This is a genomic window from uncultured Sphingomonas sp. (assembly GCF_937871615.1).
Taxonomy (GTDB): Bacteria; Pseudomonadota; Alphaproteobacteria; order Sphingomonadales; family Sphingomonadaceae; genus Sphingomonas.
Genome location: NZ_CALMPA010000013.1, coordinates 1 through 55,102, shown reverse-complemented (window position 1 = coordinate 55,102; position 55,102 = coordinate 1). Strand labels below are relative to the sequence as shown.

Genomic DNA, 55,102 nt, shown 5'->3' with positions numbered 1-55,102 from the left:
CCCACTTCCTTGCCGAGCCGGGCGCTGGCGATGGCGCGCGCGGCGGGGTCGATCTCGATCGCATCGACCTCGCCGAACCCGGCCAGCATCGGCAGATTGTGCCCGGTGCCGCAGCCGATTTCCAGGATGCGCGCGCCTTCGGGCAACCCGCCGTAGCGCGCCAGATAGTCCGCCAGAATGTCACGTCGCGCGCGATACCACCAGTGCGTGGAATCGTGCGCCGCCATGCGGTCATAGACTATGCGGTCCATATCAAGCGAACACCAGCCAGCGATTGAGGATGAAGGTGAAGATCGTCGCCAGCGCGATCGCCGGCAGCAGCGGCGCCCAGGCCGGGAAGCCGAGCCAGGCGGTGCCGAACCAGGTGATTACGGCGTTGAGCGCCATGCCCGACGCCTGCACCGCGACGAACTTCACCTGTTGCCCGCCGCCCGCCTCACGCTTGCCGTGGCCCTTGAAGCTCCAGCGGCTGTGCAGGAAGAACCCGACCGTCACCGCGACCGCGAAGGCGAAGGGCACCGCATAGACGGCATGGGCGCGCGAGAAGACGAAAAAGGTAAGCGGCAGATAGACCGCCGAATAGATCAGCGTCGAAAGGCCGCCCGCAACGCCGAAGCGCACCAATTGCCAGAACATTTCCCTCAGATGAGGGGATCGGAAATGCCTGAGAACCGCTTCCACGCCTTGCCCTTTGCGCCGGCCGCGATAGAGCGGCGAACCGGCGGTCACCAGACCGGACCGCGAGCCGGCGTCTAATGCGCCATGCGGATTGAGGAAAGTCCCCTTTGACAAAGCGCGCCGGTTCGTCGTTCCTGCCAGCTCTCGATCGTCACTGGCTGCGCCTCACCCTCGTCGCCTGGGCGGTGATCGCGCTCTGGTATATCGGCCAGCGCTGGGCGGCGATCCAGTGGCTGTCGCTGGGCGATACCGACGACAATATGCGGCTGATGCAGGTCCGCGCGCTGCTCGATGGGCAGGGCTGGTATGATCTGCGCAACTATCGGCTCAATCCGCCGGCGGGCTTCAACATCCACTGGACGCGGCTGGTCGATCTGCCGATCGCCGCGCTGATCCTGATCCTGCGCCCGTTCCTCGGCACCGGCGAGGCCGAGCGGCTGGCGTGCGGGATCGCCCCGTTGCTGCCGCTGTCGCTCGCGCTCGTCGGGCTGGCGGCGACCGTCCGCCGGCTGGTCGCGCCGCTCGCCTGGCCGCTCGCGATCGTGTTCATGCTCTGCTCGACCGTCGGGCTGATGATGTTCATGCCCGACAGAATCGACCACCACGGCTGGCAATTGGCGATGCTGAGCCTCACGGTCGCGGGGCTGTGCGATCCAAGGGGCGCGCGCGGTGGCGCGATCGTCGGCATCGCGAGCGCGGTATCGCTGACGATCGGGCTGGAGATGCTGCCCTATGCGGTGATGGCCGGCGCGATCATCGCGCTGCGCTGGGTGTGGCAGGCCGAATCGCGCGATCGGCTGGCGGCCTATGCGTTGACGCTGGCTGGCGGATCGGCGGCGGGCTTCGCCGCCTTCGCCTCCTATGACAATCGCGTGCCGCGGTGTGACGCGCTGACCCCGGTGTGGCTGTCGGTGATGGTGATGGCGGGCGCGTTCCTGCTGGTGCTGGCGATGATTTCGCCGCAGCGGCGCGAGGTCCGCCTCGCACTGGCGATCGCGGCGGGCGTGGTGATCGCGGGCGCCTTCGCCCTCGTCTTTCCGCAATGCCTCGGGCGGCCGGAGCAGGTTTCCGACGAACTCTATCGCAACTGGCTCGGCAATATCCGCGAGGCAAAGCCGATCTTCAAGCATCCGTTTCGCGTCGGCTTCCCGGTCGCGGCGCTGCCGGTAATGGGGCTGATCGGCGCGGGCATCGCGACATGGCGCGCACGGCGCACGCCCGAGGCGCTGCTCGGCTGGGCATGTGTTTCGCTGTTCGCCACCTTCGCCGCGGCGATGCTGTTATGGCAGATCCGCGCCGGGCCGGCGGCGCAATTGCTCGCGGTGCCCGGTGTCGCCGCGCTCGCCTGGATCACATTGCCGTGGCTGCTCGGGAATCGTTCCGTCTTCGTGCGGGTGTTCGGAACGGTTGGCGGATTCGTGCTGATTTCCGGGCTGTTTTCGGGGCTGGTGCTGAAATGGACCCCGATCGACAAGCCCAGCCCTTATGTGAACCGGGTCAACAAGGCATCGGGGCGCTGCGTGACATTGCCCGCGATGCAGCCGCTCGATCGGTTGCCGGCGCAGACGGTGTTCACCTTCGTCGATCTCGGGCCACGGCTCATCACGCTCACCCATCATTCGGCGATCGCCGGCCCGTATCACCGCAATGGCGATGCGATCCTCGATGTGCAGCACGCCTTCACCGGATCACCGGAGGAGGCGCGCGCGATCATGAAGCGGCACGGCGCCACCCTGCTGCTGGTCTGCCCGAACATGGCGGAATCGACGATCTATCGCGCGCGCGCACCGGGCGGCTTCTACTCGCGGCTGGCGAGCAACGAGAAGTTCCCGTGGCTGGTGCCGGTGCCGCTGCCGCGCAATTCGCCGCTGCGCGCCTTCCGGATCGAATAGCGCGCCAGCAGCTCAGCGCAGGAACTGCGCCTGCACGCCATCGAGCACGAACTGCACCGCGAGTGCTGCGAGCAGCACGCCGAGCAGGCGGGTAATCACCGCCTCGATCTTCGGCCCCAGCACGCGCATCAGGCTGCCGGCGGCGAGCAGCGCGGCGAGCGTCAGCAGCAGGTTGAGCCACATCGCGCCCAGCACCACCAGGCTGCGCTGCACCCCGTCGTTGCGCGCCATCAGCAGCATCACCGAGGCGATCGAGCCTGGCCCCGCGATCATCGGCATCGCCATCGGGAAGATCGAAACGTCTTCCGATTCCTCCGCCGTCACCCTGGCCGCGCGATCCTCGCGCCGCTGGGTGCGCTTCTCGAACACCATTTCGAGCGCGATGAGGAACAGCATCACGCCGCCCGCGATGCGAAAGCTCGCCAGTTCGATGCCCAGCCCATGGAGCAGCTTTTCGCCGAACAGCGCGAAGACGGTGAGGATCAGCGCCGCCACGCCGACCGCGCGGATCGCCATCGCCCGGCGGTGCGCCGCATTGGCCCCCGCCGTCAGCCCGGCGAAGATCGGCGCACAGCCCGGCGGGTCGATCACCACGAAGAAGGTGGCGAAGGCGGAAACGAACAGTTCGATCATCGGGCCGCCGCCGCGATGCGATCGTCGATCACGATATCATAGGCGCGACCGTTCCATAGCCGCACCGCAAAAGTGCGCGCGCCATCCCGCGCGACCTCATACCACCAGATCAGGGTCTTGTCGGGCGAGGCGCCGGCACCGACCTTGCTTTCGATGCCCAGCGGCGGCTCCGGCGGATTGCGCGGGTGATTGCATATCGCCTTATGAACCTTCGCTTCCCTGGCTTCGACACGTGGCACGGCCAGCGAATCCCCGCCATCCACGATCCATTTCCATCCGCCGTCCGGCTGGCGTCGCCAGATCGTCGAGAAATAGCCGTGACCACCGTTCGCTCCGCGCCACGGGCCGGTGTTCGCGGCGGTGGTGCCATCGCAGGAGATATAGCTCGCCGCGGGCGACCAGCGCACCGATTGCGGCGGATCAGCGCGCGGCTGAAGAAAGGTGTGGGCGTTGACCGGCTGTGGCGTGAACATCGTCGCATCATCAGCGGCGAAGGCGCGAAACGCGGTCCATTGTCCCTTCGCCTGCGCCATCGCGGCGAAGGCGCGCTCGGCATCAACCGCCGTTTGCGGCGCGCCCGCCGCAAGCAGCAGCGCCGCGAACATCACAACCGCTCGTCCCAGGCCACGCCCAGCCGGCAGCACGCGGAAACCAGCGTGTTGCGCAGCAGGCAGGCGATCGTCATCGGCCCGACGCCGCCGGGCACCGGGGTCATCGCGCCCGCCACCGCCGCGCACGCCGGGTCGATATCGCCGACCAGCCCCGCCTCAGTGCGGTTGATGCCCACGTCGATCAGCGTCGCGCCCGGCTTCACCCAATCGGGCTTGACCATGCCCGCGCGCCCCACCGCCGCGACTACGATATCGGCGCGGCGCACCACATCGGGCAGATCGCGGGTGCGCGAATGCGCGACCGTAACGGTGCAGCTTGCGCCGATCAGCAATTGCGCCATCGGCTTGCCGACGATGTTCGACCGCCCGATCACCACCGCATCCTTGCCGGACAGATCGCCCATTTCATCCTTGAGCAACATCAAGCAGCCAAGCGGGGTGCACGGCACGAACCCCTCCAGCCCGGTCGCCAGCCGCCCGGCGTTGACCGGGTGGAAGCCATCGACATCCTTGTCCGGGTCGATCCGCGTGATAACCGCGCGCTCGTCGATATGCTTGGGCAGCGGCAATTGCACGAGGATGCCGTCAACCGCCGGATCGGCATTGAGCCGCTCGACCAGCGTGACCAGTTCGGCCTCGCTCGTGTTATCCGCCAGCCGATGCTCGAAGCTCTCCATGCCCGCGGCGAGCGTCGCCTTGCCCTTCGAGCGGACATAGACCGACGAGGCCGGATCATCACCCACCAGCACCACCGCCAGCCCCGGCTTGCGCCCGCCTTCGGCCAGCAGTTTCGCCGCGCCTTCCGCCACACGGGCGCGCAGCCCGGCGGCGAATGCTTTTCCGTCAATCGTCTTTGCAGTCATGGAGCGTCGCCATAAAGCGCGCGGGCGCGTTCGGCCAGCGCCCGTGCATCGCCCGTGATCGCCAGCCGCTTCAGCCGCGCGCTTTCCCCGCCGATGATCGCCACATCGCGTTTCGGCACACCGAAGGTTTTGGCGACCAGCGCGATCAGTGCCGCATTGGCGGCGCCATCCACCGGCGGGGCCGATATCCGTGCGGCGAAATGCGCCGCCGTTCCCGCCATCAGCGCATCGCGCCCGCCGCGCGGCGTGACGCGGATGGCGAGCACGATGCCGTCAGGCGCTTCCTTCCAGGCGCTCAGATACCGCCGCCGACCACGCTGAGCGCGATATTGCCGAGAACGATGCGCAGGATCGCGATCCCGAGCAGCACCACCGCGGGCGCCAGATCTAGGCCGCCGAGATGGGGCAGGATGCGCCGGATCGGGCGATAGAGCGGCTCGGTCAGCCGATCGAAGCCATAAGCCATGCTACGCACGAAATTCGACTGCATGTTGACGACGTTGAACGCGATCAGCAGCGACAGGACGAACTGGATGATGATGACCCACCACGCGACGTTCAACAGCACCTGCAGGATCTGAATGATGGTGAGCGTCAGCACGCGGCCCTCTTTAGTCTATTTAGCTCCGGGCAACCGCCTAGCCCATGCAACCGCCCGGCGACAATGCCCATGACCGATACCATGCGGCCACCGCGGCCGAACCCACAAAGAAAAAGCCGCCGGCATCAGGCCGACGGCTTTTCCCGGATCGTAAGGAATAATCTGTGCGTCAGGCGTAGGCCACGCTCGTGCGGCGGCGGCGCAGCGCCCCACCGATCGCGCCAAAGCCAAGGATCATCAGCGCCCATGTGGCCGGCTCCGGCACCGCGCGGGCGAGATTGTCGAACTCGAAGGAGTTCTCCCGGGACGAGAAGGTCGCGCCGTTAATCAGCGGGCCGCCGCCGGCGTTGTATGAAACAACCCCGTTGGTTTCGCCGCTGATCTGGTCCCCGCTCGGGAAGATCAGATCGTTGATGATCTGGCCGCCAACATAGGTGGTCGATCCGCCACCGACGAAATGCAGCGTCAGCGAATTATAGGTGTCGAGCGAACCGAGCACGAACGAGAAGATCGAGGTCGGCGCGAAATTGACCGTCCAGTTGCCGCCACCAAGCACCGCGGCGAAATTGCCGGTGCTGCCATAAGCCGGGCGAGCCGCAACACCCGCAATCGACGCGCCATAGGCAAAAGCGCTGGTGCCGCTTGGCAGCGCCGCGCCGGAGGCGAAGCTGTCGAAATTCTGGAAAACGGTGGTTCCAGGCGCGGTCGCACCCGAACCGCCGGCAAAGTTGACTGTCACCGCCGCATCGGCGTTGACGGAGACGAACGCCAGTGCGGCTGCCCCCAAAATCGCGATATTTTTCATAACCTGCTCCCATTGCGATGTGCGACGAGCGCCGGGACCCTCGATTATTTTTCGACTCGGCAGGTTCTTGACTACGCGATTTTTCCGATTCTAAATAGTATGTTAACGACACCAGTGCCGAAATGGGACAGAACCGGCGTCACTTGCGGCGAATGAGCGTACCCGCGCCGCGCCGGGTGAAAATCTCCAGCAACATGCCGTGCGGCACCCGCCCGTCGAGCACGACCGCGGCATCCACCCCCGCTTCCACCGCGGCGACACAAGTTTCGAGCTTTGGGATCATGCCGCCCGAAATCGTGCCGTCGGTGCGCAGCCGCGCGATATCCGCCGGCGTCAGATCGGTCATCAGCGCGCCCTGCTTGTCGAGCACGCCCGCCACATCGGTCAGCAGGAAGAAGCGCGAGGCGCCGAGCGCGGCGGCGATCGCGCCAGCCATCGTATCGGCGTTGATATTGTAGGTGTGGCCGTCCGCCCCCGCGGCGACCGGCGCGATCACCGGGATGATCCCGTCGCGCACCAGCGAATCGATCAGCCGCCGGTCGACCGCCACCGGCTCGCCGACGAAGCCCAGATCGACGTTGCGTTCGATCCCCTGCAACGGATCGGGCTTGCTGCGGCCAACCTTCTCTGCCTGCACCAGCCCGGCATCCTTGCCCGAAATGCCCACCGCGCGGCCGCCCGCACGGGTGATCCAGCTCACGATCTCCTTGTTGATGGAGCCCGCCAGCACCATTTCGGCGACCTGCGCGGTTTCCGCATCGGTGACGCGCAAGCCATCGACGAAGCGCGATTCGACCCCCAGCCGCTTCAGCATCGCGCCGATCTGCGGGCCGCCGCCATGGACGACGACCGGGTTGATCCCCACCGCCTTCAGCAGCACGACATCCTCGGCGAAATCGCGCTGCGCCTCGGGATCGCCCATCGCGTGCCCGCCATATTTCACCACGAAGGTCTGGCCGGCGTAGCGTTGCAGATAGGGCAGCGCCTCGACGAGCGTTTCGGCCTTGGCGAGCAGATCGGGCGCGGGAGAGTGATCGTTCATGCGCGCGCGCTTACGGGGCAAATGCCTTGAGGGCAACGCCAGGTCAGGTGGCGCGATCCAGCCTGCGCCCCAGCGCCACGAACAGATAGATCAGCGACGGCACCAGGATCACCGACAGAATCACCTTGGTCAGCATCTGGCCGAGCAGAAGCTCGCGAATCGGAAAGACGCCCCAGAAAGCGATCGTGACGAACAGCAACGTATCGACGATCTGGCTCAGCACGCTGGCGATCCCGGCGCGCAGCCACAACAGGCTGCCGCCCTCCCGCCCCTTCAGCCAGGCGAAGATCGTGACGTTGAGCGTCTGCGACGTGCCATAGGCGACGATCCCGCCCGCCCAGATGCGCGGCGTGCCCGTCATCATCAGTTCGAACGCGGAAAGCCGCGCCGGGTCCATCGCCGGCGAAGCGGGCACGGCAAGCACGACGAGCGTGAGCAACAGCGAGGCGATCAGCGGCACGAAGCCGATCCGCACCAGCCGGGTGGCGATCGCCGCCCCGTGCAATTCCGCGATCGCGCTGGAGGTGACGACGAGCAGCAGGAAAGCGAATATCCCCGCCTCCACCGCAAGCGGCCCTACCGCGACCTGCTTGTTGCCCAGCACGCCCGCGATGCAGACCATGCCGCCATAGAAAATGGAAAAGACGAAAAGCGAAGGCGAGATGCCGCGAGTGGTGCTCATCGCGCCTTGCTAACAGAGCCAGCGGCGGGATGCGACATGGATTGATTTGTTGAGCAATGTTCTTCAAATGTCCTCACCGTTCAAGACGGCGGGGCAACATGATCGCGATTTCGGAGGAACAGCGGCGGCACGCATTTTCGACGTGGCTGCGAACAGGATATTGGCCGGTCGCACGCGACGCCGACGGCACGGAACTGAAATTCAATCCCTGACATGATCCGCGGGACGGTCGCTTCACCTTCGCCAATTCGGGCAATTATTATGGACGGAGCTTGGGCGGGGGCGGTTTTTCCGGAGGCGGGGGCGCCTCGGGTGGCTGGGAAACTCCAGGGGAGCGCAAGCAACGCGGTCGCGCGGCGCGCGCCCGGGCATCAGGCGCCATCAAGTCGGCGCAGCGAATCGCGCCCACGCCAGCGGCGTCAGTGGCAAAGCCGGCCGAACAGCGCACGCACATCTTGCGCAACGGATATGATTACGAACTCGACGAGAATGCACGAACGCGGAGGGTTTCCGGCTATCTCGACACCACTCGAATCTCGCCTCGTTCCCGCACGACCCAAGCACGAGCAGGTGGCGCTGATCGCAGGCGGAGCGATGACGGCGGGCATTATATTGCGGCTCGCTTCAATGGACCGACCGATGCGTTCAACCATTTCGCGCAGGATGCGAACTTCAATCGGAGTCGCTATCGCGCGGTTGAAAATGAGTGGGCGCGTGAGAAAAAAGCGGGAAAGACCGTATTTGTGAAAATTGTCCCGGTTTATGAGGGAAGATCCCGACGGCCCTTCCGAATCAACGTATGGTTCACTGTCGACAATCACGAGCGAAGCCTCAAATTTGACAACGAAAATGGAGCGAATCGCCATGGAAAATGATGCGACACAGCGCCTTCTTGTCGAAATAGGTCAACTCCTTGCCAATGACACCGAATATCCGCTCGACGGAACGCTTCTGTACGCGGAATTAGATCACGCGATGGTCGCGCCGTCGATCTTCAAAAATCTCGGCAATCACGTCCTTTATCGAAGGCCGGATCTTGACACGCTCGGCGACGCGCTTCTCGATCTATGGGAAGCTCAGGACTCGAAACCACGCTGGGTCGAGATAGAATATCTTATCGAGAACGGGCGCTTCACTGCCACGTACACCTACCCCGATGAGATCGACCCGAACGAGAATGAGAACGATATGTTCGCCCGCACCAAACGCATCGTGCGAAAATATTTCGGGGACAAGCCGATCGTCTATCCGCCGCTCCCGCCCGACGACGATGACGACCCCACCTACGAACTATAGCGCCAGCGTCATGAAACGGTTGTGCGGGCTTGCGGGATAACCGCCGAAGGGCGCGCAATCGGCGAAGCCCACCGCTTCGTACATCCGGTTCGCCGCGTGGAACATCGGCGCGGTGCCGGTTTCCAGGCTCACCCGCGTACAGCCTTGCTCCCGCGCCAGCGCGATCAGATGCGCGAGGATCGCCCGCGCCACTCCGCGCCGCAGATGCGCGGGCGCGGTGCGCATCGACTTGATCTCGGCATGGTCGGCGTCGAGCCGGCGCAGCGCGCCGATGCCGAGCAGTTCCTCCCCCTCCCACATCGCCCGAAAACTGATGTCGGGACGATCGAGCGCCGCCGCGCCGAGCGCATGGGCGTTATCGGCGGGCGTGGCGCCGCGCGCTTCGGCGAGGTGATGCGCGATCAGCGCGCGGACGCGCGGATCATCGAGCCCGCCCGCGCGCAGCTCCACCGCGTCAGATCCCGTCGATCATGCCAGCCAGCGTCTCCAGACAGGAGACCGCGAGGCGGCGCGATCGTTCGGGGCTCCAGCCGAATTCCGGGTCCGCATTGGGCGCGTGATCCTTGAACGGCATTTCGAGCGTCACCGATACCGCGCCGAATCGCTCGGCGAGCTGATTGGTCGACATCGACAGATTGGCCTTGCCGGGGGCGGATTTGTCATAGCCCTTCTCGGTCTGGAAATCGGGCGTCGCGGCGGCGAGCCGGCGCCCATATTCGTAGAATTTCTCGCCATGCGCGTCGGTCCATGACGGGATGCCCTCGAACCCGGCGATGAAATTGGCGGCGATCGCCTCGTCGCCATGCACGTCGATCGCGAAATCCACCCCGGTTTCGTCCATCGCGTTGCGCACGCACAGCACTTCGGGGCTGCGCTCGGGCGTGGGGGAATGCCACTCGCGGTTGAGGTTCACGCCCGCGGCATTGGTGCGCAGATGGCCGCGCCGCGTGCCATCCGGGTTCATGTTCGGGACGACATGGACGGTCGCCTTCGCCAGCAGATCGCGCGCCGCATCGCTGGTCAGCCAGTCGAGCGCGCCATCCATCCACCATTCGGCCATCGATTCGCCGGGATGCTGGCGGGCATAGAGCCACACCTGCTTCGCCCCGCTGCCGAGCGTGAAGGCGTCGATCGGCTGGCCATCGAGGCTGAGGCCCAGTTCGCGATGCGCGACACCGGGGCGGCGCGCGATCCGCGCGATCAGATCGGCGTGCATCTCCATCGTGAACGGCGCGAAATAGGCGAACCACGCGACCTGTGCGTCGCCGCTCCAGTCGAATTCCAGCACGCCGTTTTCGTAGCGCGTGGGGATCATCCGCCAGTCCACGCGATCGACCGAGGCGCGCGCCTGATACCCCGGCCAGCCGAACGGATAGGCGGAACCGGCGGCGTTCAGGATACGGAAGGTCACGCGTTCGCCGCCGCCAAGCCCGGCAACGCGGAAATAGAACCATTGATAGAAATCGGACTGGTGATCGTTGACGATCTCCAGATCGACTTTGCCACCGTCCTGCCCGATGACGCGGATGTTGCCGCCATCGAAGGCGGAATTGATCGTAAGGCTCATTTCACCTCGATAGTGCGCCCGCTCTCTCCGGGGAACCCCGTGAACAGCGCGCGGGCGAGTCGGCCCGCGATCGCCTGCGTATCGACATTGGGCGCGCTGGTGTCGGTCAGCGATTGCGCCTGCCCTTCCCAGATCGCGTCCGCGCCGTGGCGGATGCGGACGGACAGTTCGGATACGATCCCCACCCGATCGCGCTGGCCGCCGACCGGGAAGCTCACGCCGCCGCCCAGCCCGACCCCGCCGCCGCGCCCGCCGCTGAACGATCCGCCGCCGATCCCGATGGTGAACGGTGAGCGCTTGGGCGGCAGCGGGCGCTCGGCGCGGCTGAACGAAACGGTGGCGAGATATTCGCCCGGCGTCCCCGGCGGCGGGCTGGTGAAGCCCGCGCGCAGCAATTCGGCCTCAACCGCGGCGGCATAGGTCTTATATTCGATGCTCGCGACGGTGCCGCCCGGCAGCGGCGCCACCGTGATCGTGCCGCGCGATTTCATCGCATCGAAATGATAGCGTGAAACCTGCACCGGAAAGGAGCCCGGCGTGGTCGCGCAGCCCGAAAGGCCGGCCGCCCCCGCCCCGATGGCAATCGCAACGACGAAACTGCGCATGACCCGAATCCTTGTTCTTGCGATAGTGCAACGCACCCGCTTCGTCGCGCGCTCCGGCTTGACTTGCAAGGCCCTCGGGACTAGGCGGCCAGCCTTTCACCAGAACCCCGTATTCAAGAAGCGAATCCACCATGAAGATCCGCAATAGCCTGAAGTCGCTCAAGGACCGGCATCGCGATAACCGCGTGATCCGTCGTCGCGGCCGCACCTACGTCATCAACAAGACGAATCGTCGTTTCAAGGCACGTCAGGGCTGATCCAGCCCCGGCGCGCCAAGGGGTGAAGGCTGCCATGCCCAACCCTCGCAACGTCATCTTCGACGTTGGGCACGTCCTGTACGATTGGGATCCCCGGATCCTTTATCAGCGCCTCATCCCCGATGATGAGGCGCTTGACGTGTTCCTCAGCGATATCTGCACGCGCGAATGGCATTTCCAGCACGATCGCGGGCGCGATTTCGCCGACACCTCGGCGGAGCTTATCGCGCGATTCCCTGAACATGCCGCGCTGATCGCCGCCTGGGGGCCACGTTTTTCCGAACAGATTCCGGGGCCGATGCCGGGGATGCCCGCATTGGTCGGCGATCTCGATTCGGCGGGCGTGCCGCTGTTCGCGATCACCAATTTCAGCCACGAATTCTTCCCGCCCTTCCGGCATCGCGAACGCGCGCTGTTCGATCGTTTCCGCGATATCGTCGTCTCGGGCGAGGAACGGCTGATGAAGCCGGATGCGGCGATCTATCGCCTTTCGCTCGATCGCTTCGGCATCGACGCGGCGGACGCGGTGTTCGTCGATGATCGACAGGCCAATGTCGATGGCGCGGCGGCGGTGGGTATGCACGCGCTGCTGTTCACCGATGCGGAACGGCTGCGCGCCGATCTGAGGGCGCTGGGCTTCGCGCTTTAGCGGGCCGTCGGCGCGCGGCGCGAATAGACTTGCGCCCGCCGGAAAGAGCGCCTAGCCCAAATTTGCCGGGAGAATGATACAGTATCTCTTGGAGTTGTCATGCGACCTAAGTTGCTGGCCGGTATCGCGTTTCTCGCTCTTTCCTCCACCTTCATCGCCGCCGCGCCCGCGCGGGCCGAAGACAATCCGCCTGCTGGCACGCCTCAGGCGGGCGATGCCGCGCCTCCGGATATCGTCGTCACCGCGCGCAGGCTCGATGAGGCGCGCGCGCATATCCAGCCGAGCCTCGGCGCGACCAGCTATGGCGTCGACAGCGCGGCGATCAAGGATTTGCCCGGCGGCGACAATCAGCAGTTCAACCAGATTCTGTTGCAACTGCCGGGCGTGGTGCAGGACGGATTCGGCCAGTTCCACGTCCGCGCCGATCACAACGGCCTGCAATATCGCATCAACGGCACCGTGCTGCCCGAAGGGCTGGCGGTGTTCGGCCAGACGCTCTCGCCCCGCCTCGTCAACAAGGTCGATCTGCTGACCGGCGCGCTGCCCGCGCAATATGGCCTGCGCAGTGCGGGAATCATCGACATCACCACCAAAAGCGGGATGTTCGAAAACGGCGGCACCGTGTCGCTCTACGGCGGCAGCCGCGACACCTACGAGCCAAGCTTCACTTATGGCGGATCGAGCGGGCAGACGAACTATTTCGTCTCCGGCGATTATCGCCACGATGCGATGGGGATCGAAAACGTCAACGGTCGCGCGCACGCGATCCATGACGATACCGATCAATATCAGGCGTTCGCCTATGTCGATCACATCATCGACGAGAGCAATCGCGTGTCGTTCGTCGGCGGCTATTCGAACCAGTGGTTCCAGATTCCCAATCCCGTCGGGCTCCAGCCGGATGGCACATGGAAAGTCGCCGGCCAGTCCGCCTTCCCCAGCGAGCGACTGGACGAAACCCAGCTTGAGCGCACCGGCTTCGGCCAGTTGAGCTGGCTGCACGATGCCGAGCCGCTGACGGTCCAGACATCGCTGTTCGCGCGCTATTCGTCGCTCGCCTATCGCCCGGACGTGCTGGGCGAATTGCTGTTCAACGGGCAGGCGCAGGCGGCGCTGAAGCAGGATCTGGCGCTCGGCGGGCAGATCGACGCGGTCTATCACCTCGGCAGCGCGCATACGCTGCGCGGCGGCCTGTTGCTCATCCACGATCACAGCACCAGCGACACCTCCACCCACGTATTCCCGGTCGACGCCGCGGGCGCGCAATCGGGCGAGCCGTTCGTCATCACCGACAATACCGCCAGCAACGCGACGACCTTCAGCGCCTATCTTCAGGACGAGTGGAAGCTCACGCCGACGCTGACGCTCAATTATGGCGCCCGCTACGATCGCTTCGCCGCCTATCGCACCGAGGATCAGCTAAGCCCGCGCGTCAATCTGGTGTGGCAGCCGGATTCTACGCTCACGATCCATGCCGGCTATGCGCGTTATTTCGTGCCGCCGCCGTTCGAACTGGTCGGCGCGGCCAGCATCGGCAAGTTCGCCGGCACCAGCGCGGCGCCGATCGTGACTGAGGACACCACGCCCTATTCGGAACGCCAGCATTATTTCGACATCGGCTTTCAGGCGAAGCCGAGCAGTTCACTCACTTATGGCGTCGACGCTTATTACCGCATCTCGAAGAACCTGATCGACGAAGGCCAGTTCGGCGCGCCGATCATCCTCACCCCGTTCAACTATGCGCAAGGGCGGATCGGCGGGGTGGAGGCGAACATGGCCTATTCGCGCGGCGGGTGGAACGCCTACGCCAATTTCGCGGTGGCGCGCGCCAAGGGGCGCGGCATCGTTTCCAGCCAGTTCGCGTTCGATCCGGATGAACTGGCCTATATCGCCAATCACTATATCTTCCTCGATCACGATCAGACCTTCACCGGCTCCGCCGGCGTCACCTATTCGATCAAGCACGGCGCGCTCGCGCGGACCGCGATCGGCGCGTCGATGATGTACGGATCGGGGCTGCGCACCAGCCTTGCGCTGGCGGACGGCAGCATCGTGCCGAACGGCGCGCATCTGACGCCCTACGCCCAGTTCAACCTCACCGCGAGCCACCATCTCGCCGGGCCGAACATCGACGTGCGGCTGGACGTCATCAACCTGTTCGATCACGTTTACGAGATTCGCGACGGCAGGGGCGTGGGCGTGGGCGCGCCGCAATATGGCCCGCGCCGCGGCATCTTCATCGGCGTGACCAAGACGTTCGGGGCGTAGCGGTCGTTCAGCGCCCGGCACCGGGCCGGGCGCTGAACGACCGGCGTTACTCGGCGCGCTCGCCGTAATTCTTCAACTCGTCGCCGATGATGCGCACGACATGGAGCACGTTGGTGGAGCCGGGCGTGCGGAACGGCACGCCCGCCATCACCACCACGCTGTCGCCCGCCGCCGCGATGTGGTGGCGCAGCGCCATGCGCTTCGATTTGGCGACCATCTCCTCGAACGATTCGACATCGCGGGTGTGCGCGGCGTGGACGCCCCACAACAGCCCCAGCCGCCGCGCCGTCTCCATCTTCGGCGTGAGCACCAGCAGCGGCACCGACGGGCGCTCGCGCGCCACGCGCCGCGCGGTGGAACCGGAGGTAGTGAAGCAGATGATCGCCTTCGCCGACACGGTGCGGGCGATATTCTTGGCCGCCTCGGCCAGCGCATCGGCGGTGGTGGGATCGGGGCGCATCACCGTGAAATGCACGCGATCGCCGTGCATCGGATCGCGCTCCACCGCCTCGCCGATCGCGTTCATCATCGCCACCGCCTCGATCGGATAATCGCCCGCGGCGCTTTCCGCCGAGAGCATGATCGCATCCGCCCCGTCGTAGATCGCGGTGGCGACATCGGACACTTCGGCGCGGGTGGGCGAGGGAGATTTAATCATCGATTCGAGCATCTGCGTCGCCACCACCACCGGGCGGCCCATCCGGCGTGACACCTCCACGATGCGCTTCTGCAGCGGCGGCACCGATTGCGGCGGCAGCTCGACGCCGAGGTCGCCGCGCGCGACCATCACGCCGTCGCACATCTCGACGATCTCCTCCAGCCGGTCGATCGCCGCCGGTTTCTCGATCTTGGCGAGCAATGCCGCCTTGCCGCCGATCAACCGCCGTGCCTCGGCCAGATCCTCCGGCCGCTGGACGAAGGACAGCGCGATCCAGTCCACCCCATGTTCGCACGCGAAGGCGAGATCGCTGCGATCCTTCTCGGTCAGCGCCGCCATCGGCAGCACCACATCGGGGACGTTCAGCCCCTTGCTGTCGCTGAGCGCGCCGCCCACCTCCACCACGGTGACGATGCGATCGGCATCGTTTTCCACCACGCGCAGCACGAGCTTGCCGTCATCGAGCAGCAGCCGCGCGCCCGGCTGGATCGCCGCGAAAATCTCCGCGTGCGGCAGCCTGACGCGCGTGGTGTCGCCCGGCGCGTCTTCCCGATCGAGCACGAAGGTCGCGCCGGTTTCGAGCATCACCCGCACGCCGGTGAAGCGCCCCACGCGCAGCTTCGGCCCCTGAAGATCGGCGAGGATCGTCGTCGGGCGGCCGTATTTCTTCTCCAGCGCGCGAATCGCCGCGATCACCGGAATCTTCGATTCCTGATCGCCATGGCTCATGTTGATGCGGAAAGCGTCGGCGCCCGCTTCGAACAGCGCGGCGATCATCGCCGGCGTGCTGCTGGCCGGCCCCAGCGTCGCAAGCACGCGGACCTTACGGCTGCGGGGGCTGATCGCTCTTGTCATGATGGTCCTCGTAGTGATTAGCCGGCTGCCTTAAAGACAATCCATGACCGATCAAACCGGGAGAGCGATGATGGACCCGATCGACGCGATCGACGACGCGGCGGCGGCAGCGGCATTCCGCCGGCTGGTGCGCCACCTGCGGCATCGCGATGATGCGCAGAATATCGACCTGATGGGGCTCGCGGGCTTTTGCCGCAACTGCCTGTCGGATTGGGTCGGCGAGGCCGGCGGGCTGAGCCGCGAACAGGCGCGCACCGCGATCTACGGGATGCCCTATGCCGAATGGAAGGTGCGCCACCAGCAGGAAGCCAGCCCCGAACAATTGCGCCGGATGGCGCAAAGCGTCGCCAAAAACGCGCCCTGATGAAGCCAGGGTGAACTGATCGCTTGCCCGGCGGTCGATCTGTCCTCTACCCCGTTGCTTCGGGTACGAAGGGGCGCGCCAAAAGCGCCCCGCCCGATCGGGAGTATTGAGAGGAAATGTTGAAAAAGCTGCTGATCGCGCTCGCGGTCACCACCGCCGCGCCGGCCATCGCGCAGACCGCCGCCCCGGCGAAGGTCACCTATATCCACGCGGGCGCGCTGCTCGATCAGCCGGGGCAGGCGCCGCGCGGCAAAAGCACGATCATCGTGCGCGACGGCAAGGTGGCCGAGGTTCGCGACGGTTTCCTTGTGCCGCCGGCGACAGCGGAGCTGATCGAGCTGAACGACAAGTTCGTCCTGCCGGGGCTGATCGACATGCACGTCCATCTGTGGGGCTTCGGCGGCGATCCCATGCGGTCGCGCCTGATGGCGATGACGATGGATGACGCCGATTACATGATCCAGGCGCAGCTCAACGCGCGCAAGACGCTGAACGCGGGCTTCACCACCGTGCGCGATCTCGGCGGCAATCCGCGCGGCGTTCGCGCCCTGCGCGACGCGATCGAGCGCGGCGATGTCGAAGGCCCGTCGATCGTCAATGCCGGGCAGATGGTCTCGATCACCGGCGGCCATGGCGATGGCAGCAACGGGCTTGCCGAGGAATGGTCCGATGCGGTGCACGAGCATCAGATCAACACCTGTGACGGGCCGGATGATTGCCGCCGCGCGGTGCGCGCGCAGGTCGGCCTCGGGGCGCAGGTCATCAAGTTCGCGGCGACGGGCGGCGTGCTCTCGAACGTCGCGGGCGGCCTTGGCCGCGCGATGACCCCGGAGGAGATGCGCGCGCTGATCGACACCGCGCATAGCTTTGGCCGCAAGGTCGCCGCGCACAGCCATGCGGTGGAAGGCACCAAGGCGGCGATCGAGGCCGGGGTCGACACGATCGACCATGGCACCTTCCTCGATGATGAAGCGATCCGGCTGTTCAAGGCCAGGGGCACCTATCTCGTGCCGACGATGATCGCGCCGATCACCGCGCTGGCGCAGGCGCGCGCGGGCGCGCTGCCGGCGAATACGATCCCGAAGGCCGAAGCCGCCGCCGCGTCCGCGATGACAAGCCACAGCAAGGCGATCGCCGCCGGCGTGAAGATCGCGTTCGGCACCGATACCGGCGTATCGAAACATGGCGAAAACGCGCAGGAATTCGCGCTGCTGGTGAAGGCGGGGATGACTCCCGCCGCCGCGATCCGTGCCGCCACCGTCTCCGCCGCCGACGCGCTCGGCCGCGACGACATTGGCGCGATCACGCCGGGCAAGCGCGCGGACATCATCGCGGTCAGCGGGTCGCCGCTGGAGGATGTGACGCGGCTGGAGAAGGTCGCGTTCGTGATGCACCACGGCGTGGTCGCGCGCGCCGCGCAGTAAGGCCGTGATCGGCTTCTGACCTCGAAGGCTGTCGCCCGGAATGCCCTGCTGGTCCGCCAGCGGGGTACTCCGGGCGGCGCTTTTTGCGGCACGTCGCTCCCGTGGCCGCACCGGCGTTGTCCTCGGCGGTTTTGCCCCTTATCGCGGGGCGATTTTCCGACTGGAGTGATTCATGACCGACAATGTTTCCGCCGAGCAGCTGCGCCAGTTCATCGAACGCATCGAGCGGCTGGAGGAGGAGAAGAAAGCGTTCGCCGACGACATCCGCGACGTTTATACTGAAGCCAAGTCGACCGGCTTCGATGGAAAGACGATCCGTGCCATCGTCCGCCTGCGCAAGATGGAAAAACATGCGCGCGATGAAGCCGACGCGCTGCTGGAGCTATACCGTCAGGCGCTGGGCATGAACTGACCCGGCCGGGCGGAGGGAAGGAGAAGATATGCATATCTACGGTTCGCTCGCCTCTCCCTTCGTCCAGCGCGTGCTGATGGCGGCCCGCACCAAAGGGCATGAGATCGCCGTGCTGCCGCCACCCGGCGGGGGTATGCAATCCAGCGAATTTCGCGCGATCAGCCCGATGGGGCGCGTTCCCGTGCTCGAAATGGATAGCGGCGAGCATCTGTGCGAATCGGCCGCGATCACCGGCTATATTGATGATGCGCTCGATGGGCCGGCGCTGTTGCCCGGTAATCCGCTGGCGCGCGCCCGCGCGCGTGAGCTGGAGGCGCTGGCGGTGGGCGAAATCGCGGTCGGGCTGCGGCCGATCATGGCGCATATCGTCTTCCGTCGTGGCGATGCGCCCGAGGTTGTCGCCGCCGCCCGCGCGACGATCGCGCTCGGGCTGGATGCGCTTGATCGGCTGATCCCCGCCGGCCCCGGCGCCAGCGCCACGCTCGCCGATTGCGCGCTGGTGCCGGTGCTTGGTCTTGCGCGGCTGATTGATCCCGTCGCGGCCACCTGGGCGGCGGTCACCGAACGCGGGCATGTCGCGAACTATTTCGCGCGCGCGCTGCTTCATCCGGTCGCGCGGCGCTCGATCGACGAGATGGAGGCCGCGTTCGCGGCGATCCGCGCACGTACCGCGGGTTAGGCAGGGGATCAGACCGGGCTCAGCAGCAGCTTGTCGATGCGCCGCCCGTCGAGATCGACCACCTCGAAGCGCCAGCCCTGTTCGACGAAGCTCTCGCCCTCCGTCGGCAGGTGCCGAAGCGCGGCGAGCACCAGCCCGGCCACGGTGGCGTAATCGCGGTCTTCGGGCAGATCTATGCCGAGCCGCTCGGCCAGCACGTCCGCCGCCATCGTGCCGGCAACGAGCAGCGAGCCATCCTCGCGCTCGACGATCGAGGGGCCATCCTCCCCATCCGCATCCGAAACAAACTCCCCGGCGATCGCGGCGAGCAGATTGGCGGGTGTGACGATCCCCTCGAAATGCCCATATTCGTCGTGGATCAGCGCCATCGGCACCTCTGCCCGGCGCAACGCGTCGAGCGCGTCCATCGCGTCGATCTGGTCGATCACCACCGGCGCCTTGCGCACCAGCTTCGCCAGATCGAGCGTCTCGCCACGGAACAGCGCAGCGGCGATGTCGCGCGATTGCACCACGCCGATCACCGCGTCGATTGACCCTTCCGCCACGGGCAACCGGCTGTGTGAATTGGCGAGCAGCCGCGCCCGGATGCCCGCGTCATCCAGCCCGACATCGAGCCAATCGACCTCGGTGCGCGGCGTCATCACCTCGCGCACCGGGCGATCCGCCAGCCGCACCACGCCGGAGATGATCGAGCGTTCATGTTCCTCGATCACGCCTGATTTGGATGCCTCCGCCACGATCAGGTGAAGTTCCTCCGCCGTCACCTGATCCTCGCTCTCCCGGTTCAGGCGCAGCAGCCTGAAGACGAGCCCGCTGGTCGAATCGAGCAGCCACACGATCGGCTTGGCGGCCACCGCGAGCCACATCATTGGCACCGCGACGATCGCGGCGATCGGCTCGGGCGAGCGCAGCGCGATCTGCTTCGGCACCAGTTCGCCGACGATCAGCGAGGCGAAGGTGGTGAGGCCGATCACCAGCGCGAATCCGGCGCTTTCCGCCAGATGGTGGCCCAGCCCCATCGCCTCCAGCCGCGCGGCGGTGGGGTGGCCGAGGCTCGCGCCCGAATAGGCGCCCGCCAGCACGCCGATCAGCGTGATGCCGATCTGCACTGTGGACAGGAACTTGCCGGGGTCATTGGCAAGCGCGGCGGCGGCGCGCGCGCCACGCTTGCCCGTGCGCGCCATCGCTTCCAGCCGCGCCTTGCGCGCGGAGACGATCGCCAGTTCGCTCATCGCGAAAACGCCGTTGAGCGCCACCAGCGCAAGGATGATAAGGACGTCGATCCAGGGGAACGGCGGTAACATGATCGCCGCATCTCTTGACGGCAAAAGGCCGCGACGACAACCGTTGTTGTCATCCCCGGTTCATCACGAAGGCGGAACAAGGCGCCGGATGCGTGGTTTCATCCCGCGAAATACGAAGGCACAAGGGAGCATGATGACTTTTCGTTCGAAAATCGCCGCCGGTGCCGCGCTGGCCGCGCTAGCCATGACGACCGCCGCCTGCACCACCGATCCCGAGACCGGCCAGCAGCGCCTTTCCAAAACCGCGATCGGCGGCATCGGCGGCGCGCTCGGCGGCTATCTGCTCGGCGATCTCGTAGGCGGTCGCCATGATCGCACGGAAAAGATCGTCGGCGCCGGGATCGGCGGCGTCGCGGGGGCGGCGATCGGCGCCTATATGGACAAGCAGGAGCGCGAATTGCGCCAGCGCACCGCCGGCACCGACGTGCAGGTGATCCGCCAGGGCGACGATCTGTTGCTCAATATCCCGTCGGGCGTGAATTTCGCGCATAACAGCGCAATGGTCGAGCCGCGGTTCCAGCAGACGCTCGACAAGGTGGCCGGCGTGCTTTCCGATCCGCAGAACAGCCGCACCTATGTCGACGTGTACGGCCACACCGATTCGACCGGCAGCGCCACGTACAACCAGGGCCTGTCCGAGCGGCGCGCGGCGGCGGTGGCGCTCTATCTCGAATCGCGCGGGGTGCAGGCGGCGCGCGTCGCGACTCGCGGCTTTGGCATGACCCAGCCGATCGCATCGAACGAGACCGAGGAAGGCCGCGCGCAGAATCGCCGCGTCGAGATCAAGATCGTGCCGATCGCGCAGAGCGATATCGGCTGACCCGGACCGCCCGTCAGCGCCCGCTCTCCACCGCCGCCGCCAGCCGCCGGGCCAGCGGATGCGCGAGCAACGCGGCATCGGCGGCGAGCAGCCCGAGTTCGCGCACATGATCGAACTCGGTGAGCGGGCGCATCGTCACCCCCTCGCCCCCGAACGAGGCCGGAGCCACGGTTACCCCCAGCCCGGCGGCAACCAGCGCGTGCGCGCGATCGTCGCTGGTGGTGCGCGCGGGAAAGAACGGGCGCACCCCGCGCGCGGTGAAATGCCGGCTCGTCTCACCGAGCAACTCGCAATGCCGGCGCACGATCATCGGCTCATCCACCAGCTCCTCGGCGGCGATCTCGTCGCGCCCGCTCAGCGGATGCGCGGCGGATAGCGCCATCAGATAGGGTTCGCGCAGGATCGACACCCCCGCGAAGCGCGGGTTGCCGCGCAGGATGCCCAGCGCCACGTCAATCCGCCCGCGCGTCAGGCGATCGACCAGCTCACGCTCACGTCCCTCGACCAACTCCACCTCATCGCCATCACGCGGCAGCGACGCGACGAACGCCGCGATCCACCGCGTCGGCGCGCTCGCCAGCACCCCGATCCGCAAGCGCCCCGCGACCCGCGCCGCCCCCGCCTCGCGCTCGGCCAGCGCAAACTCCGCCTCGATCCGCCGCGCGCGGGCGACGAGCCGCGCGCCGGCCTCGGTCAGTTCCACGCGACGGTTGGTGCGGGAGAACAATTGCCGCCCGAGCGACGCCTCCAGCTTGGCGATTCCGGCGGAGAGCGTCGGTTGCGACACATTACACGCGGCGGCGGCGCGCGAGAAATTGCCCTGGTCGATCACCGCAAGGAAATAACGCAGCAGATAGCGGTCAATCATAGGCGCCATCTATGATATGCCGCGCGCCGTTTCAATTTTCCTCGCGGTCACCGGGCCGCTAAACAGGCCATATTCAAGGCGAGAGGAAAGACGGTGGACGACCTGCATTCACTCGGCGAGACCGCCGACATGATCCGTGAGACGACGCGGCGCTTCGCCGCCGACCGGATCGCCCCGATCGCCGCCGAGATCGACCGCGATGACAGCTTCCCGCGCCACCTGTGGCCCGAGATGGGGGCGCTGGGCCTGCATGGCATCACGGTGGAGGAGGAATATGGCGGGCTGGCGCTCGGCTATCTCGATCATGTCGTCGCCGTCGAGGAAGTGAGCCGCGCCTCCGCGTCGATCGGCCTTTCCTATGGCGCCCATTCCAATCTGTGCGTCAATCAGATCCGCCGCTGGGGCAATCCCGAACAGAAAGCGAAATATCTGCCCAGGCTCGTTTCGGGCGAGCATGTCGGCAGCCTCGCCATGTCGGAGGCGTCCGCCGGATCGGACGTGGTGTCGATGAAGCTGCGCGCGGATCGCGTCGACGGCGGGTGGCGGCTCAACGGCACCAAATTCTGGATCACCAACGCCGCTTATGCCGACACGCTGGTCGTCTATGCCAAATCCACGCCCGACGCGGGATCGCGCGGGATCACCGCCTTTCTGATCGAGAAGGATTTCGCCGGTTTCGGCATCGGGCAGAAGATCGACAAGCTGGGGATGCGCGGCTCGCCGACCGCGGAACTATTGTTCGACGATTGCTTCGTGCCCGACGAGAATGTGATGGGGCCGGAGAACGGCGGCGTGGGCGTGCTGATGAGCGGCCTCGATTACGAACGCGTCGTGCTTTCCGGCATCCAGCTCGGCATCATGCAGGCGTGCCTCGATGTCGTCCTGCCTTATGTGCGCGAGCGCCAGCAGTTCGGCAAAGCCATCGGCAGCTTCCAGCTGATGCAGGCCAAGGTGGCGGACATGTATGTCGCGCTCAATTCGGCGCGCGCCTATGTCTATGCCGTGGCGAAGGCGTGTGACGCCGGGCGCACCACCCGGTTCGACGCGGCGGGCGCGATCCTGCTCGCGTCCGAAAGCGCGGTGAAGGTGGCGGGCGAAGCGATCCAGGCGCTGGGCGGCGCGGGTTATACCAAGGACTGGCCGGTCGAGCGATACTGGCGCGACGCCAAGCTGCTCGATATCGGCGCCGGCACGAACGAGATTCGCCGGATGCTGGTGGGCCGCGAACTGGTGGGGGCGGCGTGAGCGCCCCCGTCCTCGACACCAGATTGTCGCCGGAGAGCGCCGATTTCCGCGCCAATGCGGCGCATAATCGCGCCCTGGCGGAGAAATTGCGCGGCGATGTGGCGAAAGCCGCGCTCGGCGGCAACGACAAGAGCCGCGAGCGCCACACCGCGCGCGGCAAGCTCTTGCCCCGCGATCGCGTCGAGCGGCTGCTCGATCCCGGCTCGCCGTTCCTTGAGATCGGCCAGCTTGCCGCCAACGATCTGTACGGCGGCGAAGTGCCCGGCGCGGGAATAATCGCGGGCATCGGCCGTGTTTCGGGCCGCCAGTGCATGATCGTGTGCAACGATGCGACCGTGAAGGGCGGCACTTATTATCCCCTCACCGTGAAGAAGCATCTGCGCGCGCAGGAGATCGCCGAGGAGAATCGGCTGCCGTGTATCTATCTCGTCGATTCGGGCGGGGCGAACCTGCCCCACCAGGCCGAGGTGTTCCCCGATCGCGAGCATTTCGGGCGCATCTTCTTCAACCAGGCGAACATGTCGGCGAAGGGCATTCCCCAGATCGCCTGCGTGATGGGCAGTTGCACCGCCGGGGGCGCATATGTGCCCGCCATGTCGGACGAAACGGTGATCGTGCGCAATCAGGGCACGATCTTCCTCGCCGGGCCGCCATTGGTGAAGGCGGCGACGGGCGAAGAAATCTCCGCCGAGGAACTGGGCGGGGCGGATACGCATGGCCGCAAATCCGGCGTGGTCGATCATGTCGCGGAAAATGACGAACATGCGCTGACGATCGTGCGCGATATCGTCTCCACGCTCCAGCCACAGGCGCCCGCGAGCATCAACCAGCGCAGCCCTCGCCCGCCGAAATTCGCGGCGGAGGAATTGTACGGGATCGTGCCGCAGGACGTGCGCGCGCCTTATGACGTGCATGAGGTGATCGCGCGGCTGGTGGACGCATCGGAGTTCCACGAGTTCAAGGCGCTCTATGGCTCCAGCCTCGTCTGCGGCTTCGCGCACATCTGGGGGATGCCGGTCGCGATCCTCGCCAACAACGGCGTGCTGTTCAGCGAATCCGCGCAGAAGGGCGCGCATTTCATCGAACTGGCGTGCCAGCGGCGCGTGCCCCTCCTGTTCCTCCAGAATATCTCCGGCTTCATGGTCGGCGGCAAATATGAGGCGGAAGGGATCGCCAAGCATGGCGCGAAACTCGTCACCGCCGTCGCCACCGCCACCGTGCCCAAGATCACGATCCTGATCGGCGGCAGCTTTGGTGCTGGCAATTACGGCATGTGCGGGCGCGCCTATTCGCCGCGTTTCCTGTTCACCTGGCCGAACAGCCGGATCAGCGTGATGGGCGGCGAGCAGGCGGCGAGCGTGCTCGCCACCGTCCACCGCGACGCCGACAAATGGTCGCCCGAGGAGGCGGAAGGCTTCAAGGCGCCGATCCGCCAGCGTTACGAGGATGAGGGCAATCCCTGGCACGCCACCGCGCGCTTGTGGGACGACGGGATCGTCGATCCGGCGCAGACCCGCGACGTGCTCGGCCTCGCGCTCGCCGCGACGCTCAACGCCCCGATCCCCGAAGCCCCGCGCTTCGGCGTGTTCCGCATGTGATTGGACAAACCATGATCGCGCCGCTCCTTGCCCTGCTGCTCCAGATCACCCCCGTCGCCCCGATCGTGAAGGGCACCGCGCTGCCCCCGCCCGCCGAGGAACAGGAGGTGCTCGCCGTCGCTGACAATCTGTTCCGGGCGCTCACCGCGCGCGACAAGGCAAGGGCGCTCAGCTTTTTTCGCCCCGACGGCGCGGCGCAGGCGGTGGTGGAGAAGGCTGACGGCACGCGCGCCTATCGCCACCTGACCTGGCAGCAGTTCGTCGGCGGCATCGCGGACAGCGGCCCGCCTTTCGTGGAGCGGCTCACCAATCCGGCGGTCGAGATCGACGGCGATATCGCGATGATCTGGAGCGACTATGTCGCGACGGTCGACGGCAAGGTCGCGCACTGCGGGGTCGATCATTTCGATCTCGTGCGCGAGGGCGGCCAGTGGAAGATCTTCAACATCACCTGGACCCAGCGGACAACAGGATGCCCCGCCGCATGATAACCTCGCTCCTGATCGCCAATCGCGGCGAGATCGCCTGCCGCATCATCCGCACCGCGCGCGCGATGGGCATCCGCACCGTCGCGGTCCATTCCGATGCCGATGCGAACGCGCTGCACGTGCGCCAGGCGGACGAGGCGGTGCATATCGGCCCATCGCCGGCGCGCGAAAGCTATCTGGTCGGCGAACGGATCATCGCCGCCGCGCTGGCGACGGGCGCACAGGCCATCCACCCCGGCTATGGCTTCCTTTCCGAAAACACGGATTTCGCAGCCGCGGTGATCGACGCGGGGCTGATCTGGGTCGGCCCCAAACCCGCCAGCATCCGCGCGATGGGGCTGAAAGATGCCGCCAAGAAGCTGATGCAGGAAGCGGGCGTGCCGACTACGCCGGGCTATCTCGGCGAGGATCAGTCGCCCGAGCGGCTCCGGGCGGAGGCCGACGCGATCGGCTATCCCGTGCTCATCAAGGCGGTGGCGGGCGGCGGCGGCAAGGGAATGCGCCGCGTCGAGCGGACCGAGGAATTCGCCGATGCGCTCCTCTCCTGCCAGCGCGAGGCGGCATCCTCGTTCGGCGACGATCGCGTACTGCTGGAAAAATACATCCTCAGCCCACGCCATATCGAGGTGCAGGTGTTCGGCGACACCCACGGCAATGTCGTCCATCTGTTCGAGCGCGATTGCTCGCTCCAGCGCCGCCACCAGAAGGTGATCGAGGAAGCCCCCGCGCCGGGCATGGACGCGGACACCCGCGCGGCGATCTGCGCGGCGGCGGTGCAGGCGGCGCGCGCGGTGGATTATCTCGGCGCGGGCACGATCGAGTTCATCGCCGACGCAAGCGAGGGCCTGCGCGCCGACCGCATCTGGTTCATGGAGATGAACACACGGCTCCAGGTGGAGCACCCGGTGACAGAGGAGATCACCGGCGTCGATCTGGTCGAATGGCAACTCCGCGTGGCGAGTGGCGAGCCGCTGCCCAAGCGGCAGGAGGAATTGTCGATCAACGGCTGGGCGATGGAAGCGCGGCTCTATGCGGAAGATCCGGCGAAGGGGTTTCTGCCGTCGACCGGGCGACTGGATCACCTTGCCTTGCCGGGTGATGCGCGGATCGAAACCGGGGTTGAGGAACGGGACATGATCTCGACCTTCTACGATCCGATGATCGCCAAGCTGGTCTGCTGGGCGGAAACCCGCGCTGAAGCGATCAGCGAGCTTTCAACCGCGTGCCGTGAAGTCGAGTGCGAGCCTGTGAAGACCAACGCCTGGTTTCTCGCGCGGCTCCTCGACAGGCAGGAGTTCGCGCAAGGCCATATCACCACCGCGTTCATCGCCGACCATCAGGATAGCCTGATCGCGGCACCACAGCCTTCGGACGACCTGCTGCAATATGCGGCGGACGACCTTGCGTTCGATGATGATTCCATGCCGGGCGGATGGGACAATCCGGCGCGGGAGTTTGTCCAGGCACGGTTCGGCTTTCGTCTGAACGCGCCCCAGCAGCGCGCGGTGAGGCTGCGCGTCGATGGGGAACCAAAAACAGTCGAAGTGGGCGACGAAGCCCTTTGGCACGACAGCGTTCGGGTGTCAGTGATTGACGGACCACGGCGCACCTATTTCGAAGACGGTGCAGCATTCGTGATCGAATTGCCACGAGCATCGGGCGCTGCCAGCGGCACCGCCGCCGACGGCGCGATCCTCTCCCCCATGCCCGGTCGCATCATCGCGGTGGAGGTCGCGGCGGGCGATACCGTCGCCAAGGGGCAGAAGCTCGTCACGCTGGAGGCGATGAAGATGGAGCATTCGCTCGTCGCGCCGTTCGACGGGACGGTCGCCGAACTCGACGCCACCACCGGCGGACAGGTGAGCGAAGGCGCGCTGCTCGCGCGGATCGAGCGGGCGGAAGGGTGAGCGGCCTTGCCCCTCGCGTCGCCACCATGGCGGACCTGCCCGCGATCGTCGCGCTGCTCGCCGATGACGTGAACGGCGCGGGGCGCGAGGATGCGTCGCTGCCGCTCGACGCGGGCTATCTCGCGGCGTTCGACGCGATCGCGGCCGATCCGAATCAGGAGCTGATCGTCGCCGAACTGGGCGGGCGCATCATCGGCACGCTCCAGTTGAGCTACCTCCCCGGCCTTTCATTCAAGGGGGCCTGGCGCGGGCAGATCGAGGCGGTGCGGATCGCCAGCGACCTGCGCGGCCAGGGGCTGGGCGGCGCACTTGTCGATTGGGCGGTAGAGCGGTGCCGCGCGCGCAACTGCCGCATGGTGCAACTCACCTCGAAGCTGACGCGCGCCGACGCGCACCGTTTCTACGAAAAGCGCGGCTGGGAAAAATCCCATGCCGGATTCAAATTCCATTTCGACGGAGAAGCATGATGGCCGGGCGCTGGTTCGACGAATGGCAGATCGGTGACCGGATCGAACATGAGATCCGCCGCACCGTGACCGAGACGGACAATCTGCTGTTCTCGACCATGACACACAATCCGCAGCCGCTGCACCTCGATCTGGAGGCGGCGAAGGCAAGCGAATTCGGCCAGATCCTCGTCAACGGCACCTTCACCTTCGCGCTGATGGTGGGGCTCTCGGTGGGCGATACGACGCTTGGCACGCTCGTCGCCAATCTCGGCTACGACAAGCTCGTCATGCCCAAGCCCGTGTTCATCGGCGATACGATGCGCGCGACAAGCGAGGTGCTCGCCTTGCGCGAAAGCCGGTCGCGCCCCGATGCGGGGATCGTCACCTTCACGCACCAGCTCATCAACCAGCGCGGCGAAATGGTGTGCCAGTGCGAACGATCGGCATTGCTCAGGCGGCGCGCGGATTGAATTTTTGCCGGTCCGGCTTTGCGGAAGCCGCTCGCGGGGGCGCGGCGGTGGCGCGACCGGGCCTAACGCCGCGCGGCGAAAAAATCGCGCAGCAGCTCGCCCGCCTCGCGATCGCCGATCCCGGCGAATATCTCCGGGCGGTGGTGGCACGTCCGCTGGGTGAAGAAGCGCGCGCCATGCTCCACCGCGCCGCCCTTGGGGTCGGGCGCGCCATAATAGAGCCGCGCAATGCGGGCGTGCGCGATCGCCCCGGCGCACATCGCGCACGGCTCCAGCGTCACCCACAGATCGCAATCCTCCAGCCGATCGCGCCCCAGCGCCTGCGCGGCGGCGCGAATCGCCAGCATCTCGGCATGGGCGGTGGGATCGCGCAAACGCCGCGGCGCATTGGCGGCGGCGGCGATCACCACACCATCGCGAATCACCACCGCGCCCACGGGAACCTCGCCCTCGCTCGCGGCATGGGCGGCGGCATCGAGCGCGGCGCGCATCGGGGGAGGCAGCGGGAACATCGCCCTCGCCTAATGTTTTATGCAGCGGCGAACCAGTCTCAACGACTTGACGAAATGCCGCCCCCGGACTAGGAGCGCGCTCTTTCCGGGCAACCGAAATTCAGGATTAGATCATGTCGCGCATCTGCGAACTGACCGGCAAGGGCCGTCAGGTGGGGAACAACGTTTCCCACGCCAACAACAAGACCAAGCGGACGTTCCTGCCGAATCTGCAGAATGTGACGCTGATCTCCGATACGCTGGAGAAGGGCGTGCGCCTGCGCGTCTCGACCCATGGGCTGCGCTCGGTCGAGCACAATGGCGGCCTCGACAACTGGCTCGTCAAGACCAACGACGAGAAGCTGTCGCTGCGCGCCCGTCGCCTGAAGCGCGATATCGTGAAGAAGCGCGCCGCCGTCGCGGCCTGACGCTTCTTACCGATTTTCCGTTTGCGAATCGCACGGCCCGTCCTCCCCAGCGGAGGGCGGGCCGTTCGGCGTTGCGCGAGATGACGATCAGCGCAGCCGGAATTTCATCAGATACGTGCGCCTGAACGCCATCTGATCGTTATCGGTGGTGAGCCACAGCATCGTCGCGCCATTTTCGCGCGAGACGGCCAACCCCTCGCAATTCTCGTCGATGATCGGCGCGGCGAGCGTGGCGATCTCATGGCCCGCAACAATCGCGCCCGCGCGAATCGCCGCACGCGGCACCACCACCAGCTTCGCCGAAAAACGCAGCCAGCCATGATGCCGGCGGTTGAGCACGACAAGATCACCGGACGGCAGCACCGCAGCATCGCTTGGATCATATCCAGCGGGCGGGCGATAGCTGAACCGGGCGATGCGCGTCGCCCGCTCAGCCGGATCACCGAGAAACAGCAACGCAGGGCGCGTCGCCCCACGCCACCGTTCGGCGATCGCGACAAAAGCGCCATCGGGAAAACGCGCGAGCGATTCGGCGCCGCCATTCTCCCACCACCGCGCCATTTCACGCGGCGCGCGATGCGCCTCGCCACGCTGCAACGACGAATCATAGCGCCAGATCTGGTTGGCGCGCTCGAACCCCACCCATGCCCGGCCGCTTTCCGGATCGACCGCAAGCGATTCGCTGTCGCGATCCTCCTTCGTCCAGCCGCGCCCCGGCCCCGTGCCAAGCGCGCCGGTTTCGCCGGAGACGAGGCGCCCGCCCGCGATGCGCAGCCGCAGCCAATTGCCCGAATCGCTCAACAAGGTCGCGCGCCCGCCTGCCAGCGCGAGCGCGGAAAACCCGCCGAACCCGGTCGCCGGGCTGTCGAGCACCATCGCCCCCACCGGCTCCAGCCGCCCGATCCGCGCCGGCCAGCCGCCAGGCGGAACATAACGCTCAAGACGCGCCTCCGCGCCGGGCGCGAGGCGCGCCACCGGGTCGATCCCGGCATAGCCCGGCACCACCAGCAGCACGGCGACAATCGAAAGCAGCAACGGGCGCATTGCACCCGCGATAGCCGCATCAACCCTGAACGGTCGATAACCAGCGCATTCAGGATCGGTTCGTCACGGATCGGGCAATCCGCATTTGTCGAGGCGGGAAACCGGCGCTCGACCGGAATTCGGACGGGAGACGAGACAATGTTCAAGAAGCTTTCACTGGCCGCCGTCGCCCTTTCCATCGGCGCGGCCACGCTGGCCCCGAGTGCCGCCGAGGCGCAGCGCTACAACGGCTACGGTTACGGCAATGGTTATGGCCACGGCTATAACGATCGCGGTCGCTACGATCGCGATTATGACGCGCGGCGCTATGACGACCGGCGCTATCACTATCGCGATCGCGGCTGCTCCGACGGCACCACCGGCACGGTGCTCGGCGCGGTGGCGGGCGGGCTGCTCGGCCGGACGGTCGACACGCGTGGCGACCGGCTGGGCGGCACGCTGATCGGCGGCGTCGCGGGCGCGCTGGCGGGCCGCGCGATCGAGAAATCCGGCAATCGCGGTTACTGCCGCTGAGCCGAAAACCTCTTTCCCTCGCGTTGCGTATCGAGGGAACCCTCCGGTTGTGTAACGAGGGCGCGGGCCTGTCTCCCCGGTGGAGGCAGGCCCGTTGTCGCCATCGCGCCCGCGCGCTATATGCACACGCATGAACCGCGCCGCGCGATCCATCCAGACTAGCACTACCCCCGGTTTTCCGGGGGGCCTGACGCGTATCGGCTGACGATCGCTTCAGGCGCCTTCCCGGAAACGGGGAGGAGCAAGCGCCCGGCCTTCCCTGTTTCCTGCAACTTTCCCTCGGGGCCTGCGATGTGCATAAGCCCGCGTGAATCGACAGGATACGCCTTCACATGAACGACATGATTTCGATCTCGCTGCCCGATGGCTCGGTCCGCGTGATGCCGCACGGCACGACGCCCGCGGATGTCGCCGCCGCGATCGGGCCGGGGCTGGCGAAGGCGGCGCTCGCCGCGCGGGTCGATGGCGAGTTGCGCGATCTCAATCGCCCGATCGAACGTGACGCGCAGCTCGCGCTGGTCACCGCGCGCGACGAAGCCGACGCGCTGGAATTGGCGCGGCACGATTTCGCACACGTGTTGGCGGAGGCGGTGCAGGAATTGTTCCCCGGCACGCAAATCACCTTCGGCCCATCCACCGACGACGGCTTCTATTACGATTTCGCGCCCAGGGACCGCCCCTTCACGGAAGAAGACCTGTCCGTGATCGAGGAGCGGATGCGCGCGATCATCGCCGCGAACAAGCCGCTGCGCCGCGAAGTGTGGACGCGCGAGCAGCTCATCAGCCGCTGGAAGGAGCAGGGGGAGACGTTCAAGGCCGAATGGGCCGCCGAACTGCCCGGCGACGAGGAACTGACGGTCTATTGGTCGGGCGACGACTGGCTCGATATGTGCCGGGGGCCGCACCTTGCCTCCACCGGCAAGCTCGATCCACAGGCGTTCAAGCTGACGCGCGTTTCGGGCGCCTATTGGCGCGGCGACCAGAATAACGCGATGCTGAGCCGCGTCTATGGCACCGGCTGGCTCAACAAGAAGCAGCTCGACCAGCATCTGTTCCGGCTGGAGGAAGCCGCCAAGCGCGATCACCGCAAGCTGGGGCAGGAGATGGACCTGTTCCACCTCCAGGCCGAAGCGCACGGCAGCGTCTTCTGGCACCCCAAGGGCTATATCATCTGGCGCGAACTGGAGGCGTATATGCGCCGCGCGATCGACGGCGCGGGCTATCGCGAGGTCAAGACGCCACAGGTGATGGACGCGCGCCAGTGGGAACAATCCGGCCATTGGGGCAAATATCGCGAGAACATGTTCGTCATCCCAGACGAGGTGCCCAACACCGAGGATGACGGCCCGATCGTTTCGGACAAGGCCGAGTGGATGGCGCTGAAGCCGATGAACTGCCCGGCGCATATCCTGATCTTCAAACAGGGCATCAAATCCTATCGCGACCTCCCTTTACGCCTCTATGAAAACGGCTGCTGCCACCGCAACGAGCCGCACGGCGCGCTCCACGGGCTGATGCGCGTGCGCCAGTTCACGCAGGACGACGCGCATATCTTCTGCCGCGAGGATCAGATCGTCGATGAGGTGCAGGCGTTCTGCAACCTCGCCGACCGCATCTACAAGGATTTCGGCTTCACCTATTCGATCAAGCTCGCGCTGCGCCCGGACAAGCGCTTCGGCAGCGACGAAATGTGGGACAAGGCGGAAAACGAACTGCGCGACGCGGTTGCCGCCGCGGGGCTCAACACGCCCGAATATGGCTGGGAGGAGCTACCCGGCGAAGGCGCCTTCTACGCACCCAAGCTCGAATGGCACCTGACCGACGCGATCGGGCGGACGTGGCAGGTCGGCACGATCCAGTCTGACCGCGTGCTGCCCGAGCGGCTCGACGCGAGCTATATCGCCGAGGACGGCCAGCGCCATCGCCCGGTGATGCTGCACCGCGCGATCTTCGGCTCTTACGAACGGTTCATCGGCATTCTGGTGGAGCATTTCGCGGGCAGGCTGCCGCAATGGCTAGCACCCGTACAGGCGGTGGTGGCGACGATCGTTTCCGATGCGGACGATTATGCCGAACAGGTCGCCGCCGAATTGCGCAAGGCGGGCCTGCGCGTCGAAACCGATCTTCGCAACGAGAAGATCAACTACAAGGTGCGCGAGCACAGCCTGGCCAAGGTTCCCAATCTGCTCGTCGTCGGCAAGCGCGAGGCGGATGAGGGTACGGTCGCGCTGCGCCCGCTCGGCGAAGGCGCGAAACAGGAGGTGCTGGCGCTTTCGGCCGTGATCCAGCGGCTGCGCGACGCGGGCATGGCGCCGGACCTCGCGTGACATCATCGCGACCGGCAAGGTGTGGCCGTTTCGCATCTTCCGGTTTGCCCGCGAAAGCCCTATATCACGCGCAGTGAACCAGCAGGAGAAGTACCTATCCGTCCGCCCATGATGCGCCGCCCGATGCAGGCGCCGCCGATGAATGGCCCCCGTTTCAACGAGTGGATTCAGAGCCCCAAGGTTCGTGTGATCGACCATGAGGGCGAGAATCTTGGCGTGATGTACACGCGCGAGGCGATCGAGCAGGCCCGTGACGTGGGGCTGGATCTCGTCGAGGTTTCGCCCAACGCCGATCCGCCCGTGGCGAAGTTCCTCGATGTCGGCAAGTATAAGTACGAGGCGCAGAAAAAGGCGAACGCCGCCCGCAAGTCCCAGAAGACGCAGGAGATCAAAGAGATCAAGATGCGTCCCAACATCGACGACCACGATTACGACACCAAGATGAAGAAGGTCGTCGAGTTCCTTGAGGACGGCGACAAGGTGAAGGTGACGATGCGTTTCCGTGGACGCGAATTGAGCCACGGGCAGATCGGCATGGCGGTGCTCCAGCGGGTCGCCGAAGCCACCGCCGAAATCGCCAAGGTGGAAGCCTATCCGCGCATGGAAGGCCGCCAGATGCTGATGGTGATCGCGCCGAAGTGAGGTGGATGAAGCCCCTCCCCTTCAGGGGAGCGGTTCGGGTGGGGCGGCGATAAACCGCGGGCGACGGCCTCGGTGAGACTTCCCCCACCCCCTCCCCTGAAGGGGAGGGGAGATCAGAGCGATTTCGAGGCAGGGGGAATCACCTGCCGCCCCGGAAATCGCGACACACAAAAGAATAGGGAGCGGCGATCCGATGCGATCGGATCGACAACCGCTCCACGGTCACGCCGCCAGCTCGCTCGTCACCCCCGCCGCCGCATCCAACAATCGCCGCTCCAGCGCCTTCACCCGCGCGCCCGCGCTGATCTTGTCCCCGGTCAGATCGGTCAGGTAGAAGGTATCCACCGCGCGCGCGCCATAAGTGGCGACATGCGCGGAATGGATCGTCACCTTCGACTGGAACAGCGCGTGCGCCAATTGGCTGAGCAACGCCGGTCGATCGCGCGCATTCACCTCGATCACGGTGAAACGGTTCGAGGCATGATTATCCACCAGCACATTCGCCTCGACCGGAAAGGCATCGGCGCGCACGCGCGGTAGCGGCTTCGCCTTCAGCCGGTCGATGAGCTTGCCGCGATTGGCGAGCGCATCCTCGATCGCGGTGCGCAGCCGGTTTAGCTGACCGTCTTCGTCGAATGGCCGGCCAAGCGGATCCTGCACGAGGAAATTGTCGAGCGCCATGCCATCGCGCGTGGTGTGGATGCGCGCGTCGATGATATTGCCGCCGGCAAGATGGATCGCGCCGGCGATGCGATAGAAGATGCCGGGATGGTCGGCGGCGTAAACCGTCACCAGTGTCGCGCCGCGATCGGGATAAACCTGCGCCTCGATCGTCAGTTGCGCATCGCCCGCCGCGGTGATGAGCCGCGCGTTATGCGCCAGCACGTCCTCCGGCTCGGCAATCCAATAGGCTTCCGGCATGTGGCGGACGAAACGCGCCAGCGTCGCTTCGTCCCAATCCAGCGCCCGCGCGAGATTGGCCTGTTTTTCGGCCAACCGCTCCGCGCGCCCGCGCTGCTTGTGGCCGAGCCGCAGCACCTCCTCCGCCGCCTCGAACAGATCGTTGAGCAACTGGCGCTTCCAGCCGTTCCACGTCGCCGGGCCGACCGCGCGGATATCGACGACGGTGAGCGCCAGCAGCATCCGCAACCGCTCGGGCGACTGCACGGTCGCGGCGAAATCGAGGATGGTCTTGAAATCGGCGAGGTCGCGCTTGAACGCCGTCGCCGACATCAGCAGGTGATTGCGCACGAGCCAGGCAACGCTTTCCGTCTCCGCCGGCGTCAGCCCGAAACGCGGGCACAGCCGCTCGGCTACCTGCGCGCCCAGCACCGAATGATCGCCGCCGCGCCCCTTGGCGATATCGTGAAGCAGCACCGCGACATAAAGCGCGCGCCGCGACGCGATATGCTTGAAAATCGCGGTCGTCAGCGGATGTTCTTCGATAAAATCGCCGCGCTCGATCCTGCTCAGCAACCCGATCGCGCGGATCGTATGCTCATCGACGGTGTAATGGTGATACATGTCGAACTGCATCTGCGCCACGACGCGGCCGAAATCGGGCACGAAGCGACCGAACACCCCCGCCTCGTTCATCCAGCGCAACACCAGCTCAGGATCACGTGGGCTGGCCACCAGATCGAGGAACAGCGCGTTCGCGCGCGGATCGTCCCTGATTTCGTCGACCAGCTTCGCATCGCGCGCCGCCGCGCGCATCGCCATCGGATGAATTTCCAGCCGATGCAGATCGGCGAGCTGGAAAATCTCGATCAGCCGCACCGGGTCTTCGGCGAAGAAACCATCGTTCGGCAACGCCAGCCGCCCGCGATCGAGCACGAAACCGCCCAGCTTGCGCGGGCGTCGCCTGATCGTCGGCAGGCCGAAACGCCGCCCGCGCGCCGCGAACAACTCATCGAGATGCGCGAGGAACACGCCGGTCAACGTGCCCACCGCCTTCGCCTGCAGGAAGTAATATTGCATGAAACGCTCGACGCCGGATTTCCCCAGCCGGTCCGAAAAGCGCATCCGATCCGCAATCTCGCGCTGCACGTCGAAGGTCAGCCGATCCTCGGCCCGGCCAGTGACGAGATGCAGGTGGCAGCGCACCGCCCACAGGAAATTGTCGGCACGGTGGAACAGGCGATATTCCGCCGGGGTGAACAGCCCCTTGTCGACCAGATTGGCCGCGCGATCGACATCATAGACATATTTGCCGATCCAGAACAAAGCGTGGAGATCGCGCATCCCGCCCTTGCCCTCTTTCACATTGGGCTCGACGACATAGCGCGTATCGCCCATCTTGAGGTGGCGCTGATCGCGCTCGGCCAGCTTGTCCGCGACGAACTGCCGCTCGGTATCGCGCTGCACCTCGGCCTTGAAACGGTGCGCGGCCTCGTCCGCCAGCGCCTCATCACCCCAGACGTAACGCGCTTCGAGCAGCGCGGTGCGGATCGTCACGTCGCTTTTGGCCTGACGCACCATCTCGTCCAGCGAGCGGCTGGAATGGCCGAGCTTCAGCCCCAGATCCCACAGCACATAGAGCATGGATTCGATCACCTGCTCCGCCCATGGCGTCTGCTTCCATGGCGTGAGAAAGGCGATATCGACATCGGAGAACGGCGCCATCTCCCCGCGCCCGTATCCGCCCACCGCGAGCAGGGCGAGCCGCTCCGCTGCGGTTGGGTTGCTCAGCGGATAGAGCCGCTGGGTGACGAGATCGAACAACACGCGCAGCAACTGATCGATCAGGAACGCCTGCGCGTTCGCCGCTTCCAGCCCGCGCGACGGGCGCTCGATCAACCGGCGCGCGATCTCCGCCCGGCCCGCATCGAGCGCCTGCTTCAACTGCGCCGTCACCGCGCGGCGCAGCGTCGCCGGATCGGCGGTTTCCAGCGCGGCGAGGCGATCGGAAAGCGCGCGGCGATCGACGATCGCGCGGCGGTTGGTCAGATTGTCGAAGCGGCTCGGCATATCGGGCGAAGGTACAGGAAAGCGCAAACGCGGTCGATGCGGGAGGGACGGTGCGGTGGCGGGGCTGGCAGCGACGCGGGAGTGAATCCCGCGTCGTCGGACGGGTTCGCTGCGCGACCCGCCGACCGTGCCGGGCCGTGCGCCGATGGCGCAACGGCGCCGTCGCCGCGCCGACGCGCCTCGGCCCGTCAATACATATGCTGCCCGCCGTTGATGCTGAGCGTCGATCCGGTCACGAACCCGGCATCATCCGAACAGAGGAACGCCACGCCGCGCGCGATTTCCGCCGCCTGCCCCAGCCGGCCGACCGGAATCTTGGCGACGATCTTCTCCAGCACCTCCGCCGGCACCGCGGCGACCATATCGGTGTCGATATAGCCCGGCGCGATCGCGTTGACCGTCACGCCGGCGCGCGCGCCCTCCTGCGCCAGCGCCTTGGTGAAGCCATGGATGCCCGATTTCGCGGCGGCGTAATTCACCTGGCCGTATTGCCCGGCCTGCCCGTTGATCGAGCCGATGTTGACGATCCGCCCCCATTTGCGCTCGCGCATCCCCGGAAACACCGCCTTGGCCATGTTGAAGCAGCCGCCGAGATTGGTGTCCATCACCTCGCGCCACATCGCATAGGTCATCTTGAGGATCGTGCCATCGCGCGTGATGCCGGCATTGTTGACGACGATATCAATCTCGCCCAGTTCCGCCGCCACCGTCGCGCAGCCCTGCTGGCAGGCGTCATAATCGGCGACATCCCATTTATAGGCCCGTATCCCGGTGCGCTCGGTAAATTCGCGGGCGCGCTCGTCATTGCCGGCATAGTTCGCCGCGACCGTTATGCCCTTGTCCCGCAACGCGACACTGATCGCCTCACCGATGCCTCGGGTTCCGCCCGTTACGATCGCCACACGCGCCATTCGGAAATCTCCTCGTCCATCAAGACGGATCGAAGCTACGGAAGCGAGACCCATCCTTCAAGCTCCCGCGCAAGGAGCGTCCGCAGCATTTCCAGCCCGATCGCGCTATCGTTAAGGCACGGAAGATAGGCGAAATCCTCTCCTCCTGCGGCGGTGAACGTATCGCGGCCACGGATCGCCAGTTCCTCCAGCGTCTCGATGCAGTCGACCGAGAAACCGGGCGCTACGATCGCGACGCGCTTCACGCCCTTCGCCGGCAGCCCGGCCAGCATCGCATCGGTCGCGGGTTCGAGCCATTTCGCGCTGCCGAAGCGCGACTGGAACGTCACCGTCACCTCGCGCCCCAGCGCCGCGCCCAGCAACCGCGCGGTTTTCAGGCAATGGCAATGATAGGGATCGCCCAGTTCCAGCGTGCGCGTCGGCATCCCGTGAAAGCTGACTACCAGCGCATCCGGCGCGAAACCCAGCCCAGCGAGCGATTCCTCCACCGACTGCCCGAGCGCGGCGATATAGGCCGGATCGTCATAATAAGGCGGCAGCGTGCGGACCGCCGGCTGCCAGCGCATCCCGGCGAGCGTCGCGAAGGCTCGATCATTGGCGGTCGCGGTGGTCGCCGCGCAATATTGCGGATAGAGCGGCGCGAGCAGGATGCGCTCGCATCCAGCGGCCTTCAGCGCCTTCAGCCGATCGCCGATCGCAGGCGCGCCATAGCGCATCGCCCAATCCACCATCACCTCCGGCCCGAACGCGCCGCGCAACCCTTCGGCCTGCGCGCGCGTGAACACGGCAAGCGGCGAGCCATCGGGCCGCCACACCTGCGCATAGGCATGAGCGGATTTGCGCGGCCGCGTCATCAGGATCGGCCCGCGCAGGATCGGCTGCCACAGCAACCGGGGCAGTTCGACAACGCGTTGATCCGAAAGGAACTCCGCCAGATAGCGCCGCACCGATTTCGCATCCGGCGCATCGGGCGTGCCGAGATTGACGAGCAGCACGCCAACGCGCGGCCGCGCCATCCCCGGATGATCGACCGGCTTCACGCCACGCGCCCGAACGGCAGCGCACGTGGCCGCTTACCCGTGGCGGAACGCAGCGCATTGGCGACGGCGGGCGCGACCGCGACCATCCCGAGATCGCCCACCCCGCCCGGCTCCGCATTGCTCGCGATCAGTTCCACGGTGATATCGGGCATGTCCGCCAGCCGGGGCAGCGCCAGTTCGCCAAGGCGATGCGCGGTGATGAGATTGCGTTCGATCTGCACGCCGGCGGACGTGGCCGCCGCCACGCCGAAGATCAACCCGCCCTCGATCTGCTGGCGGATGATATCGGGGTTCACCTGCCGCCCGCAATCGACTGCCGCGACCAGCCGGGCGACGCGCGGGCGCCCATCCTCGCCCACTTCCGCCTCCGCCAGCACGGCGATGCAGCTTCCCGCCATGGTATGGCACGCAATGCCCTGCCCGCTGCCGTCGCCGCCGCCGTCCCACCCGCCCAGCGCCGCCGCCGTCGACAGGCACCGCGCCAGCCGCGCGTCGCCGCCGAGCATCCCGATGCGATACGACATCGGCTCCATCCCCGCGCGACGCGCCAGTTCGTCGATGAAGCTTTCGGTGAAGAAACAGGTATAGCCATGCGCCTGCCCGCGCAGATGGCCGGTGGAAAGGCCGATCGTGGCGGGGTGATGCTCGACGATGCAGCCCGGCAGGCGATAGGGCGGCAGCGCGCCCGCCACGGCATAGCCATCCGCCCCTTCGGGCAGCGCGAGCGCCGCCCTGACCAGCCGGTCGTCCGGCATCAGCCGCGCGGCGAGTTCGCGCCCGGTCGCCGGCGCCGCGATCTGCGCGCGCCAGCCGAGGATCGCACCGTTTGAAGACAGTCGCGCGGTCATTCGCGCCTTGGCCGGCGCACGGACGCGATCGCGCGCCAGCGCCTCACGCCGCGACCACATAAGCTGCACCGGGCGCTTGGCCTTCACCGCCAGCACCGCCGCCTGCGCTGCGGCATCGCATTCCAGCGCCGCGCCGAACGATCCGCCGATCAGCGTGGGGTGAAGGATCACCTCAGCGGGCGAAATACCGATCGCGCGCGCCGCCGCTTCGCGCGCGAGGCCCGACGCCTGCGTGCCGACCCACAATTCCAGCCGGTCACCATGGAACCAGGCGGTCGCGCAGGGCGGCTCGATCGCGGCATGGAAGGCGGGGGCGGCGGCATAATCAGCCACGATCAGCCCAGGCCCGCCCATCACCGGCGCGATATCGCCGATCGTCGCAAGGCGATGCCCCGGTCCTTTCAGCGCATCATCGAGCGCCGCCGCGATGCTCGCGTCGTCCACCACCGGCGCCTGCGTCTCGAAGCGCGGGGCAAGCGCGATCAGCGCGCGATCCGCCGCCCACCAGTTGCTCGCAAGCGCCGCGACCCAATGATCGCCCTCCACCACAGAAACCATGCCGCGCACCCGCTGCGCCGCCGCGCGGTTCACACGCACCAGCCGCGATGCGCCGATCGGCCCCTGCATGATGCTGGCGAACAGCATGTCGGGCAGCCGCACGTCGGCGGCGAAATTGGCCGAGCCGTCCACCTTCGCCGGCACGTCGAGCCGGGGCACCCCCCGGCCGGTGAGCCGCCCTTCCTCATCGACGCGGAGCGGCAATTCCCCCGGCAGATCGAACGCGACCGCCTCGACGGCCAGTTCGGCGAAGCGCAGCCGCCGCTTGCCCGCGACGACGAAGCCGGCTTGCGTCTCGCACGCCGTCCAGTCCACCCCCCAGCGCTTCGCCGCCGCCTTGCACAGCAGCACGCGCGCCGCCGCGCCGGCCTCGCGCAGCGCTGGCTCGAACATGCGGATCGAGGTGGAGCCGCCGGTCAGCATCAGCGCGCTGCGCACCGCATGTTCGCGGCGCAACGCGGCGGGGATGCGATCGAACGTGCCGGCGAACAATGTGTCGGCGGCCAGCGGATTGGCATAAAGCGGGTTGAGCGGCGCGGCCTCCACGCCCACGGTGCGCCAATCCGCGCCTAGCTCATCCGCGACGATCTGCGGCAGTGCGGTCCACGTGCCCTGCCCGTGTTCCGCTTGCGGCACCGCGACCGTCACCTGCCCGTCCGCGCCGATCTTCAGCCATGCGCCATAGATCGTCTCGCCCGGCGCGGCGGTGAGATTGGCGCGATAGCTGCGCGGCCACGCCGCCCACGCCACGATCAGCCCCGTTCCCGCCCCGCCGGCGATGAGCAAATTGCGTCGAGTGACCATCGCGCGGGCCTTAGGGCCTATCGCCCGGCAGCGGAAGCGACCTGCTCAGGCCATTTCGGCAGCGGCCAGCGCGCGATATTTCGCGCGGAGCGTCACCTTGTCGATCTTCTCTGTGCCAAGCCGGGGAAGCGGATCGGCCACCACCCAGATGCGCGCCGGCACCTTGAACGCGGCGATATGCTGGAGGAGGAACGCGGCAAGCGCATCCGCCGTCAGCGTCCTGCCCTCCGCCGGCAGCACGACCGCGCCGGGCACCTCGCCGAACTTCTCATCCGCCAGCCCGAACACCGCCGCCTCGGCCACATCGGGATGCTCGTACAACGCCGCCTCAACCTCCTGGCAGCTGATATTCTCGCCACCGCGGATGATGATATCCTTCTTGCGATCGACGATGAACAGATAGCCCTCCGGATCGAGGTAACCGATATCGCCGGTGCGGAAATAACCATCGGCAGTGAAGGCTTCGGCGGTCGCCTGCGGATTGCCCCAGTAACGCTCGAAATTGGCGACCGAACGGATGCACACCTCGCCACGCTGCCCCTCTGCCACCGGAGCGCCCGCATCGTCGAGGATCGCGAGATCGACCAGCGGCGGAGACGGGCGGCCCGCCGAATTGGGCTTGGCGAGATAATTGCCGCGCCAGTTGCCGGTGCCGACGCCGTTGGTTTCGGTGAGGCCATAGCCGATCAGCGGCGCGCCCTGCATCTCCTCATGAATGCGCCGCACGTGATCCACCGGGCGCGGCGCGCCGCCGGCGGCGATATCGGTCATCGTCGACAGATCGTATTTGTGGCGGTTGGGATGGGTAAGCATCTCGAAGCTCATCAGCGGCACACCGACGAAATAGGTGATCTTCTCCTTTTCAATCAGCCGCATCGCCTCCTCCGCATCCCATTTCGGCATCAGCACCAGCTTGCGCCCGATCGCGAAGGACTGGAGCATCACCGGCACCTCGGCGGTGACGTGGAACAACGGCACGTTGAGCAGGGTGGACGGCTGGAGCGCGCTCACCTCGCCTTCCTCAGTCGCAATGGCGAGCATCATCATCGCCGACGCGAGATAGTTGAACACGCCCTGCACCACCTGACGATGGGTGGAGAGCGCGCCCTTCGACTGGCCGGTGGAGCCGGAGGTGAACAGGATCGTCGCGAAATCGTCCGGGCCGATCTCGGGCAGCGCGGTGCCATCCGCCTGCGCGGCGATATCCGCCAGCGCTGCCGGCAGGCGCTTAGTATCGTCGAAGGTGACGACCTTCGCCTTCAGCCCGTCGATCGCCGCCAGCCGCGCGGCGCGCGGCGCATCCGCGAAGACGAGGCCGCATTCGACATCATCGATCCCGTCGCGCAGCTCGTCCGATTGCCACCAGCCGTTGAGCAGCGTCACCGTGCCGCCCGCGATCAGCACGCCCATGTAGAGCGCGATCCATGACGGCGAATTGCGTGCCGCGATGCCGACGCGATCGCCCTTCTTCACGCCCAGCCCGCCGACCAGCCCGGCGGCGACCTGCTGCGCGACCGCATGGACTTCGCCGAAGGTCAGCCGCTCCTCGCCCGCGATCAGAAATTCCGCCCCGGCGTGTTGCGCGCTGAAGAACGCCAGATAGGCGGTGAGCGTGGGCGGGGCCGCCGCGATCGTCGGCAGCTTGCGCCCGAATCGCTCGATCTCACCAAGCGCGAGTTGCCCGCCCTCCCCGGTCATCGCGGCAAGCGCCGCGTCCATCTTCAGGTCAAGCTCGGTCTTCATGCGTCTCTCCGCTTGGTCTTGCTTCTTTCGCCCACTATGCAGGGGCGACGCACGAGGGGAAAGCCTTGATCCTGTCTTTGTTAGCCGAGGCCGCCGGCCATATCCGTTTCACCGATCTGGGCCTGCACCCGGATGTGTTCTCGATCGGCTTCTTCACCCTGCGCTGGTACAGCCTCGCCTATATCGCCGGGATCGTCATCGGCTGGTGGTATCTGCTGAAGCTGCTTGCCCAGCCCGGCGCGCCAATGGCGCGGCGCCACGCCGACGATCTAGTGTTCTACGCGACCCTTGGCATCATCCTTGGCGGGCGGATCGGCTATGTGCTGTTCTACGCCCCCGAAATGATCCTCCACCCGATCCGCATCCTGAGGCTGTGGGACGGCGGCATGAGCTTCCACGGCGGGGTGATCGGCACAACGATCGGGATCATCCTGTTCGCGCGGAAAAACGGGCTGAACTGGCTGCGCATCCATGATTATGTGGCGTGCGCCGCGCCATTCGGCCTGTTCTTCGGGCGGCTCGCCAATTTCGTAAACGGCGAATTGTGGGGCAAGCCGAGCGACGTGCCATGGGCGATCGTTTTCCCGCATACCGTGCCGCCCGGCATGATCGAGCCCGCGCGCCATCCGAGCCAGCTTTATGAGGCGGGGCTGGAGGGCGCATTGCTATTCGCGATCCTGTGGTTCTTCTTCTGGCGGACCAAGGCGCGCTACGAGCCGGGCAAGCTCGTCGGCATCTTCGTGCTCGGCTACGGGATCGCCCGCTTCTTCGTGGAATTCTTCCGCGAGCCGGATTCGCAGTTCGCCGGCACGTTCTTCGCCACGACGATCCATATGGGCCAGCTTCTCTGCCTGCCGATGATCGCGGGCGGGCTGTGGCTGATCCTCACCGCGCGCGGACGCCGGAATCGCGTCGAACCGATCGCCGGGAGCGACAGCGTAGCGTGAGCGGAGACGCCGAAGACACCTCGCCGCTGCCCGAGCGGCTGGCGCGCGCGATCACGCTTGGCGGGCCGATCCCGGTCAGTCAGTATATGGCCGCCGCCAACGCGCATTATTACGCGACACGCGATCCCCTGGGCGCGGGCGGCGATTTCACCACCGCGCCCGAGATCAGCCAGATGTTCGGCGAACTGATCGGCCTGTGGTGCGCCGATCTGTGGAATCGCGCCGGGCGGCCCGACGTGGCGTGGGCGGAGCTTGGGCCGGGGCGCGGGACGCTCGCGGCGGACGCGTTGCGCGCGATGGCAAAGGCCGAGTTCACCCCGCCGGTGCATTTCGTCGAGACCAGCCCCACATTGCGCGCCGAACAGGCAAAGCGCGTGCCGCACGCGACCTGGCATGACGATGTGGAGGATCTGCCAGCCGATCGCCCGCTGCTGATCGTCGCCAACGAATTCTTCGATGCGCTGCCGATCCGCCAGCTCGTCCGCGCGCGCGCCGGGTGGCACGAACGGCTCGTCGCCTGTCAGGACACGATGTTCCTGCCGATCGCGGGCAAGCAGGTGCCCGATGAAGTGATCCCCGCGCACCTGCGCGACGCGCCGCCGGGCGCGATCATCGAGACATCGCCCGCTTCGGTTGGCATCATGCGGGTGCTGGCGGCGCGGATCGTGGCGCAGGGCGGCGCGCTGCTCGCCATCGACTATGGCTATGAAGGCCCGGCGGTGGGCGACACGCTGCAGGCGGTGCGCGGCCATGCCTTTGCCAATCCGTTCGAGGAACCGGGCGAGCGCGATCTCACCGCGCATGTCGATTTCGCGACACTCGGGCTGGTCGGCCATGCCAGCGGCGCGGTGGCGAGCGGCCCGGTCGGGCAAGGCGCGTTCCTCCGCGCGCTCGGCATTGATGCGCGGACCACGGCATTGGCGCGCAAGGAAGAAAGCGTCCACGCGGACCGGGATCGGCTGGTCGACACGATGGGCACGCTGTTCAAGGTGCTTGGCCTGCGCCATGCCGGCTGGCCCGAACCCGCAGGATTCGCATGATCGAATATCGCCCCGCAACGCCCGCCGACGGCCCCGCGCTCGACGCGATGGCCCGCAAGATCTGGCTTGAGACGTTCGAACGCTTCACCGCGCCGGACAATATCGCGGCCTATTTCGCGGAAGCCTATGGGCCGGACGGCAAGCTGATCCGCGATCTTACCAACCCCGATGTGGCGTGGCGCATCGCCTGCGATCGCGGCGAGATCGTGGGTTATGCCAAGCTCACGCCGCCATTCCTCCCCGATCCGGCGATGACGCAGGGCGCGGCGCAGTTGAGCCAACTCTATGTCGCCGGCTCGCATCATGGCGCTGGCATCGCGCAGGCGCTGATGGCATGGGCGGCGGACACCGCGCGCGCAGGCGGCGCGACGGCCTTGCTGCTCACCGTGTTCGAGAAAAATCCGCGCGCGATCCGCTTTTACGAGAAGTTCGGCTTCGTCCACATCGGGGATTATGATTTCCCGGTCGGCGATCAGGTGGATCGCGATCTCATCATGCGGCTTGCGCTGTGAGCGCGGTCGAGGTCAATCGCGCCACGGCGCTTGCCGGGGTGGCGCACGGCTTTCTCGGGCGGCGCGGGGGCGTCTCGACCGGGCTGCACGACGGGCTGAATGTCGGCACCGGGTCCGCCGACGAAGCCGACGCGATTGCCGAAAACCGCCGCCGCGCGACCGCCGCCGTGCTGCCCGCCGCGACATTGGTGACGCTTTATCAGGTCCATTCGGCGGAATGCGTTACGGTGTGCGCGCCGTTCGATCACGCGCTGCGCCCACATGCCGACGCGCTGGTGACGGATCGGCCGGGCCTCGCGCTCGGCGTGCTGACGGCGGATTGCGCGCCGGTGCTGCTGGCGGATCGCGAGGCGGGCGTGGTCGGCGCGGCGCACGCCGGCTGGAAGGGCGCGCTCGCCGGGGTCACCGACACGACGATCCTCGCGATGGAGGCGCTGGGCGCGCGGCGCGATCGGATCGCGGCGGCGGTCGGCCCGTGCATCGCGCGCACCAGTTATGAGGTCGATCTCGCCTTTCGCCATCGCTTCGAGCAGGCGGATGCGCAGAACGAGCGTTTCTTCGCCGACGGGCGCGCGGGCCACGCGCAATTCGATCTGGAAGCCTATGTCGCGCACCGGCTCGCCGCCGCCGGGCTGACGCGGATCGAGACGCTCGGGCTGGACACCTATGCCGACCCGGCACGCTTCTTCAGCTACCGCCGCGCGACGCATCGCGGCGAGCCGGATTATGGCCGGCAAATCGCGATCATCGGAATCCGGTGAACATCTTAAAGCCCCTCCCCTTCAGGGGAGGGGTTGGGGTGGGGCAGTCAAAGGCATCGGTCTCGGTGAGACATCCCCCACCCCCTGAAGGAGAGGGGCTTACTGGCGGCTACAGCACGAACCGGCTGAGATCGGTGTTGCGCGCGATGCTTGCTAGTTGCTTTTCGACATAAGCGGCGTCGATCGTCAGCGTCGCGCCGGCGCGATCCTCCGCGTCGAAGCTCACCTCCTCCAGCAGCTTTTCCATCACCGTCTGGAGCCGGCGCGCGCCGATATTCTCGATCTCGCTGTTCACCTCCGCCGCGATCCGCGCCACCGCGCGCACCCCTTCGGGCGTGAAGTCGATCGTCACGCCCTCGGTATCGAGCAGCGCCTTATATTGCGCGGGGAGCGAGGCCTTGGTGTCGGAAAGGATCGCGACGAAATCCTCCTCGGTCAGCCCCTGCAACTCGACGCGGATCGGCAATCGCCCCTGAAGCTCGGGCAGCAGGTCGCTCGGCTTGGCGACGTGAAACGCGCCGGAGGCGATGAACAGGATATGATCCGTCTTCATCGGCCCGTATTTGGTCGAAACCGTCGTGCCTTCGATCAGCGGCAACAGATCGCGCTGCACGCCTTCGCGGCTGACGCTGCCGCCGCGCACATCGCTCACCGCGATCTTGTCGATCTCGTCGAGAAAGACGATCCCGTTCGCCTCCGCATCGGCCAGCGCGACCCGGCTCACCTCATCCTGATCGAGCCTTTTGTCGGCCTCCTCCTCGACCAGCTTTTCCCACGCCGCCGGCACGGTCAGCTTGCGCCGCTTGGCCTGCCCGCCGCCGAACGCCTTGCCCATCATCTCGGACAAGTTAATCATGCCCATCGAGCCGCCGCCGGGCAGTTCGAACGGCATCTGCGGCGCCTGTTGCAGTTCCAGTTCGATCTCGGTGTGTTCGAGGTGCCCGTCGCGGAAACGCTGGCGGAAGCTCTCGCGGGTCGCCTGGCTCGCATCCTTGCCGACCAGGGCATCGAGCAGGCGCGCCATCGCGGCCTCCTCCGCCTTGTCCTTCACGGCGTTGCGACGGCGCTCCCGCTCCAGCCGCACCGCTTCCTCGACCAGATCGCGCGCGATCTGCTCCACATCGCGCCCGACATAGCCGACCTCGGTGAACTTGGTCGCCTCCACCTTCACGAACGGCGCATCGGCCAGCCTGGCTAGGCGGCGGCTGATCTCGGTCTTGCCGCAGCCGGTCGGGCCGATCATCAGGATGTTCTTCGGCGTCACCTCATCGCGCAATTCCGGGCTGAGCTTCTGCCGGCGCCAGCGGTTGCGCAACGCCACCGCCACGGCGCGCTTCGCATCGCGCTGGCCGATGATATGCGCGTCGAGCGCGGCGACGATCGCCTTGGGCGTCAGATTGTCGTTCATTGCTGTCTTTCGTGAAGGTGAAAGGGGGCGTCAGGCGGCGCTGTCGAGCGTTTCCACCACCAACCGCTCGTTGGTGAAGACGCACAAATCGGCGGCGATCTTCATCGCCTTGCGCGCAGCCGTTTCCGCATCCTTTTCATATTCGGCCAGCGCACGCGCGGCGGCGAGCGCGAAATTGCCGCCCGATCCGATCGCGGCGATGCCTTCCTCCGGCTCCAGCACGTCGCCGTTCCCGGTCAGGATCAGCGTCACGTCCTTGTCGGCGACGATCATCATCGCTTCCAGATTGCGGAGATATTTGTCGGTGCGCCAATCCTTCGCCAGTTCCACCGCCGCGCGCATCAAATGCCCCTGATGCCGCTCCAGCTTGGCCTCCAGCCGCTCGAACAGCGTGAAGGCGTCGGCGGTCGCGCCGGCGAACCCGCCGATCACCTTGCCGTCCGCGCCGAGCGTGCGGACCTTGCGCGCATTGGGCTTCATCACGGTGTTGCCCATCGAGACCTGGCCGTCCCCGGCCACCACCACCTTGCCGCCGCGCCGGATCGACAGGATCGTCGTACCATGCCACACAGGCATGCTGTTTTCGTTGCTCATGGCGCCGCATATGGTGCGGCGGCGCGGACGCCGCAATCTCCCGTCCGCGCTGTCGCATTGATCCTATCCCTCGCCGCGCGTGCAACGCAGGATCAGCGCAATGGGAAGGAGGGGATAACCAATGACAAGCCAATTCCCGCAGGACCGCGCCACCTCACTGATCGAACGCGCGAAACGGATCATTCTGCAACCCAGGGACGAGTGGGCCGCGATCGACGCCGAACCGATGACGGTGAAGGGGATCATCACCGGCTGGGCGGTGCCGCTCGCCGCGATCGGGCCGATCGCCGGGCTGATCGGCAGCCTGACGTTCGGCTACAGCCTGTTCGGCATAACCTATCGCCCCTCGATCGGCGGCGCGGTGACGACCGCGATCGTATCCTATGCGCTGGCGTTGCTGGGCGTGTGGGTGATCTCGCTCATCATCGACGCGCTGGCGCCGACCTTCGGCGGCACGAAAAACCCGGTCGCGTCGATGAAGGTCGCCGCCTTTTCGATGACCGCCGGGTGGCTGGCGGGCATATTTCAGATCATCCCGATGATGGCGTTCCTCGGGCTTGTCGGGATTTACAGCCTCTATCTGCTCTATCTCGGCCTCCCGCGCTTGATGAAAGCGCCGGAGGACAAGGCATTGGGCTATACCGTGGCGACGATCGTGGCCGCGATCGTGGTGATGGTCGTCATCTCTTTCGCCACCACCGCGCTCACGTCAAGCCTGATCCGCCCGGCATTCAACGCGGGCACGATGGGCGGCGCCGTCTCGGTGCCCGGCGTCGGCTCGGTCGATCTTGGCAAACTCGATGCCGCGAGCAAGCAGATGGAGGCAGCCGCCAACAAGATGGCCGCCGGCGCCCAATCCGGTACCCCCACCGCGCTTACCCCGACGGCGACGCTGCAAGGCTTCCTCCCGGCAACGATCGGCGGCTGGAAGCGCGGCGATATCGAAACCGCAAGCGGCGGCGCCGGCGGCATCGGCGGATCCAAGGCCGAAGCGCGCTATACGCTTGGCAATGACACGATCACGCTGTCGGTGGCGGATGTTGCGGCGATGGGCGCGCTCGCCGGCCTCGGGCAGGCGCTCAACGTCCAGTCGAACCGCGAGACGAAGGACGGGTATGAGCGCACCGCCACCATCGATGGCCGGATGACCACCGAAAAGTGGGACGGCGCATCACGCAACGGCGAATATAACGTGATCGTCGGCAATCGCTTCGCCGTTTCCGCCGAAGGCTCCGCGCCCGATGCGGCGGCGTTCAAGGCGATCGTCTCCGCGGTCGATCTCGGCAAGCTGGATGCGCTGGCGAAGAACTGATGGCGCGGGCGAAGGGCGCCTCAGCGTCCCTTCGCCTTCCCCCATTCGCGCGCCACGGTATAGCCAAGATAGCCGGTGCCGAACAACGCGTAGAGCGGCTCGGGGATGCCGTTGAGATAGGCGTTCATTCCCTGCCCGATCGCGACAGCCCATGCCGGGCGGAATGCCGCGATCACCCCCATCGGGATCGACCACAACAGCAAGACATACATTACATAGAGGAAGCTCGGGCGCGCGCGGCTGGTCCATGGATCGGCGGAATTGGCCTCGGCCAGCACCGCCGTCATCTGCGCCTTGATGCGCTCCAGTTCCTGCGTCCCGTCCAGCCGCAGCAATTCCAGCTTCGCCGCCTCGCGCGCGGTGGGATCGGGGATCAGCCGGTCGAGCAAACCCGCCACGGGCGCGATGATTCCGTCGAGCAACGCCATAACGTCTCTCCCCAGGATCAGCCCAGCCGGTTCGCGAGCCAGCCGTAAAGAAACGCCTCATTGGCGGGGCGACTTTCGGCAAGCGCCATGTAGCGCGCGCCCTGCAGCGCCTCCAGCGCCTTGACCAGCACCTTCTCGCCCGCCGCACCGCGCTTCGCGACGAAGCCGTCAAGCGCGCCGAGCGTGCGCGGGCCGATCGCCCCGTCAACCGCGATATCGGGATAATCGGTCGCGCCGCGATTGAGCGCGTTGAGCACGCGCTGAAGGAATTTGCTCGCGACCGCTGGCCCCATGTTGACGCCGGTGTCGAACAATTCCGCCGCGACCAGCGGCACCCGCGTCGCGACGCGATCAAAACCCGGCTTCTGCCAATAAAGCCGGCGATAGATCGTCACCGCCATCGCGCGCGGCAATCCGCGCATGTCGCCGGTGTAACCGTTGGTGCGCGCCACTTTCTCGGTGATGCCCCAGCGCGTCGCGCCGCCGCGATCCGCCTTGTTATTGGCATAGCCGCCCTCGCGGCCGATCACCTCGTCAATCAGGTCGTCGATATCCATATGCTGCCCTTTCGCATCGGGAAAGGCGGCACCATCTAACCTGATTGGTTCATGTAGGACAGTAAAATTATCCGAAATCTATCGAATCGAACCGGATCGGCGCCCCCTGTGGTGCGTCGCCAAGGCTATCCTCCCACATCGCCACCGTGCCGCGGATGATCGTGCCGATCGCCTTGCCGGTCAGTTCCATGCCGGTGAACGGGGACCAGCCGCAGCGCGAGGCGAGCCATTTGTCGTCCACCGTCCAGCGTTTCTTGAGATCGACGATCGTGAAATCGGCGTCATAGCCCGCCGCGATCCGCCCCTTGCCGGCGATCCCGAAGATGCGTTGCGCGCCCGCGCTCGTCAGGTCGATCACTCGGCGCAGCGACAGCCTGCCCTGCGCCGCATGATCGAGCAGCAGCGGCAGCAGCGTCTGCACGCCGGGCATCCCGCTCGGCGAAGCGGGGTAGGGCTTCGATTTTTCCTCCAGCGTGTGCGGCGCGTGATCCGATCCGATCACATCGGGCACACCCTGATTGAGCCAGTGCCACAGCCCGTCGCGATGCGCAGCCGATCGGATCGGCGGATTCATCTGCGCCAGCGTGCCGAGCCGCGGATAGGCATCCTCCCCCGCCAGCGTCAGGTGCTGCGGCGTCACCTCGCAAGAGGCGATGTCCTTGTGCCGCGAGAGCAGCTCCAGTTCGGCGGGGGTGGTGACATGGAGCACATGGATACGCCGCCGCGCTTCCCGCGCGAGCTTCAGGATGCGTCGCGTCGCGAGGATCGCGCTCTCGTCGTCGCGCCACACCGGATGGCTGGACGGATCGCCCGCGACGCGCTCGTCGGCGCGCGCGTTCATGCGATCCTCGTCCTCGGCGTGGATCGCGACGCGGCGATGGCCCGATGCCAGCACCTCGGCCAGCCGCGCATCCTCGCTGACCAGCAGATCGCCGGTCGACGCGCCCATGAAGATCTTCACGCCGGCGGTGCCCGGCAGCCGCTCCAACTCGGCCAGATCGCGCGCATTATGGTTGGTCGCGCCAACGTAGAAAGCGTGGTCGCACCACATCCGCCCCTTCGCGCGGGCAAGCTTGTCGGCGATCGCATCGGCGCTGTCGGTATTGGGCTTGGTGTTCGGCATCTCGAACACGCCGGTCACGCCGCCCATCACCGCAGACAGGCTGCCGGTGGCGAGATCCTCCTTATGCTCCAGCCCCGGCTCGCGGAAATGGACCTGGGTGTCGATCACGCCGGGGAGGATATCGAGCCCGGCGCAGTCGATCGTCCGCCCGGCATCACCGCTCGCGCCGATCGCCACGATCTTGCCGTCACGCACGCCGACATCCGCCGCGATCGGGCCGCCCGGCGTATGCACGATGCCGTTCACCAGCTTGAGATCATAGGTCGTCATCGTTCAGCCCTTCCGTCGCCCGCTCAGCCTCCCTAACTGTGAGGCATGAGCGATACCACCCCAACCATGCTGGCGGACCGCGCCGTGATCCGCATTTCCGGCGAGGATGTGCGCGGCTTCCTGCAAGGGCTGGTAACGAACGATGTGTCCGGTCCGCTCCCGATATGGGCCGGGCTGCTCACGCCGCAGGGCAAGGCGCTGTTCGATTTCCTGTTGTGGGAGGATGGCGCGGACGTGCTGGTCGATTGCGCCGCCGCACAGGCGGGTGCGCTGATCCGGCGGCTGTCGCTCTATCGCCTGCGCCGCGCGATCGCCATCGCGCGCGATGATTCGCTGGCGGTGCACTGGAGCCCTGACGGCGATCATGGCGCGCCCGATCCGCGCCTCGCCGCGCTCGGTCGCCGCTGGATCGGCGCGCCCGGCGCGGCGGTGGACGGCTGGCTCGCGCACCGCCTGTCGCTCGGCGTAACCGAGGGGATCGACGAACTGGGCGACGGCACGACGCTCTGGCTGGAATGCAACGCGGGCGAGTTGAACGGCGTCAGCTACACCAAGGGCTGCTATGTCGGGCAGGAGAATACCGCGCGGATGCACCATCGCGCCAAGGTCAACCGCCGCCTTGTCGTCGCCCCGATCGGCGCGCCGGGCGAGCGCACCCGCGCCAGCTATCCCGCGCTTGGGCTGATGATCGAGCATCGCCGGGTAGAGGCGCTGGGCGACGCGATCATCCCCGACTGGCTGTCACCCGCGCTCGGCTGACGGGCGATCCGCATCATTGGGCCACAGCCCCGGCGTCGCCAGTTCGAGGATATGGCCGTCAGGGTCTTTGAAATAGATGCTCGTGCCGCCACGCGGCCAGTGCATTTCGCCCAGTACCGTCACGCCCGCCGCGGCGAGATGCGCGCGCCATGGCTCCAGCGCGTCGCCCGCGATCGCAAAGGCCATGTGCAGCGGCCCGCGCCCGTCATGGCCCGGCACGATCCCGCGTTCATTCCGCACATCGTGCGTCGCGCCGCCTTGCGGGAACAGCAGCAGCACGCCGCCGCTCCCGGCGTCGAATGCGGTCAGCCGCGCGCTCTCCACCATGATTGCGAGGCCCAGCGTCTCGCTGAAGAACGCCACCGATCGCGCCATGTCGGAGACGTAGAGCGAGGTCTCCAGCAGGCCCGCGATCGGCGGCGGGGCGCTCACCGGCCGATCGCCGTATAGGAGAAGCCCGCCCGCTCGGCTTCGTCCCGATCATAGATGTTGCGCAGATCGACGAGCACCGGCGATGCCATCGTGCCGGCCAGCCGCTTCAGATCGAGCGCGCGAAACACATCCCATTCGGTGACGATCACCACCGCATCGGCGCCCGCCGCCGCGTCATAGGCATCGGCGCAATAAGTGATATCGGGCATCACCGCCCGCGCCGTCTCCGCGCCCTCGGGATCATAGCCACGGACATTGACGCCGGCATCGCTCAGCGCCTGGACGATCGCGATCGAGGGCGCATCGCGCATGTCGTCGGTATTGGGCTTGAAGGTGAGGCCAAGCACCGCGACCGTCTTGCCGCGCGGTTCGCCGTCCAGCACCCCCAGCACCTTGCGCCCCATCGCGCGCTTGCGGGCATCGTTCACCTGCACCACCGCCTCGACGATCCGCACCGGGCTTTCGAAATCCTCGGCGGTCTTGAGCAGCGCGAGCGTATCCTTGGGAAAGCACGAGCCGCCATAGCCCGGCCCGGCATGGAGGAACTTGCGCCCGATGCGATTGTCCAACCCGATGCCGCGCGCCACATCGCGCACATCGGCGCCCACCGCCTCGCACAGATCCGCCATCTCGTTGATGAAGGTGATCTTGGTCGCGAGGAACGCGTTGGCGGCATATTTGGTCAGTTCGGCGGTGCGCCGCCCGGTGAACAGGATCGGGCTTTCACCAAGATAGAGCGGGCGATAGACCTCCCGCATCACCGCCCTGGCGCGTTCGTCATCGGTGCCGATCACGATCCGGTCCGGTCGCTTGAAATCGCCGATCGCAGCGCCTTCGCGCAGGAATTCGGGATTTGAAACCACCGCGAAATCGCCGTCCGGGCGCGCATCGCGCAGAATCTGTTCGACGCGATCGCCGGTGCCGACCGGAACGGTCGACTTGTTGATAACCACCAGCGGCCCTGTCGCCGCGCGCGCGATTTCCTCCGCCGCCGCATAGACGTAGCTCAGGTCCGCATGGCCGTCGCCACGCCGCGATGGCGTGCCCACCGCGATGAACACAGCATCCGCCCCCGCCACGCCCGCAGCAAGGTCCGTCGTGAAGGCCAGTCGCCCCGCCGCGACATTGCCGGCGACAAGCTGTTCCAGCCCCGGCTCGAAAATCGGCATCCGCCCGGCGAGCAGTGATTCGATCTTGTCCGCCGCCTTGTCCACACAGGTCACGCTATGACCGAAATCGGCGAAGCACGCGCCGGAGACCAATCCGACATAGCCTGAGCCGATCATCGTGATGCGCATCTGAACTCCCTTCGGTGAGGCTTGCTAGCTTTGCGCCTCTAAAGTCTCCGTCGTCAAACGCCACTAATAACCGTGGGCCGCCCCCTTCGCGTAACCCTGCGAGTGTCGTTGCGGACGGTTCCACATGGCATGTGCCGGAGCAGGCCGCGCCAAATCGGAAGCGCCTGCCCCTTTTTCTCGTCCCCGCGCGGCGCGAGCGGCACCCGCATCCCGCCCCATGTTTCCGCGCCGGATAGCCGTCGCGTCGCTGACACATAGGAAAATCGGGCACATTTTGACGGGGTGTGCCGGGCCGGATTGTCTTTTCGGCCATGACGGCTCGAAGTGCCCGGTCGCCAGCGGCGCGAGAGTCGCGGATGGAAGCGCGGGAAATCGCGGATCACGCCGATCGGAACTGAAGGTCGACCCGGCCTGCGCTGCGTGTGGCGCTCCTCTTGCGCCGGGGTCGATGGCGCGCATAATCGAAGCGGGCTGACATACCCACTGGCGCGGCGCCCGGCGCAGTGGCTGCCGCGCCCCACCCCTTGCCGCATCAGGCGATACCCGGTGCTCGAACCCGCTCGAAATCCTTGACGGCGCGCCAGTATATGCGGACGGCCCATTGGGGATACGCTGACGAGCCTATGTTGCGCCACGAGCCCCGGCCCCGAACTCCGGCCTCAGCACGGATATGTAGCGGGAGGTGCATTGGCCAAACGGGCCGGCGCGGCATCGACAGATGAATTTCGGCGATGCTGAGGGTCGAAACCGGCGCGACCGACATCTGCGATCAACGCTGCGACGTATCGGCGCGATCGGGGCCGGGTCATTTCCCATCGAACGGGCCGACGTGAGGCAACGCTTCGATCGCGTGATGCCCGTCCGCTAATCCAAAACCTCGACGGGATCGCCCCGGATCGCCGCGTCGCCAGTCGCCCCGCACAAAAATAGGGAGGCCGGCAATGCCGACCTCCCGATCTTTTCGTCTGATGGACGATCTTAGCGGCCGGAACCCGGACCGTAAGTGATCTCCACGCGACGGTTCTGCACTTCGCGGACGCCATCGGCGGTCTGCACGCGCAGGTGCGTCTTGCCGAACGCCTGGGTCGCGATGACGCCTTCCGGGATCGACTTCGACGTCAGATACGCCTTCACCGAGTCCGCGCGACGCTGCGACAGGCCCATGTTGTACTTCGCCGAACCCGAGGTGTCGGTGAAGCCCGCAACCATGACCTGCGCATTGCCGCAGCTCTGGTACTGGGTGACGGCGTTGTCGAGAATCGACGCTGCTTCCGGCGTAACGTCCGACTTGTCCCATTCGAAGAAGACAATGAACGGACCCGGCGAGCACACCACTTCCGGCGGCGGCGGCG

The 55,102-nt window shown here is 66.5% G+C and carries 58 protein-coding genes (1 of these 58 cut by a window edge); 27 read left to right on the top strand and 31 right to left on the bottom strand.

Annotation, left to right across the window (positions count from 1 at the left end; genetic code table 11):
• Together Q0316_RS02550 and Q0316_RS02545 are read right to left on the bottom strand one after the other, a co-directional pair.
• Positions 1–251, bottom strand: the start of a protein-coding gene (locus Q0316_RS02550) for a class I SAM-dependent methyltransferase (protein WP_298669244.1). It extends 478 nt beyond the left edge of the window; 251 of the gene's 729 nt are visible here — the first part of the coding sequence; its start codon is at positions 249–251; the stop codon falls past the left edge of the window.
• Between the two features lies 1 nt (position 252).
• Entirely contained in the window at positions 253–636 is a 384-nt protein-coding gene (locus tag Q0316_RS02545) for a GtrA family protein (RefSeq protein ID WP_298669241.1), read from the bottom strand.
• 149 nt (positions 637–785) lie between these two features.
• Here Q0316_RS02545 and Q0316_RS02540 point away from each other — a divergent pair, with 149 nt between their 5' ends.
• Positions 786–2,570, top strand: a complete 1,785-nt coding sequence (locus Q0316_RS02540; RefSeq protein ID WP_298669238.1) for an AcrB/AcrD/AcrF family protein — start codon at positions 786–788, stop codon at positions 2,568–2,570.
• Positions 2,571–2,582: 12 nt separating this feature from the next.
• Here the strand turns inward: Q0316_RS02540 and Q0316_RS02535 are convergent, their stop codons facing one another.
• The 8 genes from Q0316_RS02535 to Q0316_RS02500 form a co-directional block, all read right to left on the bottom strand.
• The gene (locus Q0316_RS02535; protein WP_298669236.1) at positions 2,583–3,203 is read right to left on the bottom strand and encodes a MarC family protein; all 621 of its coding nucleotides are present in this window, start codon (positions 3,201–3,203) and stop codon (positions 2,583–2,585) included.
• Positions 3,200–3,808: a hypothetical protein gene (locus Q0316_RS02530; protein ID WP_298669233.1), complete on the bottom strand. Its 609-nt coding sequence runs from the start codon at positions 3,806–3,808 to the stop codon at positions 3,200–3,202. The genes Q0316_RS02535 and Q0316_RS02530 overlap by 4 nt, the downstream gene beginning before the upstream one ends.
• Positions 3,808–4,677 (bottom strand): bifunctional methylenetetrahydrofolate dehydrogenase/methenyltetrahydrofolate cyclohydrolase FolD, encoded by an 870-nt coding sequence (folD, locus tag Q0316_RS02525; protein ID WP_298669230.1) that lies wholly within the window; start codon positions 4,675–4,677, stop codon positions 3,808–3,810. The genes Q0316_RS02530 and folD overlap by 1 nt, the downstream gene beginning before the upstream one ends.
• Positions 4,674–4,943: a DUF167 domain-containing protein gene (locus Q0316_RS02520; RefSeq protein WP_298669227.1), complete on the bottom strand. Its 270-nt coding sequence runs from the start codon at positions 4,941–4,943 to the stop codon at positions 4,674–4,676. Before Q0316_RS02520 ends, folD begins: the two co-directional genes overlap by 4 nt.
• 29 nt (positions 4,944–4,972) lie before the next feature.
• Complete coding sequence (locus Q0316_RS02515; protein ID WP_298669411.1) at positions 4,973–5,275, bottom strand: YggT family protein; 303 nt, start codon at positions 5,273–5,275, stop codon at positions 4,973–4,975.
• A gap of 172 nt (positions 5,276–5,447) precedes the next feature.
• Positions 5,448–6,083 carry a PEPxxWA-CTERM sorting domain-containing protein gene (locus Q0316_RS02510; RefSeq protein ID WP_298669225.1) on the bottom strand — a complete coding sequence of 212 codons (636 nt, stop codon included), beginning with the start codon at positions 6,081–6,083 and terminating at the stop codon, positions 5,448–5,450.
• Between the two features lie 139 nt (positions 6,084–6,222).
• Complete coding sequence (gene argB / locus Q0316_RS02505; protein WP_298669222.1) at positions 6,223–7,125, bottom strand: acetylglutamate kinase; 903 nt, start codon at positions 7,123–7,125, stop codon at positions 6,223–6,225.
• A 43-nt stretch (positions 7,126–7,168) separates the two neighbouring features.
• Positions 7,169–7,807 (bottom strand): queuosine precursor transporter, encoded by a 639-nt coding sequence (locus Q0316_RS02500; protein ID WP_298669219.1) that lies wholly within the window; start codon positions 7,805–7,807, stop codon positions 7,169–7,171.
• A gap of 422 nt (positions 7,808–8,229) precedes the next feature.
• Between Q0316_RS02500 and Q0316_RS02495 the strand changes: the two genes are divergently transcribed.
• Together Q0316_RS02495 and Q0316_RS02490 are read left to right on the top strand one after the other, a co-directional pair.
• On the top strand, positions 8,230–8,682 hold the full coding sequence (locus Q0316_RS02495; RefSeq protein ID WP_298669216.1) for a DNA/RNA non-specific endonuclease: 453 nt from the start codon (positions 8,230–8,232) through the stop codon (positions 8,680–8,682).
• Positions 8,672–9,103 (top strand): hypothetical protein, encoded by a 432-nt coding sequence (locus Q0316_RS02490; protein WP_298669213.1) that lies wholly within the window; start codon positions 8,672–8,674, stop codon positions 9,101–9,103. Before Q0316_RS02495 ends, Q0316_RS02490 begins: the two co-directional genes overlap by 11 nt.
• On the opposite strand, the gene Q0316_RS02485 is transcribed toward Q0316_RS02490, so the two are convergent.
• From Q0316_RS02485 to Q0316_RS02475, 3 genes are read right to left on the bottom strand one after another with little or no spacing between them, the layout of a single operon-like run.
• Positions 9,098–9,553 (bottom strand): GNAT family N-acetyltransferase, encoded by a 456-nt coding sequence (locus tag Q0316_RS02485; RefSeq protein WP_298669210.1) that lies wholly within the window; start codon positions 9,551–9,553, stop codon positions 9,098–9,100. The two genes, Q0316_RS02490 and Q0316_RS02485, sit on opposite strands and share 6 nt — an antisense overlap.
• Positions 9,554–9,557: 4 nt before the next feature.
• Entirely contained in the window at positions 9,558–10,670 is a 1,113-nt protein-coding gene (locus tag Q0316_RS02480; protein ID WP_298669207.1) for a M14-type cytosolic carboxypeptidase, read from the bottom strand.
• Complete coding sequence (locus Q0316_RS02475; RefSeq protein WP_298669204.1) at positions 10,667–11,275, bottom strand: hypothetical protein; 609 nt, start codon at positions 11,273–11,275, stop codon at positions 10,667–10,669. Before Q0316_RS02475 ends, Q0316_RS02480 begins: the two co-directional genes overlap by 4 nt.
• Before the next feature lie 131 nt (positions 11,276–11,406).
• Between Q0316_RS02475 and ykgO the strand changes: the two genes are divergently transcribed.
• The 3 genes from ykgO to Q0316_RS02460 all read left to right on the top strand — a co-directional run bounded on the left by ykgO (position 11,407) and on the right by Q0316_RS02460 (position 14,449).
• Complete coding sequence (gene ykgO / locus Q0316_RS02470; RefSeq protein ID WP_003046794.1) at positions 11,407–11,532, top strand: type B 50S ribosomal protein L36; 126 nt, start codon at positions 11,407–11,409, stop codon at positions 11,530–11,532.
• A gap of 34 nt (positions 11,533–11,566) precedes the next feature.
• Entirely contained in the window at positions 11,567–12,181 is a 615-nt protein-coding gene (locus Q0316_RS02465) for an HAD family phosphatase (protein ID WP_298669199.1), read from the top strand.
• 99 nt (positions 12,182–12,280) lie between these two features.
• Positions 12,281–14,449, top strand: a complete 2,169-nt coding sequence (locus tag Q0316_RS02460; RefSeq protein ID WP_298669196.1) for a TonB-dependent receptor — start codon at positions 12,281–12,283, stop codon at positions 14,447–14,449.
• A 46-nt stretch (positions 14,450–14,495) separates the two neighbouring features.
• Here the strand turns inward: Q0316_RS02460 and pyk are convergent, their stop codons facing one another.
• Positions 14,496–15,962, bottom strand: a complete 1,467-nt coding sequence (gene pyk, locus Q0316_RS02455; protein WP_298669193.1) for a pyruvate kinase — start codon at positions 15,960–15,962, stop codon at positions 14,496–14,498.
• 70 nt (positions 15,963–16,032) lie between these two features.
• Here pyk and Q0316_RS02450 point away from each other — a divergent pair, with 70 nt between their 5' ends.
• The 4 genes from Q0316_RS02450 to Q0316_RS02435 all read left to right on the top strand — a co-directional run bounded on the left by Q0316_RS02450 (position 16,033) and on the right by Q0316_RS02435 (position 18,841).
• Entirely contained in the window at positions 16,033–16,326 is a 294-nt protein-coding gene (locus Q0316_RS02450; protein WP_298669409.1) for a DUF1244 domain-containing protein, read from the top strand.
• Positions 16,327–16,442: 116 nt separating this feature from the next.
• A complete protein-coding gene (locus tag Q0316_RS02445) occupies positions 16,443–17,750 on the top strand; it encodes an amidohydrolase family protein (protein WP_298669190.1) in 1,308 nt (435 codons plus the stop codon).
• 172 nt (positions 17,751–17,922) lie between these two features.
• Positions 17,923–18,162 (top strand): DUF2312 domain-containing protein, encoded by a 240-nt coding sequence (locus Q0316_RS02440; protein ID WP_298669186.1) that lies wholly within the window; start codon positions 17,923–17,925, stop codon positions 18,160–18,162.
• A 28-nt stretch (positions 18,163–18,190) separates the two neighbouring features.
• A complete protein-coding gene (locus tag Q0316_RS02435; RefSeq protein WP_298669183.1) occupies positions 18,191–18,841 on the top strand; it encodes a glutathione S-transferase family protein in 651 nt (216 codons plus the stop codon).
• A gap of 8 nt (positions 18,842–18,849) precedes the next feature.
• Here the strand turns inward: Q0316_RS02435 and Q0316_RS02430 are convergent, their stop codons facing one another.
• A complete protein-coding gene (locus Q0316_RS02430; RefSeq protein WP_298669180.1) occupies positions 18,850–20,145 on the bottom strand; it encodes a hemolysin family protein in 1,296 nt (431 codons plus the stop codon).
• 133 nt (positions 20,146–20,278) lie between these two features.
• Between Q0316_RS02430 and Q0316_RS02425 the strand changes: the two genes are divergently transcribed.
• Positions 20,279–20,965 (top strand): OmpA family protein, encoded by a 687-nt coding sequence (locus tag Q0316_RS02425; protein WP_298669175.1) that lies wholly within the window; start codon positions 20,279–20,281, stop codon positions 20,963–20,965.
• A 13-nt stretch (positions 20,966–20,978) separates the two neighbouring features.
• Here the strand turns inward: Q0316_RS02425 and Q0316_RS02420 are convergent, their stop codons facing one another.
• A complete protein-coding gene (locus Q0316_RS02420) occupies positions 20,979–21,833 on the bottom strand; it encodes a LysR family transcriptional regulator (RefSeq protein ID WP_298669172.1) in 855 nt (284 codons plus the stop codon).
• Between the two features lie 129 nt (positions 21,834–21,962).
• On the opposite strand from Q0316_RS02420, the gene Q0316_RS02415 reads away from it, so the two are divergent.
• Genes Q0316_RS02415 through Q0316_RS02390 form a run of 6 tightly spaced genes read left to right on the top strand, consistent with a single transcriptional unit; the run spans position 21,963 to position 27,990 of the window.
• A complete protein-coding gene (locus tag Q0316_RS02415; protein WP_298669406.1) occupies positions 21,963–23,078 on the top strand; it encodes an isovaleryl-CoA dehydrogenase in 1,116 nt (371 codons plus the stop codon).
• Complete coding sequence (locus Q0316_RS02410; RefSeq protein WP_298669169.1) at positions 23,075–24,676, top strand: carboxyl transferase domain-containing protein; 1,602 nt, start codon at positions 23,075–23,077, stop codon at positions 24,674–24,676. The genes Q0316_RS02415 and Q0316_RS02410 overlap by 4 nt, the downstream gene beginning before the upstream one ends.
• An 11-nt stretch (positions 24,677–24,687) precedes the next feature.
• Positions 24,688–25,164, top strand: a complete 477-nt coding sequence (locus tag Q0316_RS02405) for a nuclear transport factor 2 family protein (protein ID WP_298669166.1) — start codon at positions 24,688–24,690, stop codon at positions 25,162–25,164.
• Entirely contained in the window at positions 25,161–27,071 is a 1,911-nt protein-coding gene (locus Q0316_RS02400) for a biotin carboxylase N-terminal domain-containing protein (protein WP_298669162.1), read from the top strand. Before Q0316_RS02405 ends, Q0316_RS02400 begins: the two co-directional genes overlap by 4 nt.
• On the top strand, positions 27,068–27,538 hold the full coding sequence (locus tag Q0316_RS02395) for a GNAT family N-acetyltransferase (RefSeq protein WP_298669159.1): 471 nt from the start codon (positions 27,068–27,070) through the stop codon (positions 27,536–27,538). The genes Q0316_RS02400 and Q0316_RS02395 overlap by 4 nt, the downstream gene beginning before the upstream one ends.
• Positions 27,538–27,990, top strand: a complete 453-nt coding sequence (locus tag Q0316_RS02390; RefSeq protein ID WP_298669156.1) for a MaoC family dehydratase — start codon at positions 27,538–27,540, stop codon at positions 27,988–27,990. The genes Q0316_RS02395 and Q0316_RS02390 overlap by 1 nt, the downstream gene beginning before the upstream one ends.
• 62 nt (positions 27,991–28,052) lie before the next feature.
• On the opposite strand, the gene Q0316_RS02385 is transcribed toward Q0316_RS02390, so the two are convergent.
• Complete coding sequence (locus Q0316_RS02385; protein WP_298669404.1) at positions 28,053–28,481, bottom strand: nucleoside deaminase; 429 nt, start codon at positions 28,479–28,481, stop codon at positions 28,053–28,055.
• A gap of 134 nt (positions 28,482–28,615) precedes the next feature.
• On the opposite strand from Q0316_RS02385, the gene rpmB reads away from it, so the two are divergent.
• Positions 28,616–28,909, top strand: coding sequence for a 50S ribosomal protein L28 (gene rpmB, locus Q0316_RS02380; protein WP_298669153.1), 294 nt, complete (start codon positions 28,616–28,618; stop codon positions 28,907–28,909).
• Between the two features lie 87 nt (positions 28,910–28,996).
• Here the strand turns inward: rpmB and Q0316_RS02375 are convergent, their stop codons facing one another.
• The gene (locus tag Q0316_RS02375) at positions 28,997–29,953 is read right to left on the bottom strand and encodes an esterase-like activity of phytase family protein (RefSeq protein ID WP_298669150.1); all 957 of its coding nucleotides are present in this window, start codon (positions 29,951–29,953) and stop codon (positions 28,997–28,999) included.
• Between the two features lie 138 nt (positions 29,954–30,091).
• Here Q0316_RS02375 and Q0316_RS02370 point away from each other — a divergent pair, with 138 nt between their 5' ends.
• The 3 genes from Q0316_RS02370 to infC all read left to right on the top strand — a co-directional run bounded on the left by Q0316_RS02370 (position 30,092) and on the right by infC (position 33,435).
• Positions 30,092–30,466 carry a glycine zipper 2TM domain-containing protein gene (locus tag Q0316_RS02370; RefSeq protein ID WP_298669147.1) on the top strand — a complete coding sequence of 125 codons (375 nt, stop codon included), beginning with the start codon at positions 30,092–30,094 and terminating at the stop codon, positions 30,464–30,466.
• Between the two features lie 332 nt (positions 30,467–30,798).
• Entirely contained in the window at positions 30,799–32,793 is a 1,995-nt protein-coding gene (gene thrS / locus Q0316_RS02365) for a threonine--tRNA ligase (RefSeq protein ID WP_298669144.1), read from the top strand.
• Positions 32,794–32,901: 108 nt separating this feature from the next.
• Positions 32,902–33,435 carry a translation initiation factor IF-3 gene (infC, locus tag Q0316_RS02360; RefSeq protein ID WP_298669141.1) on the top strand — a complete coding sequence of 178 codons (534 nt, stop codon included), beginning with the start codon at positions 32,902–32,904 and terminating at the stop codon, positions 33,433–33,435.
• Between the two features lie 222 nt (positions 33,436–33,657).
• On the opposite strand, the gene Q0316_RS02355 is transcribed toward infC, so the two are convergent.
• The 5 genes from Q0316_RS02355 to Q0316_RS02335 all read right to left on the bottom strand — a co-directional run bounded on the left by Q0316_RS02355 (position 33,658) and on the right by Q0316_RS02335 (position 42,309).
• Entirely contained in the window at positions 33,658–36,405 is a 2,748-nt protein-coding gene (locus Q0316_RS02355) for a [protein-PII] uridylyltransferase (RefSeq protein ID WP_298669137.1), read from the bottom strand.
• Positions 36,406–36,593: 188 nt separating this feature from the next.
• A complete protein-coding gene (gene phbB / locus Q0316_RS02350; RefSeq protein WP_298669135.1) occupies positions 36,594–37,316 on the bottom strand; it encodes an acetoacetyl-CoA reductase in 723 nt (240 codons plus the stop codon).
• A 35-nt stretch (positions 37,317–37,351) separates the two neighbouring features.
• The gene (hemH, locus tag Q0316_RS02345; RefSeq protein ID WP_298669401.1) at positions 37,352–38,332 is read right to left on the bottom strand and encodes a ferrochelatase; all 981 of its coding nucleotides are present in this window, start codon (positions 38,330–38,332) and stop codon (positions 37,352–37,354) included.
• A 20-nt stretch (positions 38,333–38,352) separates the two neighbouring features.
• The gene (locus Q0316_RS02340) at positions 38,353–40,566 is read right to left on the bottom strand and encodes a molybdopterin cofactor-binding domain-containing protein (protein WP_298669131.1); all 2,214 of its coding nucleotides are present in this window, start codon (positions 40,564–40,566) and stop codon (positions 38,353–38,355) included.
• Positions 40,567–40,611: 45 nt separating this feature from the next.
• Positions 40,612–42,309 (bottom strand): class I adenylate-forming enzyme family protein, encoded by a 1,698-nt coding sequence (locus Q0316_RS02335; protein WP_298669129.1) that lies wholly within the window; start codon positions 42,307–42,309, stop codon positions 40,612–40,614.
• Positions 42,310–42,374: 65 nt separating this feature from the next.
• Between Q0316_RS02335 and lgt the strand changes: the two genes are divergently transcribed.
• From lgt to pgeF, 4 genes are all read left to right on the top strand, one after another.
• On the top strand, positions 42,375–43,256 hold the full coding sequence (lgt, locus tag Q0316_RS02330) for a prolipoprotein diacylglyceryl transferase (RefSeq protein ID WP_298669127.1): 882 nt from the start codon (positions 42,375–42,377) through the stop codon (positions 43,254–43,256).
• A gap of 86 nt (positions 43,257–43,342) precedes the next feature.
• Positions 43,343–44,296, top strand: coding sequence for an SAM-dependent methyltransferase (locus Q0316_RS02325; protein ID WP_298669398.1), 954 nt, complete (start codon positions 43,343–43,345; stop codon positions 44,294–44,296).
• Positions 44,293–44,808 carry a GNAT family N-acetyltransferase gene (locus Q0316_RS02320; RefSeq protein ID WP_298669124.1) on the top strand — a complete coding sequence of 172 codons (516 nt, stop codon included), beginning with the start codon at positions 44,293–44,295 and terminating at the stop codon, positions 44,806–44,808. Before Q0316_RS02325 ends, Q0316_RS02320 begins: the two co-directional genes overlap by 4 nt.
• Positions 44,805–45,569, top strand: a complete 765-nt coding sequence (gene pgeF, locus Q0316_RS02315) for a peptidoglycan editing factor PgeF (protein ID WP_298669121.1) — start codon at positions 44,805–44,807, stop codon at positions 45,567–45,569. Before Q0316_RS02320 ends, pgeF begins: the two co-directional genes overlap by 4 nt.
• Positions 45,570–45,678: 109 nt before the next feature.
• Here the strand turns inward: pgeF and hslU are convergent, their stop codons facing one another.
• Both hslU and hslV read right to left on the bottom strand, forming a co-directional pair.
• Positions 45,679–46,977, bottom strand: coding sequence for an ATP-dependent protease ATPase subunit HslU (gene hslU / locus Q0316_RS02310; protein ID WP_298669118.1), 1,299 nt, complete (start codon positions 46,975–46,977; stop codon positions 45,679–45,681).
• Between the two features lie 30 nt (positions 46,978–47,007).
• Positions 47,008–47,571 carry an ATP-dependent protease subunit HslV gene (gene hslV, locus Q0316_RS02305; RefSeq protein ID WP_298669114.1) on the bottom strand — a complete coding sequence of 188 codons (564 nt, stop codon included), beginning with the start codon at positions 47,569–47,571 and terminating at the stop codon, positions 47,008–47,010.
• 121 nt (positions 47,572–47,692) lie between these two features.
• Here hslV and Q0316_RS02300 point away from each other — a divergent pair, with 121 nt between their 5' ends.
• Positions 47,693–48,883, top strand: coding sequence for a Yip1 family protein (locus tag Q0316_RS02300; RefSeq protein ID WP_298669112.1), 1,191 nt, complete (start codon positions 47,693–47,695; stop codon positions 48,881–48,883).
• A 20-nt stretch (positions 48,884–48,903) separates the two neighbouring features.
• Here the strand turns inward: Q0316_RS02300 and Q0316_RS02295 are convergent, their stop codons facing one another.
• The 3 genes from Q0316_RS02295 to Q0316_RS02285 form a co-directional block, all read right to left on the bottom strand.
• Positions 48,904–49,311, bottom strand: a complete 408-nt coding sequence (locus Q0316_RS02295; protein ID WP_298669109.1) for a holin family protein — start codon at positions 49,309–49,311, stop codon at positions 48,904–48,906.
• A 17-nt stretch (positions 49,312–49,328) separates the two neighbouring features.
• Positions 49,329–49,868 carry a glycosyl hydrolase 108 family protein gene (locus tag Q0316_RS02290; protein WP_298669107.1) on the bottom strand — a complete coding sequence of 180 codons (540 nt, stop codon included), beginning with the start codon at positions 49,866–49,868 and terminating at the stop codon, positions 49,329–49,331.
• A 67-nt stretch (positions 49,869–49,935) separates the two neighbouring features.
• Entirely contained in the window at positions 49,936–51,261 is a 1,326-nt protein-coding gene (locus tag Q0316_RS02285; protein ID WP_298669104.1) for a dihydroorotase, read from the bottom strand.
• 45 nt (positions 51,262–51,306) lie between these two features.
• On the opposite strand from Q0316_RS02285, the gene Q0316_RS02280 reads away from it, so the two are divergent.
• Positions 51,307–52,020, top strand: a complete 714-nt coding sequence (locus Q0316_RS02280; protein WP_298669101.1) for a folate-binding protein — start codon at positions 51,307–51,309, stop codon at positions 52,018–52,020.
• Here Q0316_RS02280 and Q0316_RS02275 read toward each other — a convergent pair.
• The 3 genes from Q0316_RS02275 to Q0316_RS02265 form a co-directional block, all read right to left on the bottom strand.
• Positions 52,003–52,452 (bottom strand): VOC family protein, encoded by a 450-nt coding sequence (locus Q0316_RS02275; RefSeq protein ID WP_298669097.1) that lies wholly within the window; start codon positions 52,450–52,452, stop codon positions 52,003–52,005. The two genes, Q0316_RS02280 and Q0316_RS02275, sit on opposite strands and share 18 nt — an antisense overlap.
• Positions 52,449–53,750 (bottom strand): UDP-glucose/GDP-mannose dehydrogenase family protein, encoded by a 1,302-nt coding sequence (locus Q0316_RS02270; RefSeq protein ID WP_298669094.1) that lies wholly within the window; start codon positions 53,748–53,750, stop codon positions 52,449–52,451. Before Q0316_RS02270 ends, Q0316_RS02275 begins: the two co-directional genes overlap by 4 nt.
• Before the next feature lie 978 nt (positions 53,751–54,728).
• The coding region (locus Q0316_RS02265) for an OmpA family protein (RefSeq protein WP_298669091.1) at positions 54,729–55,102 on the bottom strand (374 nt) is incomplete at its 5' end.

What these genes read in the sequence shown, in the direction of transcription:
- Q0316_RS02545 (WP_298669241.1), bottom strand. Translation starts at nt 636, where the DNA reads ATGTTCTGGCAATTGGTGCGCTTCGGCGTTGCGGGCGGCCTTTCGACG.
- Q0316_RS02535 (WP_298669236.1), bottom strand. Translation starts at nt 3,203, where the DNA reads ATGATCGAACTGTTCGTTTCCGCCTTCGCCACCTTCTTCGTGGTGATC.
- Q0316_RS02530 (WP_298669233.1), bottom strand. Translation starts at nt 3,808, where the DNA reads ATGTTCGCGGCGCTGCTGCTTGCGGCGGGCGCGCCGCAAACGGCGGTT.
- folD (WP_298669230.1), bottom strand. Translation starts at nt 4,677, where the DNA reads ATGACTGCAAAGACGATTGACGGAAAAGCATTCGCCGCCGGGCTGCGC.
- Q0316_RS02510 (WP_298669225.1), bottom strand. Translation starts at nt 6,083, where the DNA reads ATGAAAAATATCGCGATTTTGGGGGCAGCCGCACTGGCGTTCGTCTCC.
- argB (WP_298669222.1), bottom strand. Translation starts at nt 7,125, where the DNA reads ATGAACGATCACTCTCCCGCGCCCGATCTGCTCGCCAAGGCCGAAACG.
- Q0316_RS02500 (WP_298669219.1), bottom strand. Translation starts at nt 7,807, where the DNA reads ATGAGCACCACTCGCGGCATCTCGCCTTCGCTTTTCGTCTTTTCCATT.
- Q0316_RS02490 (WP_298669213.1), top strand. Translation starts at nt 8,672, where the DNA reads ATGGAAAATGATGCGACACAGCGCCTTCTTGTCGAAATAGGTCAACTC.
- Q0316_RS02480 (WP_298669207.1), bottom strand. Translation starts at nt 10,670, where the DNA reads ATGAGCCTTACGATCAATTCCGCCTTCGATGGCGGCAACATCCGCGTC.
- Q0316_RS02475 (WP_298669204.1), bottom strand. Translation starts at nt 11,275, where the DNA reads ATGCGCAGTTTCGTCGTTGCGATTGCCATCGGGGCGGGGGCGGCCGGC.
- ykgO (WP_003046794.1), top strand. Translation starts at nt 11,407, where the DNA reads ATGAAGATCCGCAATAGCCTGAAGTCGCTCAAGGACCGGCATCGCGAT.
- Q0316_RS02465 (WP_298669199.1), top strand. Translation starts at nt 11,567, where the DNA reads ATGCCCAACCCTCGCAACGTCATCTTCGACGTTGGGCACGTCCTGTAC.
- Q0316_RS02460 (WP_298669196.1), top strand. Translation starts at nt 12,281, where the DNA reads ATGCGACCTAAGTTGCTGGCCGGTATCGCGTTTCTCGCTCTTTCCTCC.
- pyk (WP_298669193.1), bottom strand. Translation starts at nt 15,962, where the DNA reads ATGACAAGAGCGATCAGCCCCCGCAGCCGTAAGGTCCGCGTGCTTGCG.
- Q0316_RS02450 (WP_298669409.1), top strand. Translation starts at nt 16,033, where the DNA reads ATGGACCCGATCGACGCGATCGACGACGCGGCGGCGGCAGCGGCATTC.
- Q0316_RS02445 (WP_298669190.1), top strand. Translation starts at nt 16,443, where the DNA reads ATGTTGAAAAAGCTGCTGATCGCGCTCGCGGTCACCACCGCCGCGCCG.
- Q0316_RS02440 (WP_298669186.1), top strand. Translation starts at nt 17,923, where the DNA reads ATGACCGACAATGTTTCCGCCGAGCAGCTGCGCCAGTTCATCGAACGC.
- Q0316_RS02435 (WP_298669183.1), top strand. Translation starts at nt 18,191, where the DNA reads ATGCATATCTACGGTTCGCTCGCCTCTCCCTTCGTCCAGCGCGTGCTG.
- Q0316_RS02430 (WP_298669180.1), bottom strand. Translation starts at nt 20,145, where the DNA reads ATGTTACCGCCGTTCCCCTGGATCGACGTCCTTATCATCCTTGCGCTG.
- Q0316_RS02425 (WP_298669175.1), top strand. Translation starts at nt 20,279, where the DNA reads ATGACTTTTCGTTCGAAAATCGCCGCCGGTGCCGCGCTGGCCGCGCTA.
- Q0316_RS02420 (WP_298669172.1), bottom strand. Translation starts at nt 21,833, where the DNA reads ATGATTGACCGCTATCTGCTGCGTTATTTCCTTGCGGTGATCGACCAG.
- Q0316_RS02415 (WP_298669406.1), top strand. Translation starts at nt 21,963, where the DNA reads ATGATCCGTGAGACGACGCGGCGCTTCGCCGCCGACCGGATCGCCCCG.
- Q0316_RS02405 (WP_298669166.1), top strand. Translation starts at nt 24,688, where the DNA reads ATGATCGCGCCGCTCCTTGCCCTGCTGCTCCAGATCACCCCCGTCGCC.
- Q0316_RS02400 (WP_298669162.1), top strand. Translation starts at nt 25,161, where the DNA reads ATGATAACCTCGCTCCTGATCGCCAATCGCGGCGAGATCGCCTGCCGC.
- Q0316_RS02390 (WP_298669156.1), top strand. Translation starts at nt 27,538, where the DNA reads ATGGCCGGGCGCTGGTTCGACGAATGGCAGATCGGTGACCGGATCGAA.
- Q0316_RS02385 (WP_298669404.1), bottom strand. Translation starts at nt 28,481, where the DNA reads ATGCGCGCCGCGCTCGATGCCGCCGCCCATGCCGCGAGCGAGGGCGAG.
- rpmB (WP_298669153.1), top strand. Translation starts at nt 28,616, where the DNA reads ATGTCGCGCATCTGCGAACTGACCGGCAAGGGCCGTCAGGTGGGGAAC.
- Q0316_RS02375 (WP_298669150.1), bottom strand. Translation starts at nt 29,953, where the DNA reads ATGCGCCCGTTGCTGCTTTCGATTGTCGCCGTGCTGCTGGTGGTGCCG.
- Q0316_RS02370 (WP_298669147.1), top strand. Translation starts at nt 30,092, where the DNA reads ATGTTCAAGAAGCTTTCACTGGCCGCCGTCGCCCTTTCCATCGGCGCG.
- thrS (WP_298669144.1), top strand. Translation starts at nt 30,799, where the DNA reads ATGAACGACATGATTTCGATCTCGCTGCCCGATGGCTCGGTCCGCGTG.
- infC (WP_298669141.1), top strand. Translation starts at nt 32,902, where the DNA reads ATGATGCGCCGCCCGATGCAGGCGCCGCCGATGAATGGCCCCCGTTTC.
- Q0316_RS02355 (WP_298669137.1), bottom strand. Translation starts at nt 36,405, where the DNA reads ATGCCGAGCCGCTTCGACAATCTGACCAACCGCCGCGCGATCGTCGAT.
- phbB (WP_298669135.1), bottom strand. Translation starts at nt 37,316, where the DNA reads ATGGCGCGTGTGGCGATCGTAACGGGCGGAACCCGAGGCATCGGTGAG.
- hemH (WP_298669401.1), bottom strand. Translation starts at nt 38,332, where the DNA reads ATGGCGCGGCCGCGCGTTGGCGTGCTGCTCGTCAATCTCGGCACGCCC.
- Q0316_RS02340 (WP_298669131.1), bottom strand. Translation starts at nt 40,566, where the DNA reads ATGGTCACTCGACGCAATTTGCTCATCGCCGGCGGGGCGGGAACGGGG.
- Q0316_RS02335 (WP_298669129.1), bottom strand. Translation starts at nt 42,309, where the DNA reads ATGAAGACCGAGCTTGACCTGAAGATGGACGCGGCGCTTGCCGCGATG.
- Q0316_RS02325 (WP_298669398.1), top strand. Translation starts at nt 43,343, where the DNA reads ATGGCCGCCGCCAACGCGCATTATTACGCGACACGCGATCCCCTGGGC.
- Q0316_RS02320 (WP_298669124.1), top strand. Translation starts at nt 44,293, where the DNA reads ATGATCGAATATCGCCCCGCAACGCCCGCCGACGGCCCCGCGCTCGAC.
- hslU (WP_298669118.1), bottom strand. Translation starts at nt 46,977, where the DNA reads ATGAACGACAATCTGACGCCCAAGGCGATCGTCGCCGCGCTCGACGCG.
- hslV (WP_298669114.1), bottom strand. Translation starts at nt 47,571, where the DNA reads ATGAGCAACGAAAACAGCATGCCTGTGTGGCATGGTACGACGATCCTG.
- Q0316_RS02300 (WP_298669112.1), top strand. Translation starts at nt 47,693, where the DNA reads ATGACAAGCCAATTCCCGCAGGACCGCGCCACCTCACTGATCGAACGC.
- Q0316_RS02295 (WP_298669109.1), bottom strand. Translation starts at nt 49,311, where the DNA reads ATGGCGTTGCTCGACGGAATCATCGCGCCCGTGGCGGGTTTGCTCGAC.
- Q0316_RS02290 (WP_298669107.1), bottom strand. Translation starts at nt 49,868, where the DNA reads ATGGATATCGACGACCTGATTGACGAGGTGATCGGCCGCGAGGGCGGC.
- Q0316_RS02285 (WP_298669104.1), bottom strand. Translation starts at nt 51,261, where the DNA reads ATGACGACCTATGATCTCAAGCTGGTGAACGGCATCGTGCATACGCCG.
- Q0316_RS02280 (WP_298669101.1), top strand. Translation starts at nt 51,307, where the DNA reads ATGAGCGATACCACCCCAACCATGCTGGCGGACCGCGCCGTGATCCGC.
- Q0316_RS02270 (WP_298669094.1), bottom strand. Translation starts at nt 53,750, where the DNA reads ATGCGCATCACGATGATCGGCTCAGGCTATGTCGGATTGGTCTCCGGC.